The following is a 57,287-nucleotide window of genomic DNA, read 5'->3' as shown; positions in this document are numbered from 1 at the left end:
TGCGGCCGAGCAGATGGCCGATAAGCGGGTCATCCTTCCGGGTAACCACGAGCTGATGATGCTCGAGGCGATCGAGAACCGGCCTGACAGCGGGCATCTGCGGTGCTGGTATGAAAATGGCGGCTATGCGGTGCTCGACGAGATCCCCGCCGCCAATCTCGCCCCGCAGGCGGAGATCCCCGGGATCGTGCGCGCGGCACTTCCCGAAGGCTTTGTCGACCTCATCGACCGGGCACCCACGCACCATGTCTGCGGCGACCTCATCCTCGTCCATGCCGGCCTCGCGCCGATCGGCGACCGGGCGGCCCATCTCGGCCAGCCGCACCGCGATAGCGGCCGTCACCACTGGGCCTGGATCCGGGAGCCGTTCCTGGGCTGGCGGCAGGGCTGGGATCCGGAAGGCGCGCCGCGCAAGACCGTCGTTGTCCATGGCCACACGGTCGAGACCCGCCTGAGGATCGGCGACGAGCAGAATCTCTTCGCCGAGGTCGACAAGGTCGCGGACATGGCGCGCATCAACCTCGACATCGGTGCGGTCTTCTTCGGGCAGATGGTCGCCCTCGAGGCGAAGGGCAACCGGTACCGGTTCCACCTGGTGACGGAAAATCGATTCCTGCCGTAAGCGACGATACCCCCGCGTGAAAATCTGAACGGAAGGTGTGTCTTGAACTATCCGGAATACCTGCGACAGGAGGCGAAGGGTCGCCGCCACATCGACCCCCTGGCCGCAAAGGTCATGGACGGCGCCGCCGCCGAGATCGAGCGGATGCTCGGCCTGCTGCCAGGCACCGGGCTGAATAGGGAGCAGCAAGCGCAGCTCACCGATCTCGTCTCACTGGCGATGGTCGGCGTCGCGCTCCTGAAGAACCGGCACGATCCGGCGCCGGTCGAGGCGCATCCCGCGATCGCGGCCTTCTGGCCGCTCGCCGGGTCCGAGATCGAGCGCCGGCGCGAGGCCGGCCGGCAGGAGGCCATGCGTCGCTGGAACCCCGACCTTTGGAACGACGAGATGATGGCGCGCGCCGCCGCGTCGCCGGATCCTGCAGCATGATCGTGGATCCCGCCTCCCCGGTCTCGTCACCCGTAACACGCCCCGACCCGGAACTGATCGCGTCGCTCGACGCGATCCGCGCCGAGGGTCTCCCGCCCTCGGAACTGCTGCGGGCACGAAACCTCGCCGGACGGCGCGGCCTCGATGTCATCAGCGATCTCGACGCGGTCCGCGCGCTGCGCGCCGCCGGGGAGGCATTTCCCGAAACGCAGCCCGAGCCATTTCTTCCCACCGCCCCGGCGAACGACCCCGAAGCGCCGCCGCAGATGCCGGCACTCGGCGTGATCGAGCGCCTGCGGGACGCGTCGCTTCTCCGCCGCCGCCGTCAGGCCGTTGCCGCGGCCGCCAAGTTCGCCGCTTTCGTCATCGCCCCGACCGTTGCCGCCTTGGTCTATTTCACCGAGGTCGCAACCCCGCTTTACGCAACTTACTCGGAATTCGTGATCCAGAGGCCGGATCAGCCCGCCTCTCCCGGAGCCGGCATGGCGATGGCCGGCGCCGGGCTTGCCAACCACCAGGACGCGATCGCGGTCCAGGGATTCCTGAAGTCGCGCGCCGTGCTCGCGATACTCGACCAGGCCGAGAAATTCACCGAGCATTTCTCGAATCCAGAGATCGACCTTCTGCGCCGGATCCCGGCCGGGGCAGACAGCGAGGAGATCTTCCGCGCCTTCGAGCGCCATGTCGAGGTGAGCTTCGATCCGGCCGAGGGCATCGTGCGCATGCGGGTGATGGCCACCGACCCCGAGACGAGCGAGCGTTTCTCGCGCGCCCTTCTCGGCTATGCCGAGAGCCATCTCGACCGGATGACCGCGAAGCTGCGCTCCGACCAGGTCGCCAGCGCCGAGGCGGCCCGTGCCCGCGCCGACGCGGCGGTTGCCGAGACCCAGGTGAAGCTCATCGAGATCCAGGAGCAGCTCTCGGTGCTGTCCGGCGATCTCGAGATGGGCATGATCAGGGAGCAGATCTCCCACCATGAGGCCGAGCTGCAGCAGGAACTGCTCGACCTCGAGCAACTCATGGCGAACGCCCGGCCCAACCCGACCCGGGTGACGGTCGCCAGGGACCGCATCGCCGCCCTCGATGGTCGCATCGGCGAACTCAGGTCGCGGATTTCCGAACGGCCCGACGGGGCACCGTCGATGACCCGCGCCCAGGGCGAGGTCGCGCTCCTGCAGGCCGAACTCGCCTCGCGCCAGGAGGTCCAGACCGAAGCGGTGATCGCGCTGGAGCGCGCGCGTACGGAGGCCAACCACCAGGCGCGCTATCTCGCGCTCGGCGTCGAGCCGATACGGCCCGGCGCGCCGGAATTTCCCGCGCCGCTCGAGGACACCCTGATCGCGTTCCTGGCCTTTCTTGGTATCTACCTCTTCGGCTCCCTGACGGTGACCCTGGTGCGGGAGCAGATTTCAGGCTGAGTGGCGGCCGGCCCAAATGTTGCGGGCCGGTCGGTCGCAATCAGGTTTTGCGAATATCTGTATTCTACTTGGATTTATTGCCCATTCGGGTGATGATGCCCTTATTTCCCGAATGGATTATCCGCGGATGGCCAGAGAACGATGGGAAGCTGGCCACCATCATCGGATACGGATGAAACCTGAGCGAGATATGGCAATGCCAGCGGGTGACCGAATGACCGATACGTTGCATCAGGCACGAACCGAAACCGTCCTGATGTCCGAAGGCCCCGGGTCCTGGGACCCGCCAGAGGCGCCGCTCGACATGCCGCGCCAGGATCTCGAGCGCGGCTCCGGCCGCTTCTGGTTCGCCAGGCTGTTTCGAGCGCTCCAGCCGGGCCAGCACGATCGCGGAAGTGCGAATTTCGGTTTCTGATTTTCATTCGACAACTTTATCCTGGCAGAACCGTAGCCATTTGGTTGCGCTGGCGATGAGTTATCCGGAATATGAAACTGACCGACCTCCACAAGACGCTCGACAGTTGGGACCGCCGGAACCGCCGGGTCTTCACGATCGGCGATCTTCGAACGATGTTCCCGGAAGGGTCGGACGACGCCTTTCACGTGCGCCTGCGCAAGCTTGCGGCCGAGAAGGATTCGGTGATCGGGCGCGCGGCGCGCGGGGTCTATTTCTACAGCCTGACCCGCAACCCGGTCGCCAATCTCATCGAGGAGGTGGCGCGGGCCTTGCGGCGCGGTCACCACACCTACGTGAGTCTCGAGAGCGCGCTCTCCGAGCACGGTCTCATCTCGCAGATCCCGGTTGGCCGGCTCACGCTGATGACGACCGGAAGGTCCGGCGAGTTCGAGACGCCCTGGGGCGTCATCGAGTTCACGCATACCGACCGCAATCCCAAGGACTTCGTCGACGACCTGCAGGATGTCGGGCGCCCCTTGCGGATTGCCGGTCCGGGCCGCGCCATCACCGATCTGCGCCGGGTCGGACGCAACACGCATTTGATCTGCCTGGAGGCGGACGAGGAGGCCCTTGATGCGCCGTTTTGCTGAGATCGTCGATCATGCCATGCGCAACCCCGAGCTTTCGGGTCTGCGTCCCGTCGTCGAGAAGGAGCTGCTTCACTACGACATCCTCTTCGCGCTCGAGCGCGAAGGGCTGTTGCGCGACCTGACCTTCCAGGGCGGCACCTCGCTCCGGCTCTGCCATGGCGCACCGCGCTTCTCGGAGGATCTCGACTTCGTCGGCGGCACCGGCTTCGCGCCGGCGCAGCTGCGCGAGATCCGGGCCTGCGTCGAGGCCCATATCGGCGCGCGCTACAGTCTCGACATCCATGTCAAGGAGCCCGCCCAGATGCGGGTGGACCCGACCTATTTCGGCGTCGCCATCGATCGCTGGCAGGTCGCGGTGGTGACCAATCCCGGAAGGTCCGACCTGCCCAGGCAGAAGATCAAGCTCGAGGTGGCCAACGTCCCGGCCTATACATCTGAGCTGCGCTCGCCGATGCGGAACTACCAGATGCTGCCGGCCGGCTACGAGGACATCCTGATCCCGACCGAGACGCTCGAGGAGGTCATGGCCGACAAGATCGTCGCGCTTGTCGCCTGCACCAGTTACCCGCGGCATCGCGACATCTGGGACCTGCGCTGGCTCCGCCAGAATGGCGCCAGGGTCAATGCCGATCTGGTCGCGAAAAAGGTCGAGGATTACCGGGTCGCCGGTTACCAGGCCGGCCTTGAGGACAGGATTGCGAATATCGAAGAAATTGTGAATGGCAAGGCTTTCATCGACGAGATGTCACGCTTCGTCACACCCTCCGCCCGCCAGCGGACCTTCGACCGGCCCGGCTTCACCGCCTATCTCGGCCGCGAGGTGCGCCAGGTCCTCAGCGAGGCGAGGGAGGCCCTGTACGGGACCCGGCCGGAACCGGAATTCGTGATGTGAGCCGCCGGAACCGCCGCCGGTCAGGCGACGGTTCCGGCGGCGACAACCGTCCCGCGAGCCCCGGCAAGCCGCCGCAGGCATGAGACGCAGAGCCAGGTCTTGCCGATCCGGACCGCGCCGCTGAGCCGTGCCCGGCTCTCCAGCCAGTCAAAAGGGATGCCATCCGCCACCGATTGCCCGACGATCTGGTCCAGGCATGTCGAACAGCGAAGCTCCACCCAGACCGGAAACCCCGCCGTCCTGGCGGCCGCCGGCGGGGTCGTAATCCGCGCTGGCCCGGATTGCGCCATCTCCATGCCCGGGCCCACCTAGAGCGGCCGGAACAGGATCTCGATCCGCCGGTTCGCGGCCTGCGCCGCGGCATCGGTTCCGGGCACCAGCGGGAATTTCGCGCCGAGCCCGGTTTCCTTGAGCCGCGAGCCGTCGGCACCGCGGCTCATGAGCGCCGCGCGGACCGCCTGAGCGCGCCGGCGGGTGAACATCCAGGCCTGGTAGTCGCTCTTCGTCTGGCCGTGATGGGCCACGATCTCGGCCCGCAGGCGCTTCTGGCGGATGATCGCCGGGGCGATCAGGGTGAGGAGCGCCACGCCGTCCTCGCTCAGGCGGTCCTTGCCGTTCACGAAGAGCATCGCGGCCGGGATCCGGAGCCGCAGGTGATCCTGCATCATCTCGGGTTCGAGCGGCAGGCCGATAAGCGCCCGGTCCATCTCCCTGGCGAGAGCGCCGAGACGGATGCGGTCGCCATTGTCCGGCGCGCGATTCTCCCAGGGATCATGCGCCGGCATCGCGGCCGCGGCGTGTCCGCGGGCCGCCACCAGGAGCCCGCCGAACGCGGCCGCGCCGGCGAGGAAGGACCGGCGGCCGGTCGCGGAAGTCAGGTCTTTGGGCATCTTGCGCTCCATGGTAAATCGGGGATCCGGTTTCGGGTCATCATAACGGCTGAAGCCTGTTCTTTCATGACTTGCTTGCCGATATTCACATATTTCGATCGCGGAGCGGGTCGGATCGTCCGGCAGGAGGCATGTCGCGCATTCCTCGGGTGGTTTCATCGCCGACAGCGACCGCCGATCATCCCGTCGGCAGGGCCGGTTCAGGGTTCGAGCGGAACCGGATCGGCGACTTTGCCGTCATCCGGCCAGATCACCGGCTCAGGGCGGTAGGCGGCGAGGACCGTCACGTTGTCGATTTCGTCGAAGCGCCTGTGGAGCGTCGCCAGGACCTCCTCGCGGCTGGTCAGGGCCTTGTTGCCCGCCTTGCCGGCATAGTAGGAGCGGCCCGCCTTCGGTCCCGAGAGCACCGGCAGCGCGGCCCAGGCTTTCGCCAGGCAATTGCCGACCTTGTGCGCCTGCGCGTCGGATTCATAAAAGTCGCATCGGGTCATCATCAGCCGCGCGAGGCTGTCCTGGGTGCGCTTGTTGAACTTCTTGCTGCGATCGATGCCGTTCTTCTCGACCAGATGGACCAGCGACTTGCGGATGAACTGGTAGCGGCCGACCGCGCTCGACTTCGCGCCGGAATTCTGCAGCTCCTTCTGGAAGGCGATCACCTCGTCGATGGTCATTTCGGTAAGTGCCTTCGGAGGCTGAATATCGGAGGTCAATGTTACCGTGTCATAGCCGTCAGGTCCCTCGATCTCGCCAAGGAGATCCAGGAACGGGCGGTCATTGACAGGCTGGATACCCAGGTCCTGCGCCATCGCGGCATTTGCGCCTGTGCAGATCGCCAGCGATAGGAGCGCGGTCCTCAGCATTGTTAGTCTCCGGTGTAATTTCAGATTTTCGCAAATTAGCACGCTGCTGCGAAAGCGGGAAAGATGCAAACTTGCGCAACTCTTGCGCATTTTTCGCAGCTCGCGCCGGGTCGGCGGAAATCCGCCAATATCAGGCGATTTCGATCGCGAGGGTCAGGCCGAGCGCCGACAGGATCGATGTGACCATCCCGAAGCCCATATCCATGCACCTGCCATTCTCGATGGCCTCGATGCGCCCCTTGCTGACGCTGGACTTGTCGGCCAGCTGCTGCTGCGTCAGTCCGCGGCGCTGCCGCTCAAGGCGCACCTTGTTTCCGATTTTCGCGATTTCCATGATCAATCTCCAATTTCGGCCTCTGTCGTCCGGGCCGTCATGGGTATATTCTGTTGATGTGGAGATATTTCAATGAAATTCTCTGTTTTGTTTTCGCATATCCACAACTTCGCCCCCGATCGGCGCTTCCCGGCATCGCGTTGAAAAGGGCGCCCGAAGGCGCCCTTTCTGTCCGGCTGGCGATGGTGCGGATCAGTAGCCCGCCGGCCGCGGTCCGCGGCCGACATCCATCCCGTCGTCCTCGAGAACCTCCTCGTCCTCGTCGTCCCAGTCGAAGTCCACCTCGGCGCCGTTGTCGTGGCGCAGGTCCGCCTTGATCGCGCGGAGCGCCTCGAGGTCCGCCTCGCTCGGCACATCTTCCGCCGTGAAGTTGCGCAGGAGCGCGGCGTCGACATTGATCTCAGCGATGCGGGAGGCCGAGTCCCAGGCATAGGCATAGGCTGCGACCCGGTCACGCATGAGCAGGATGTCGGCGCCGTCCTTGGTGTAGATCTTGCCGCGCCACTGGTCTTCGTAACCCGGCATGCCATCGGCGGTCACCGCACGGATACGCGGCAGGATCGCCTCGCCGGCAGCCTTGTTCTCGTGCCGCGCAAGCTCCTGGGCGAAGGTCTTGAAGCCGGTATGCGACAGGGCGCGGCGCTCGATCTGCATGAGCGGCGTGGTCGTCGCCACCGAGAACAGCCGGCGGGCGAGATCCATGTTGCCGCTACGCGCCATGATGGAGGACTGCGCCGCGGTGAGACCATTCGGGTCACTCGGGAGCGACTCCATCAGGTCGCGGGCCGCCTCACCATCGCCCTCATAGGCCGCAGGCATGCGGGCGCCGCGGGCCTCGGCGTGACCCGGCGCGAGCATCGCGATCTCGGCGCGGAGCCGGGCCGCCTCATCGGCACGGGCGCGTTCGGCGGAGGTCAGCTCGTCCCGGGTCAGCTCGCGCAGACTCGCCATGAACGTGTTCAGTTCGCTGATCTCCTTTTCGGTGGCGAGATCGTCGGAGCGGGCTGCTTCCACGGCAGAGAGCACACAAGCGACGAAGCCCGGGACACGATCGAAGGCGTTCTCGGCGAAGACCGGCTGGCGGTCTTCGGGCTCGGCCGGGGTTTCGCCGCGGCCGCGGGCGGCCTCGTAGTCGGCGCGCGCCTTGGCGTTCGCCTCGGCCACTTTCGCGGCGTTGTCGCGGGCGGTGTTCCGCGCGCCGAGCACGGAGAGCGTCGCATCCATCATGTCGCCGGCGGCGATGCGAAGGTCCGAGCCGTCGGTGCGGCGGACGAAAATATAGATGTCGTTCTTAGCGCCGGCATCGATGACCGCGCCGTTGCGCCGCTCGCCGTCGTTCCAGCTGACGAGCATCTGGCCGCCGGCAACGCCCTGGCGGATGCTCGCTGCGTCGAGATCGCCGGCGAGTTCATCCGTCACCGGCAAGAGCAGCGCCGGCTGGCCTTTGTATTCGGCGCGCAGGCCGAGGTTCGCGAAGGCGTCACGAAGAGAAGTGGGCATGATGGTCTCCTTGCATATATCTGTTATTCGCAAATCTAGATCTGGCGGGCGAAAGTCGCAATCGGCTATCTGCCAGATTCCGGTGGGTCGGTAGTTTCTATATCGACGGCGCCTCGGCAGCAGATCCTTTCAGGAAAACGGGATCTCGTCATCGCCGTGATCCCTATCGGCATCAGGTGGCACGCGGCCCGTCCCGCTGGTGAGGCGCCGCTGCAACTCGAGCCTGGCATTGGCATTGGCGGTCACGAGGGATGCGATCGGGTCCTCGTCCGGCGGGAGGCCCGGCCGCCCCTCGGGTTCGGCACCCGAAGCCTCGGGGGCGATCCGCGCCGCGGTCCACTCATCGATCTTGCGGCCGGTATGGCGGATCAGGTTGATGAGATGATCGCCGCCCATATCCCGAAGCGCGATCCTGTCGCCCTCCGCGGTGGTCCAGACATGGTCGCCGGCCGCCTCGAGCGCCTCCGCACCCGCATCCGCCCCGAGATTGCGCATCCTGCGCTCGATCTCGGCCCCGGCATCACGCATCTTGTCCGCCCCGTCCTTGCTCTTCAAGTGCTCATCCTGGATTCGATCGGAAGTGGAGATCGTTTAATATCATTGATTTTCGCACATCGCCTGATAGAGTGCCAGAACCAATTTCAGGAGCCCCACATGACCGCCGAGACCCCCGCCGAAAGCATCTGGCCCGACTTCGATGCCGCGATGCGCCATCTGGTGCCGGACCTCCATCCGCAGGCGATCGTCTATGCGGTCGATGCCGGCGAGCCGGACGCCGTGAACACGAAACTCGACGCGGCCCTCGTGATCGACGGCAAGATCGTGCCGGGAACCGAAAGAGGCCGGCTCGTCGAAAGGGCGTGGCTCGCCGAGTTCTGCGGGCGCTTCAGGGCGGAAGCGGATCGGGTGCCGGGTGAGGACGGCCTCGCGCCATAGATTCCCGGCGGGACATCGATGCCCGGATCAGGCCGCGGCGATCATCGCGGCCACGTCCGGATGCTCTCTGAGCGCCGCGGCGAGGTGCCCTCTCCATTTTGGGCCGCGCCCGACCGCATTGTCGTAGCTTGCCTTCAGTTCCGCGGGTCGGTCCTCGGCCAGCGATGGCCGAAGTGGCGGTCGACAAGATCCCGGTAGGTATTCTGGACAGCGAGCGGCAGGTGGTTCATCGGTTACCTTCACCGAAAACTTTATATTGAAGGCATGGCTCTGCCGGTGGATTTGCAAGACCGGCGCGCCGGTCACCGCAACTCGAGACGCGCGTCATCCGGCTCCACTTGGCGCCCGGCCTGCCGAAAGCTGTTCTCCACCATCTCGAGATCCGCCAGGCCGACCCCGCGGTCCCGCATGACCTGGCGCCAGCTGGCCCCGACCACCGCCGACATCTCGTTGGCGATCGCCGCCGCCTCCTCGAGCCGCAGCCCGAGGCTCGGCCCGCCGGAGATGGCGTTCTCCAGCGTCGCTTCGCGGCCCGAGCCCGGCTTCCCGAGATGCAGGAAGAGGTGCCGTGTCGTCCCGGCCTGCAGCGTCGGCGTGACGTCGTAGGCCGGGCTCAGGCTGTAGCGCCCGCCCGGCTCCAGCAGGAAGGCGTGGTTGCGGTAGTGATCGTCGGTATTGCCGCAGAGCACGTTCATCACCATGCGGCGGAAGATCGCCTCGCCGTGATCGCCCGCCACGCCATGCCGGCGCATGCCGTCGTAGAGATCGGCATATCCCGAGGCGCCGCGGTCCGCCTCGTGCGCGCCAAGGAGGGTCAGCGAGGAGATCATGTGCCGGCGCCGGATGTCCCCCTCCGCCTCGACGCGGTCGAACCTGCTAAGAAGCAGCGCGGATCGCCCGGCGATCTCGATCACGTCGCGCCGGCAGGTCTCGATCCCGGCCATCTCGCACAGGTCGAGGCAGGCCGCCTCGATCCGCGCCATGTCGATGCGGTCCCGCTCGAGGCCGAACTTCACCAGCCAGGGGAACCCGTCGACCATCACCGTCGCCTTGGGGCGCGCGCCGCCGAGATCGGAGCCCGGCGCGATGAAATCGGCGAGATCTACCGGAAGCCGCTCGAACCGCTCGATCGCATCGACCGCCTTCCGGAAATCGCCGAGGTCGCCGAGATGGATGAAGCCATCGACCGGCGGAACGCCCTCGATCGGCCCCGGCCCCGAGGCATCCGGGCCGAACCGGAGCCCGCCGATCCGGTTGCCGCTCTGCGAGGTCAGCAGGTATTCCGCCTCGCCGGCCGGCCGGCCGAGCGCCCGGATCATGTGGCGGTCGATCAGCTTGCGGCCCCAGGCGTCGGGCGCCGCGTCCCGGATCCCGTTGAAGATCGGGAAATCATCCGGCGTCCGCATGACCTCGAAGCCAAGCGGCAGCTGGACCGGATCGAGGGCGACCGCGTCGGGCCGCTCGAGGTATTTCCGGCCGTAGGCGAACTCGCTCATCGAGTAGCGCCCATCCTCCAGGATGCGGATCTTGCCGGCGGGGACGGAAACCCCGTCGAGATCGATGAAGACGACAGCCCGATGCTGCATGATTGCCTCCGTCAGAAGTCGAGATCGCCGAAGTCATTTCCGGTATCGGCCCGGACCCGCTTCGGCTGCGCCAGCCGCGCCTCGCGTTGAAAGACAGGATCGTTCCCGGGGTCGAAAGCCGAAAGCAGATTCTGCTCGAGCCCCATGATCCAGCCGGCGACCGCATAGGCGCCGAAGCTGACCCGCGGGTCCCCCTTCTCCATGTTGATGACGGTCTTCCTCGCGACATTCATGCGGCTCGCGAGATCGTCCTGTGTCAAGCGCCTGGCTTTCCGCGCCACGGCAAGGTCCTCGCCCATACGGCGCAGGAGCGGAACGAGCGCGTCGGGAAAGGCACCGGAGATGCGGCGATCTTCCATGTAATTGTTCCTCTTGGACCACATTGAGTAGCTATATGTAACCTGTGAGGTACTTTTCAAGGATAAAGCATATCTGGATCTCCGGCTGGATGCCTGCGAGGATCGGCAATCCCGACCCTCGCCGCTGCCCCCGAATAATCCACGCACTTCGACATGCGATCCGGGCGCGCCGCGCCTGAATACAAAGGGCCGGCCCCGCGAGGGCCGGCCCGTTTCGTTTCTTCCGCCTGGCGTTGCCGGTCACTCGCCCGCGATCGCCGCTTCGACCGGATCCGGAATTCCCGGGTTGGCCCGGTTCCAGCGGATCGAGGACCAGAGCGCGATCCCGATCAGCGTCGCCCCGAAGAGGCCGGTCACGACTTCCGGGATATGGACCATGGTCTGGGCGAACATCACGATCGAGAGCGCGAGGATCGACCAGAAGGCGCCGTGCTCGAGGTAGCGGAAGGCCGCGAGCGTCTGGCGCTCGACGAGCATGATCGTCATCGAGCGGACATACATGGCGCCGATGCCGAGGCCGATCGCGATCAGGAAGAGGTTCTGGGTCAGGGCGAAGGCGCCGATCACGCCGTCGAAGCTGAACGAGGCGTCGATCATCTCGAGGTAGAGGAAGGCTCCGAGCCCGCCCTTCGCCGTCGCGCCGACAACCTCGTCCTCGGCATCGAGCACATGGCCGAGGACCTCGACCAGGAGGAAGGTCAGGAGGCCGGCAACCGCGGCGAAGAGGAAGGTCCGCACATCCGCCTCGGGCAGGATCGTGCAGAAGCCCATGATGATCGAGAGCACGATGGCGATCTCGACCCCCTTGATGCCGCCCATGCCGGCGAGCATCCGCTCGGCCGCGGCGAACCAGTGGACGTCCTTCTCCTCGTCGATGAAGAAGCCGAGCGCCACCATGAGGAGGAAGGTGCCACCGAAGGCCGCGATCGAGAGATGCGCCTCGCCGATGATGCGGGCATATTCCTCGGGCTCCGAGGCGGCGAGGACCAGCGCCTCGATGGGCCCGATCTTGGCGGCGATCGCCACGACCGCCAGCGGGAACACGATGCGCATGCCGAAGACCGCGATCACGATGCCCCAGGTGAGGAACCGGTGCTGCCACTCAGGCGTCATGTCCTTCAGCTTGTTGGCGTTGACGATCGCGTTGTCGAAGGAGAGCGAGATCTCCAGGACCGCGAGCACGGCGCCGATCATCAGGAACGACAGGGCGCCCGGCATGCCGCCGTAGTGCCAGCCGAGCCAGGTTGCTCCGGCCAGGCCGACAAGGGTCACGGCGAGAGCGCCGTAGTAGTAGCTCAGCGTGGATTTCACTTCTTGTGTTCTTTCCTGACAGGGCCGGGTTCGCACCAGGCAATTGTTTTACGCAAATTAGCAGTCGATATGCGAAAGTGGAAGGTGGATTTACGGAGCCAAGAGTTATTTTCGCGTTCCTCATTCAGACATACTGACCGACGCGACTTCAACGGCGCGCCGGCCCTATGACGGGATCCATGTCCGGGGCTTTCTGGTTCAGGGACGTGCTACGAGGCCGGGTGAGGCAGGTCGTCGAGAATGCCGTCGATCAGCCCGTCATCGACGATCACGTCGACGACGCGGCGCAGAAGCTCGTTCACCGAGATCTCCCGGCGCTCGGCATGCGGCTTCAACCGGTCGAGAGCATCGGTCGGAAAGACGACGGTGCGGCCGTTTCTCTCGGAGGGCCTGGTGGCGCGAGGCATGGCTTCCCTCCGCTACCGCGCGACCCGGGGAGCGGCCGATTTCAGTTCGTCCACCCAGGCGCGGAACGCGGAGAGGATCGGCTGCACGTTCTTCTCATCCGCCCACCCGGCGAAGCCGATGAAGCCATCACGGTTGAAGGTGACTGCCTCACGCCGGTCGAAGTAATAGGCCCGGCAGTAGATTTCCGCCGCGATCCCCGTCCCGATCCGCGTGATGCGGGGCGCCCCGGCGGCCCGGTAGCCCTCGATCAGGCCGGACGAGCGCAGGGCGGCGTCGATGATCTTGCGCAGCCCCTTCAGGCTATGCCCCGTCAGATCGGCATAGGTCAGGCCGGATGCGGCCCAGTATGCGCGGGCGTCATCCCTGGTCATGCCGCGCCCCCGGTGTCGGGTTGCGGCGCGACGGATGCCGGCCCGAGATCCCATCCGAACCCCATCTTCCACTCTACCATTTGTGATTTTCGCATCTTCTGGATCAAGCGGTCCGCAGTGCGGTAGGCATGGCGGGCCGCGACGCCGCGATCGGCGAGCAGGCGCTCGAGGATCCCGATACCCTGCGCGCCCTCGCTGCGGATCATTGCCACGAAGGCATCAGCCGCATCGCGCTGCGCCGCCGACGCCAGCATGACGCCGCCGACCGCCATCGGCCTGAACTCCGACTCCGCCACGCGCGTAAGCCGGGACGCTTCGCGCTCGATCTCGAAGAGGTCGACCGGCCACGCCGGCTCCTCACGTCCGGCATGCGGGCGCTCCCCGGCCAGCCGGTAGACGGCCTCGTGGAAAGCGAGAAGGTAGGCGCGGTTCGGGTTTTCGGCTTTCATTCTGTCACTCCATGCGCCGGCGGTCCTGCCGGCTCTTTCGGGCAATCGAACCTAGAGCCCGGGCGATCCCGGCTCGGCCGGGATACAGGCCTCGAGAAACTCCTGAACAAAGTCGATATGGATATCCTCGACGAAGACCTCGAGCGGCGCCTGGACGAAGCTGAACTCGAACCCGTCCCGGTATGGCTCCCCGCGGTTGGCGCTGGCGAACTTCAGCCCGTGCGCATCGAGCCGCAGGCTGGTCCGGTCCCGAACCGCCTCAAGGAGGCGGCGCACCTCGTCCGGCAGCAGTTCTGCCGCGAGCCCAGGCGCATAGTCAGGCTCGATGCCGACCACGACCCGACCGGAACCGATCCGGAACAGGTAAAGCGTATCGCCGTCACGCTCGGCGAACCGTACGGTCCGGAACGCGACCGGTGACGTGTTGCTGCTCATTGCCCGCCCTCCACGCCGGCGCGCCGCTGGCGCGCGTTCTCGATCTGGATGACCACGGATTTCGGCACCGGCTTCCCGGTGTCGCGATAAAGGAGCCCGACACCTTTCCAGTTGCTGCCGTCATCCGGATCGCGGCAGACGTCGCATCGCCCCATGGAGGTGTAGTAGCCCATCCCGCAGCCGGCGGTGTAGCGCTGCGGATACTCGCCCGCGCCATCGCAGGCGCCGCAGCGGCGGACGTAGTCAGGCAGGTCGTCATCCTCGATCTTCGTCTTCGGCGCGCTGTCACACATGGTGGTTACTCGCTGGCAGTTATTGTTTTTCGCAAACTAGCAGCAGATCGCCCATATGAAAAGAGGTGTCTGATTTTTTCGCATTTCTCTATCTCTCCCCTGCCGGTCTTGTTACGATGCGAAAATCAGACACCCGGAGCCAGCATGTCGACCCTTCTTTCCGCACTGATCATCTTCGCGCCGACCGGCATCGCCGGCCTCCTCATCCTGCGGTCCAACTGCAAGCGCCGGGCCGCAACCAGCCCCGGCGACCGCGCCCGGCGCTTCGACGAGGATCTGCACCTGGACATCGCGACCGACCCCTCGGCGATCCGCCGCGGCGTCCCTTCCGCCGATCGCGCATTCCCGAACGCGGATGCGGCTTCCGGAAACGCCAGGACCCGGCCCGCCAGTTCCGGAAGCCGCCGCGCCGAGCCGGCCTTGACCCGGCCCCACCACTCCGGCCGCACCGCGGCCATGGATGATGCGGATTTGACCACCGTGATCGCGGGCAGCAGCGGCATTTCCCACTCCGCGAGCGGTGGCGGCTGCTCCTCGTCCGCGGACGGCGGTTTCGACGGAGGAAGTTCCTGCGACTGATGCGCGCGGCGCGGCCTCAGGCCGGACAGGTCCGGCGCCACCCGGTCTTCAGAGGAGCGCCGGAAAGGCGATCCCGAACCCGACGATCATCGCCGGCGGCAGGAGGATGAGCGCGGGTCCCTTCAGGTTGGCGCCCCTGGCGACCGCGACGCTGCCGATAGCCGTGCCCACAGTAAAGGACATCGAGAGCTGGAACGTCGCGATCCAGTGGCCTGGTGCGTAGATCGCCGCACCCGCGAGCAGCATCGCGAAGAAGGCCGCGAGTGTGGCGGCCATCGCCCAGCCGATCCGGGCGTCGTGACCTCGAATCTCGTCGAGGAACTCGCGCACGTGGCTGTCGGCCGCGAGCGCGGCGAGCGCGGCGCGGCGGTGCAGGCCGAATGAAAGAAGCAACGCCGCAAGGGCGACGGAGATGGCGGGGGAGAGGAGGATCAGGGGAACCTGCGGCATCATCGTCGTCCTCTATCCGGTCTGCGGTTGCCCGGCAAGAGCGGGCAGGTCCGCCGGAGTTAATGCGAATATCGAATTTCCTGTTTCTCTTGTCTAGTACCCGGCCTATCCTTTGGCAAGATCCATGCCCCCCCGGAGACCCTCATGTCCGCCGCCCCCAGCCTGATCACCGCCTTCCAGTTCGTCCTCGATCTCGCCCGCCAGGGCATTCTGGAGGTCGACGATGCCGGAACGGAGGCCGAGGCCGTCGACCAGGTAGAGGATCTGCTCACGAACAACCACGAAGCGATCGAGGGCTTCCTCGAGGTGAAGGGCGGCGCGGACGTGCTGCGCGTCGATGGCGGCGGCTTTCCGGAGATCGATCTCGACGGGATCCGCGGGACCACCGACGATCCCGCCAACGACGCGATGGCGATCACCTTCGAACTTGCCTGCCGGCAGTTCCGCGACGGCGGCTACGAACAGGACACGCAGGTGACGATCGAGGGCGAGACCGCCCAGGCCGGCGAGCTGCTCGACATGGCCGGCGCCTTCTGGGAGCGTTTCGGCCGCGAGATCGGCGAGAACATCATCGACATCACGCTTCCGGAGGGCTTCTTCGATGAGCGCGCCGAACCCGGCCTCTGAGCCGCGGCGGGATCCGGCCCGCTTGCCCCCGACCGATGATGCCGAAGCCCTGACCGTGCTCGCGGTGCTGCGCTACTGCGCGGCCTCGTGGGTTCCGGAGGCCCGCATCGTCGGCAATATCCGCGCCGGCGACATCGTCAGGTCTCTCGAACCGATCATCAGCAAGGCGCTCGCCGCCGGCGTCGATATCCCGGACCTGTCGATCGAGGACATCGTCCAGTCCTACGATCCGGATATCGAGGGCCCGGAGGCCCCGGAGGCGTAAGGCGCGCGAAGCCTGGCGAACCGAGGCTCATCTATGCCGAAGGACCGGAATCCGCGCCGGAGGAGGCGGCGGGCGCGCCCTCCCCCTGATCCTGTCCGGGCTCCGAATAGCCGTGGCTGAGCCTGAGCTTCAGGATCTTCGCGCCGATCCGGCCGACCTCTTCAATCGACCCCGAGCCCCGGATCCGGACCTGGCCGGCCCGGCCAATCCGGCCCCATTGCACGACGAGCGCGCGTTCCGCGAAAAGATCCGGCTCGCTCCGGATGTTGTAGAACCGGAAGCAGTTCGCCTCCGGGTCGACCTTCTCGAGATAGATGTCCATGGGAAGACCCCCGGCAATCATGACCCTACATTTCGAGGTAGACTGCGGTTTTCTTCGCAAATCAAGTGTTTTGAACAGAAGGAGAACGTCTGGAGGCGTCAGATGCGCGAAGCTGCTCATGTTGTCCTCTCAAGCCGGGTCTGATCAGGGTGCCGGGCTCTCGATCCTGGAGTCTTCGTGGATCTGCTCGAGCCGGCAGATGATCCCTCCCACCCGCCCGGAGATATCGAGGCAGGCGTTGATCTCCTCGAGGATGCGGGGTCCGGCCACCGGATCTGCGATCGCCGTCCAGGGAATGACGATGACCTGGACCGTCGGATCGATCGGGCGGATCCGTGCCGCCTGAGCCTCCACCAGGTCGGGCAGGCCGTGCTTTTGCAGGCAAGCGCCATGCTCGTCCGTCGTCCAGGCGAGCGCGATATCCGTCTCTCCGAGAATCCGCTCGTCACGACCCTCGCCGAAGGCGAGAAGTCCCGAGACGGGTTTGCGATGGTAGGCTGCATTCATGGCGGTATTCCCCGTGGCCGATTGCGTCGACCGCGATCCTAGCCCGCAGGTGCGAAAACGGCGCTCCGGAAAAAGCGGGCTATCCGGGTTCAGAGGACCCGCGAGACGGCGCGCTCGATCGCTGGTTCGCACCAGTAGGTTCGGGCTGCAGTCCGGAGAGAAGCACCGCTATTTGCGGTGACTCCATATGTCGCCCGGGGGCACGCCGATTATGTTAGCGATGAAGTCCTCGATCCTTCGACTTTTACTCGTACCCCTGCAGACTTTGGAGACGGAAGGCCGCGTGACGCCGAGCTCCCGCGCCACGCGCGCGTGGGTGTATCCCCTCCTGGCAAGTTCGTGATTGATCGGATTCGAATGCTCTCGGGACGGCATCGGGGCGTCGCCAGGGGGCATTCTGAAGATATTCGAGATGAAATCCTCGATCCTCCGACTCTTGCTCGTGCCCTTGCAGACATTGGCGACGGAAGGTGGCGTGACACCGAGCTCCCGCGCCACGCGCGCCTGGGTGTACCCCCTCTTGGCAAGTTCGGTATTGATCGAGTTCAGACGCTCGCGGGACTGCACCGGCATGTCGCCAATGGACATACCGATTATGTTCGAGATGAAATCCTCGATCCTCCGACTCTTGCTCGTGCCCTTGCAGACATTGGTGACGGAAGATGGCGTGACACCGAGCTCCCGCGCCACGCGCGCCTGGGTGTATCCCTTCTTTGCAAGTTCGTTATTGATCGAGTTCAGACGCTCTCGGGACTGCATCAGTCACCTTATGATTAGGCTATCAACAGGTCGTAGTTGGATCATCGGGACCTTGCAAGGGAAACTGTTCGCGCGCGTCCTCGAGAAGTGGCTTAACCCGGGTATCGCGGCGCGCCGGACCAAGAACATGGCGCTGTCGGAGTTCGCGGAAGAGATCGAACGAACCGCGGGCAAGGTCGCCGCGGGTCGATCTCTGGCAGAGCTATTTCGGGGCGGCTCGATCTGCGCCGGGGCTCATGCTCCGAGGCGCGCACAGGCCGCGGAGGCCCGGCGGTCGAACAGGGGATCCCGCTCACCGTCCGCCCTCATGAGGACGCTTTCGAAAGACCCGTCGAAATTGGCGATGCAGGCCAAGCGTACTCCTCCGGGCTTTCCGTACAGATTTCCCGCCAAGGCGTCCCGCCATTGCGGGTGGATCTCGTGGATCTCTTCTTCCCGGAGCACCCGGTGCGGAGTCTCGCTGTCGATATAGGTCAGCCAAGCCTTCGTTTCCCAATACTCCGCGAGGAAGGCCAGGGCGCAACCGATGGTAACAAGTCCGGCCGCCATGGTGAGGTAGACAAGTGGGTCGTGCTTCTTGTTATCGATGGCCAGAAAGGCGAACACCATCGAGGTGAGAACAATGGCAAGAACGACGAGTGGGATTACGATATATTCCAATTCCGTCTCTCCAATCATGAACGCTTCGCCGCCGATCCGGTGCTTTCGCGTTTCCGCGCTCTCGCGGCCATCGATCGGAGGGTGAGCCGGTGGCCCGCCTCGGTGTAGAATCGGGCAAAACCCTGCCAAAGCGCCACCGTAAGTGGTTGTTTTCTTTGACGTCAGATTCGATCCCGCCAACAAGTCTGCCAGAACAGGCGCCAAAACCTTGCCAAACTGAGCACGCCCTCTATCGCTGGGTTTTTTTGAGAAAACCAGGGATGTCGGGAAAAAAAGAGCCCGCTCGGAGGCGGGCTCAGTTCACGTTTTCAGAACGAAGTCAAAAGCCGAGCAAGTCGGACCTCCGGTACAGGCGCATGCCAAGATCTGAAGGATCGGCAATCGGAGCTATTCCTGCACGGTCCAACTGTGGACGTAGCTCCCGATGATGAACGCGCCGCTCACGAGAGAGCGCCGCCAGGCCGACGTGATCGCGGGCGAAAACTTCCAGGGCCGCCTTCGGCACTTCCTTCCAGCTGCCGCTGCTCTTCTTAGCGAATACGGTTACCGATGGCAGAAGCGGTCCGCCGGGCCGGTCTGCGATGAGCGATTTGACCACATTGGGTGCCACGCCAAGCGTCTTCTGAACGGTGCTCAGCTTCACGGTCGATCGCGGCGAAAGCCGTCCGCGAACGGCTCGCAACTCCTCGGGATCGACCAACAGCGCGGCCAGTCCGCGAGCCCCCTCCTTGCGACGCGGGCGCTTGAGAAGGCCGGCCGTCAGCCATGGCACGAGGACCTCTACTCCGCACCTGGATCGGGTCGCGGCGTCGGCCAGGTCGAGAAGGTCTCTGCCATCGTCGTCATCGCCCAGCATTGGCACGACCCGCTCGAGGCTGTCGAGAAACTGATCGAGCGCCCGGCGCGAAAAGCTGATCTCCCCGATGCCATCCCCGTCCGCGGCCCGAATGATCGGGTGGATCAAACCGTGCCTGGCCAGTAAGTTGGCGTGGACCCTCGAGCAATTGAGGTAGTCCGGCAGCCGGACCTTCGGGATGGCATCCTTGAGGTCTGACGCGAGGCGGCTCCCGGCCTCGGCAGGAAACACGATGTGGGCCGACGAGCTGTTGACGTCTTCGGGTCCGGCAAGGCCGGCCGCGAAGACAAACTTGCGCAATCTTGCCGGGTGAAGTTTGAACTCGCGGTGCAAGCTCGCCACCGAATGCATGTGCCGCGTCTTCACCTCCTTGCCAAGGACGTTGGCTCCGGGAGCGATCGCGACCGTATCCAGTATGTGTTCCCGCATGAGATCGAGGATCGGACCGACATCGCTGCCGCGTCGGCCGAAATTCAGCCACTTGTAAAGGCTGCCATAGATTGCCTGAGGCCCGCTATGGCTCATCTCACCCTGATGCCGACACCGGATATCATGCAACGCCGTGCGGATTGCCGTCTCTCCCTCCGACGCCACGGCGAAGCCCTCGCGGCCCGCCTCGTCCCACATGTCCGGGGTGAAGGTGTCGAGATTCGCCCTGGGTCCATGCACCAGGACCACGCCGAGCATTTCGCAGGCGCGCACGGCCTGCTCGAGGGAGTTGGTTTCCAACCAGCCTCCGGGTGTCGAGACCGGCTGTTCCAGCCGCGCCACGGAGTAGGCATCCAGCGAAGACGGTGTGCGAGACCGCGCCGCGCGAACGAGAATCGGGATTTCACGGTGGAGTTCCGAGAAGAGACGGGCGTAGTCGTAGATCTTGTGCGCCGTCTCCTGCGGCCCCGAGGAGATGAGGACGACTTGATGGCGAAGGCAGGTCCGAACCGGGCGGAACTGCCAGATGTAGCGATAGTGGCAGTCGAGCTCGGCCCTTCCCTGCCCCCGGGCCAGGTCATCCTCGACGCAGAGCGGGCAAACCGTGAAGGACGAGCGCCGCAACAGCTCGCGGCTGAAGTCCTCTCCACGGGCGGAGTACATCCGGCCGCCGGTTGCTTCGACAGCACCCCGCGCGAGCGCGCATTCGGACACACCGGAAACCTCCGCCAGTCGGTGAATGGCCGCCTTCACGCCGTCGGCGAGGCTTTGCAGCGTCAACCCGATGTCACGCAGGATACTGTGTACGCTCCCGCCGAGATGAAACGCCGCCAATCGACCGGCAAACCCGTGGGCGGTCTCATCCGGATGAAGCGGCAGATAGGGTGTGAGAATCTCGTTCCCGCTCATCAAATCCCCCGTTTCGCGGTGTCTGCGCCCGCCGCGACGGTCAATTCCTCGGTTTGACGGACGAAGCCCGCCTTCGTCTCTGCGAAATATTCCACGTCAAAGGGATTGAAGGTGGACTTCCGCCCCGTGAACATCGCGAACGCCTTCGAATAGTCATTGAAGGACAGCGCCTTCGCCCCTCTTTCAAGCGCCGGGCGCGCGGCCATGATCGTGAGTTCGAAGCAGCTTCCGAAGCCATAGTTGACGGCGTGAAACAGGCGCGGAATGAACTCATCGTCCCGCGGTGTGGCAAGTCCGACATGACGGCACAGCGTGGCGAGGTAGTGCGACATCGCCTCGGCGTCAGCGGACTCCATGACCGGGTCGAGATGGAGCTTCAGAAACCGCCGCGACGCCTGCGGATCGAGGTCGGTGAAATTCGCGAGCTCGGGAATGCCGGAAAGGATGAGGGCGACCGCGTGATCGCCTTTCAGAAGTGTCTTGAACGTGTTGCAGACCTCGAGGACATCCGCGATCCGCCCGGCCCGGAAGACATGCTGGCCCTCGTCCACCCAGACGAGCCGGATTCCGTTCTGGACCAGGCGGTGGCGGGCGGCCTGCCAGATCTCCCAGCTCGGGCGGCTTTCCTTGATCACGCTGTAGCCGGTCTTCTCGATGATCGCGACGCCGAAACTCTTGAGCGTACAGGCCGGCGGCAAATCGATCCTGAGAACTTCCGGGGGCAGTTTTCCCCCGATCGGATCGACACCGAACTCCCTGCACAGGTTGCGCCGGATCAGGGTCGTCTTGCTGCTCCCGCTTTCGCCGGTCACCATCAGCCCGCGCGCCTCGCGGTCGATCCCGAAACGCGCCGGTTCGGGGAGGAGGCGTCCATCGCCCCCTCGGACGAGGATCTGGCCGAGGCGCTCGAGAAACTCGCCGTCGCGGAAGGAGCTGACATAGCGGTCGTTCAGCCAGGCCAGCTTCTGCCCGACGTCGGCGTCTTCCGGCAGCTGAGGGATGGACTTTGCCGTGGTGGTCATGGGTTACTCCAGGAAGCTGTCGTCGGCCGGAGGAAAGCCGGGATTGGAAGGATGGGGTGCGGCCGCGGCGCGCGCCTTTTCGCCGTTCCGCCCCGGCTTGCGCCGGGACTTGCGGGAGGTTTTTCTCGGAGGCGTTTTCGTCGCCGAACCGGGCGTCGGCTCGGGGCGCGGTGCCGGCACTACCGGGCTTGCGTGGAGCCCGAGGCCCGCGCCGTCCGCCATGATCGTTTTCGACGTTCGCAGGAACGCCAGGGACGTGTCCTCCATGCGGCGGATGACGGAATCCGACCATTCCCGCGAGACCACCGCATGCAATGCCGCCTCCCTCTCCGTGATCTCCTCGATATAGTCATAGACGCGGGCCCGGATTTCCTCGGCCCTAGCCTTGCGGCCGGCATAGTCCGCCTCCGCGCGCGCCGCGGCGAGCTGGACATGGGCGGCGCTCTTTCCGACAAAGGCGGGATCCGACACCGGCACCTGCAGCCAGGTCCCTGGCTCGACTTGAACCTCGATACTGCCCAGGTCGTCGGGACGCCAGCGGACATCGAAAGTGGTCGTCCGGTTCCGGTTCGCCCACCTTTGCAGGTCCGCGTCTTGATAGTCGATGTTGAACACCCGAAGCCCGGTCGCGTGGAGTTTCCGCTTCAGCGGAACACCGAAAACCCACCACGACTTGCGGCGATCGAGCGGCCGGACGCCGGTGTGGCGAACCGACGTCTCCCAGAGCTCGGCCGGCGACTTCTTGCCGAGGGAATGGCGCGGACGGTCGTGATAGTCATCGACGATCCAGCGGATCAGCACCTGGATGAAGCTCTCGAGGCGCAGGGTCGCGCGGGCCTCGGACGGGTAGTCTCCTCTTTGGAAGATGTTGGAAAACGTCTTGCCGGGAAACCGGCTGACGAGACGGGTGACGATCGTGCCGAACAGCCGCTCGACGCGCCCCTTGAGGCGTGGCGTTTTTCCCGGCCCGCGGAGAACCGTGCAACCGAGATCGAGCGCAGCGCAGCGAAACTCGAGCGATCTATAGGCGGGTCCGGCATCCGTATAGATGACTTCGGGAACGCAATGCATGTCCCACGGGCAGAGCGCCTGCACGGCGCCTGCCAGATGGTTTTTCGGCATCGTCACCATTTCGAGCGTTCGCAGGGCGTTTCTCGTCGTGGCGGTGAACGACACCTGCAACCCGAGAAAGGCGCGGCTGTAACGGCACATCGCCGCGCCGATCCAGACGCGAACCGGTTTGCCGGTGAGCCCGAAATCCTCGCGCTCCTTCTCGGAGAGCAGCTCGAGAATACCAGAATCCTTGAGAACGACGAACAGGTCCGCCTCCCACTCATCGATCTCGATTTCTTCTCCGGCGCGGCTGGTTTGCGGCCCCATTCCGATCGGCGCCCGCTTGTTCTTCACATAGTCGGCGCCGTAGCGGCGCAGATCCTTGATGAATGGCTCGACCTCCGCGATCGTGCGCCGGATCATGTCCCGTTTCGGGACGTCGAGCGCCGGACGCGGCGGATCCTCCGCCGCACGCGACCGGTTGAGCTTGGCGAACTCCTGCGTGACGGCCTCGATGATCAGCGTCTCGTGGTACATCTCCATGTTGATCTGTTTTTCGACGAAGATCTCGAGATGTGCCCGGACTTCACTCGAATAGTGGTTGGTGCGGTTTCCGCTCTGACAGCGGCGGTCGAGAAGCCCGTGCAGGCCATCGAGGTCGTAGAGTTTCGTCCACTGCCGCAGCGAGCGGGCACCGGGCGGGTTGTCGATGCCGACATCGCCGATACCGAATCGCGCCGATCCGACTTTGCCGGTCAACTCGGTGAATTTCGCGCGCGCAAGGAGAAAGAGCTCGTTCGAGTTCGCGGATCCTTTGCGGATATGCTCGTCGCCGTACGGAACCGGGTTTTCCGGTCGCGTCCGCATCTCCCGGTAGGCGAGGACGCAGGCCTCCTTGGCGACCGCGGCCCGCAGCGTCTTGATCGGAGTCGTCGACATCAGCATGTCGCGCGACTGCAGGCGCTTCGAGACGTGCTTCGGTGCATAGTATTCGTCGTGAATCCTGACCTTGCCGGTCGCGACGGCGCGGCTCATCACGCCGTGATCGATCACTTCCGTGATCTGGGGCGCCATGACCTGAGAGAGCGTCGTCACCTGCAGGTTCTGCGCGATGACCCTCCAGTCGACGCCCTGGTATTCCAGTCGATCGTCGGGATTGAAGCGATACCGGACCGGCGGGGCGAAATGGGTGCTCATTCACTCACTCCGCGGTCGACGACACTTGCGTAGCCGATCCGCTCCCGGTGGCGGAGGACAAGGACGCCGGCGGTGATCAGGCGCACGAGCGCGCGGTAACCCTGCCCGTCGAGGCCGATCTCTGCCACCAGTTCCCCCAGTGTCTTCGCTTCGGCCATGGCGCTGACGACGGCAAGTGCCGCAGCGTCGGCCTCCAGCTCCGGGTCACGCATGCCGTGCTGCAGTTTCGCGTTGAAGACATCGATCGGATCGTAGTGCTCTTCGGTGACCAGGAACGCCTGATCCGCGAAACCATCGGGCCACTGCCCGGCGACGAGTGCGAGTTCCGCTTCGAAATCAGTCTCGGCCGCGCGGCGCTTCGGTTTTACCGCGTAGACACGGCGGCGGCCATCATGGAGCGTCGCGCCGAGATCGAAGTAGTGCTTCTTCACGACGCCATCGGCATCGTGGTACCCGACGGGTGGAAGCTGCTCTGCGATCTCCGCGACGCTTGCCTCGTATTCGATGCAGAGGCCGCTGAGATACTCGCCATAGCTGTCGATCTTGAGGATCCGGGAGGGTCCCTTGGCAACCACGCGCTCGCCCTTGTAGCTGCCGCGGTTCGCGACCGCGACCTTTCTCGCGGCCCGCGACGCCAAGGGCGGCGTCCAGCGGGCGTATTTCGATTGATTGGTGTCGATCTCGTCCATTCAGGCAACAAATCCCTGTCCGGCGCGTGCCGCGCCGGCGCCGTGCAGCGCGCTGCACGGCCGATTACGCATGAGTTGCCGCGAAAGCCCTTGCGTCCCTGAACGGGACGTCTATGTTCGGGCTTGATAAAGCAGGCGAGGCAACTCGGCTAAGACTTCATGCGCGACCCCGGTCGCGCATTTTTCTTTTCATCCGTCCTTCATTTCGGCTCCTTCTGGCGGTGTCTCCGGCGGCCCGCTGCCGGTCGCGCGATTCGACTTAGCCAACGCGGCCGAAAAACCGAAAGCGGAAACTTCCGCGTGACGGCCGCCGAAGGGGATTACCACATAGAGGTTTCGGCGCAAGTATTTGAATAATATGCGAAAAATGAACGACCCCCGCAGACCTCAAACATGTGGATAACTACGCGCCGCGGCGCCGCCCGCGGCAGAGAAGCGAGCTTAAGTGATTGTTTAAGAAATACTTTTTCGCAAACCGATTCGCCGATCGCCGCGAAGCCGAGGCCATCCGCTTCCGAGGGGCGGCATCCGCGACGTGCCGGACTGTCCATGAGCCCGACCGACCATCCCGTGCGCCTGCCCTTGGACCCCTCGGTCAGCTCCCCCGGCGATCATGGAGTCCAGATGATCCGCAAATGCGCCCGACACCGGCTACGGAAAGAAAACCACACGCCACGGAGGACGCCAGCGGTTCGATGGCCAGCTCAAAGAACCCCGAATCTGCCCCTTGACGCCGCCCGCGCCTGCTGACAGGTATCGCGCATGACAAGCCGCACCCGCATCGTCTCGATACGCTGACCGGCTCCCCTCGCGGGAGGCAGCGGAGGCATGCCGGCGAAGGACGTTCCCCCTGAGTACGGCACCGGCCCTTCGAACCGGACGCGTCTTCCTCGCCTTCCACATCCCAATCCCGTCTATAACCCGGAGGTCGCCCGTGGAGCGCCGTCACCCTATCGTTCAGTTCATCCGGCATTCGTGCCGGTCTCAGGCCGATCTCCGGCACAGGGTCCGCGACCGCATCATCGAGCGGCAGCGCGCGGCGATGCGCCCGGAGGCGGAAGCCTGGCTGGAGGAGGCGCGGCGCGCGCATGAGCGGGATCACCCGGGCCGCCCGTTCCCGAGCGGCATCGCCGACTGCCCGTTCCTGCCTTACGACCTGACCGACGCGCAGGCGGCCCGGCTCGGATCCGCCGCGCGGCGTGTCTGGTCCTGGCTGCCGCCGGAAACGCGGCTGCATGGCAAGATCGATGCCGACGAGAAGGCGGCGCTGGCCGCGCTCTCGAAATCGGCCCGTGCGGTCCACCTGACAGAGGCCGAGATCGACGTCGCGTTCGCCGGGATCCACGCGCAGGCGCCGTGGCTCGCGCGGCTCACGGAGACCGCCTGGACGGAAGCCCGACGCCGGGCTTGCCGGGGCCTGCCGGCGGGCTTCGGCCCGCTCCTCGTGCTCGGTCCGCCGGGGATCGGCAAGACCCGCTGGGCGCGCGCCGCGGCCGCCGCCCTCGGCGTCCCTTTCGGGGAGGTCGATGCCGGGGCGACGGGCGGCGTCTTCGGCGTGCAAGGCACCGAGACAGGCTGGGGCACGGCGAACCCGGGCGCGCTGGTCCGGCTCATGCTCGACCGCCGCATCGCCAATCCGGTCTTCCTCGTCGACGAGCTCGATGCCGGCGACGGCCGGACCGACACCACGAAGGGCTCGCTGCCCGGCCTGCACCGCGTCCTCCTCGGCCTCGTCGAACCCATGACGGCACGGGCCTGGAGATGCCCGTATTTCCAGCTGCCCTTCGACATGGCCTCGGTCTCCTGGGTGATGACCAGCAATACCGCGGGGCAGATCCACCAGCCGCTCCTCGACCGGCTGACGGTGGTCGAGCTGCCCGACCTGAGCGCCGCGCAGCTCGCCGGTTTCGCGCGCGGCGAGGCGACCGCGCGGCTCGGCGCGGAGATCGCCGAGATCATCGCCGCGGAGATCCTCCGCCGCGCCCGGTCGGGCCAGCGCCAGTCGCTGCGCCACGTCACGCGGATGATCGAGCGGGCGGAGGCGGTGCTCGACCAGCCGATCCTGCAGTGAGGCGGGGCGGGCAGCGACGCCCCGTCCCCGCGGCGCCTCAGTCCTCGCGGAAGGCGCGGGCCATCTGGTCGCGCAAGGGCTTCACGAGGTAGCTCGCCGCGGACCGCTCGCCGGTCGAGATGAAGGCCTCGACCGGCATGCCGGGGACGAGCTCCTTGCCCTTAAGCCGCGCCAGCTCCGCAGGCGCGACATGCGCGGTCACGAGGTAGTAGGGAATGCCGGTCACCTTGTCGACGAGCGTCGTGGCCGAGACGAGGCCGACCGTTCCGGCAAGCTCCGGCGTCGACATCTGGTCGAAGGCGGAGAAGCGCAGGCGGACCTCCTGGCCGGCATGGACCTGGTCGACGGATGCCGGCGCGACTTGGAGCTCGAAATCCATGCTGCCGTCATGCGAGACGATCTGGGCGATGACGCCGCCGGGCGGCACGACGCCGCCGAGCGTGACGACCTGCATGTCATGCACATAGCCCGCCGCCGGTGCGCGGATCTCGACCCGCTCGAGCTGCTTTTGCGTGCTGATGATCTGCTCGGTCAGCTCGCCCGTGGTCGTCGTGACCTCGCCGAGCTCGGTCACCGCCCGTTCTCGGGCCTCGCGCACGAGCTGGATCATCTCGAGCTCGGTGTCGCGGACCGAGTTTGCGCCGGAATTGACACACGGCCTGGCAACCCAGGGCAACCGCGTTGGTTCTGCTCGAACGGCGGACGGCTATTATCGAGAAATTGTGCGGCGATGTGGTCGGCCGGACGGGCTACTCCCCGTAGTAGCACTTCAGATCAAGCCGCCCCTTCAATTGCGCCGGCCGGTAAGGTTTGACCTCTCCGCATTGTGCTAGCTGCCCACCGGCAAACTCAATCGGATCGGTCTGCACGAACACCCCCGCCGCCGGGTCGTAGGCCCGGGCACGGTAGTGGTAGAGCCCACTTTCGGTGTCGTATTCGCGGCCCGTGTAGCCGTAGGGCTGCGAGAGCGTCCCTGATGTCTGGGTAAGGCGTCCGTAGCCGTCGTATTCATACCCGGCCACCACCTGTCCGGTCGCCGGTTCCGTCACCCAGATGACGGACCCCTGCCGGTCGGCGTAGAGCGCGTGTTCGGTGCCCGCGCCCACGCCCGAGGACGCGGTGTATTCCTCGAAGCCCACCGGCTCGTCCACCGCGTCGGAATGCATCCAGCGGCGGGTGAGGATGCCGTCACTGTACTCCATGACGATGTCGTCATTGGCCAGCGGATCCTCGGGCGAGATATCGTAGACATAGGCGGTCTCCGCCCCGTCCACGGTCTTGGCGACGCGCCGGTCGAGGGCGTCGTAGGCGTAGCTCGCCGTGGTCGCGGGCGACGTGTAGCCCACCAGCCGGTTCTGGCTGTCGTAGGCGTAGCTCTCCACCGCCCCGTCGGCCTTCGTCGTCCGGCTGACCCGGTTGCCTTTCAGGTCATAGGCGTAGCGGTAGCTGTCGTCCTCCAGGAGCTGGTTGTGCCCGTTCGACTCGTGGATGCCGGAGAGATGCGAGGCGGTGCGGTTGCCCTCGCCGTCATAGGCATAGTCCTCGACCGGCACCGGCACCCCGCCCTGCGCCACGGGCACGCCCTCCGCGACCTGCACCAGCCGGTTCAAGGCATCATTGGAGATCGCCTTCGACTTCGCCGGATCGAGAGTGTCGACGATCGCCGTCAACTGCCCGTCGGGATCGTAGGCATAGGTGAGATCGGTCAGCGTGACGCCCGACTGCGCATGGGAAAGCGCGGTCAGAAGGCCGTTCGTGTAGCCCCAGGACGAGGCCCGGCCCGAGGTCGAGGTCAGCGAGACCCGCCGCCCCTCCCCGTCATAGCCGAAGGAATAGACCGTCCCCCAGGGCGCCGTCAGCGTCGAGAGCCGGTCCTCGACGTCCCAGTCGTAAGAGGTTGTGCCGCCGAGCGAATCCGACATCGTCAGCCGCCGGTCGAGTTCGTCGTAGCTGTAGCTCAGCGTCACCTGCGGCTGCGGGCCCACGGTGCCGTCGGTCGTGGTCGTGGCGAGCCGGTTGCGGTTGTCGTAAGTGAAGGTCACGCGGCTGTCGCCGTCCGCAGCCTCGGTCAGGTTGCCGCCCGGATCGTAGGCATAGGCCAGCGTGTTGTCGGGGGTCACGACCCGCGTGCGCCGCGAGAGCCCGTCGTAGCTCGCCGTCTCCACGGTCCCGTCCTCGCGGGTGAGCGTGGCGAGGTTGTCGCGCGTGTCATAGGCCCCGGCCATCACCTCGCCGACCGGGTTGGTGCGGGTGACCATCCGGTCGAGCGTATCGTAGGTGAAGGCGGTCAGCCCCCCGCGCCCGTCGGTGACGGAGGTGACATTGTCCTTCGCGTCATAGGCGAAGCGTTTGACATAGCTCTCGGGGTCGGTCGTCTCCGTCAAGCGGCTGACCGCGTCATAGGCGTAGCGGTGGGTCTCGCCGTCACCGTTGACATGCTCGGTGACTTCGCCGGCGGCATTGTAGGTCCGCCGGATCGTAATAGCGCGCGGTGGTGCTGCAAGCCCTTCTCCACATCATATTGCTGGCAGCTGAAGCCACAGCCCGGATCCACCGCGCTGGCCAAAATGGTCCGCCTACGAATGGCCAATACCGATCAGTTTTGCTCCCAGAATCTGTCGTTGCTGCTCCGACGCGCGCCAGCGCTCGAGGTCCTCGACATAAGGGTCGAGCAACTCGCCGTCAGGGTCGATCGTGAACAGGACCGGATCGTCAAGCTCCCTGCGATCGAACGTGGCCTCGGGATCGACACCGAGCGCTTCGAGATAGTCGCACAGGATGTTGCGGTTGAAGCGCTCGGTCTTGATCCGTTTCTTGTAATGGTCCGGGTTCTCGAACGGCAACGGATCACCATATTGCCGGAAGAAGCTCTTGCCGTTCTGTTTGCCCGCGGTGATGCTGCGGACCAGACCGTCCGGGCGCACCAGCGACATGCTGTTAAAAGCGACCGGCTGTGATGGAATTCGTGGGGGATCATAGCTCGGGGAAGAATCGTAGATCGTGTAGCGGGTTGTTGAACTGAATTTGTATACCACAGCCCCGCTGACTATCGAGATGTTGAGATCAAAAAGCGGCCAGGTACCTCCGAGCCCCTCAAACTCGACAAGAACCAACTCCAAATTCGATCGTACTCTGGAAAGGCGAAAGATACCCCGCAACGGGAACAGATTCTGATACCACTGAGGTTTTCGCAGAAACCGCTCCCTGTCTACATCGTATTGGAACGCATAGTCGAAAGGCTCGCCTATCCGAGCACGGTCCTCGCGCAGCATCGAATAGGGCTTGTCGGGCTCGCCCTGAACTTCAATCATATTGCGTTTGATTTCTAGTACGATCCCACGGAACAGGGACTCGACCGTTTTCAGCGGAGCCTCGACCAGAAAAAATCCAAGCTTTGCCTGATCCGGCAGGCGTTCTCCACCACTCGTCACCGCCTTCTTCCTCGCCAAAGAAGCCAGGCTGCGTTCGGATCGGCGCGCAGCATCACGATTGCCTTCGCCACCTCTCTGTAGATCGCCGAACTGACCGACATTTCCTCCAGCATATGAAGCTCACCTCCCGCAAAGTTGTACTGCAGGTCGGGGCGGCAGGTGCTCACACGCTCGAATCCAGCATTCACCTGAGGGCGATCTTTCATGAAAGACCCCACGTCGATTGCGCCCTTTATCATCTTGGCGCCTTTTTGCGCGGCCAGGTCGTTCATTCGCCATGTGATCATCGCGTCATGCGCTGGTCCTCCATGCGTACGACCAGTGTTGAGATCGTCAAAGTTGAATTTATCGCTCGAATTCAGCGAATGGCACTGTGCAAGCTTCTCGTTCATGGCCTCGAACGGGTTGAAGGGCGATCGGCCCATGTTGCCGCCAAAGGTCATCCCGCTGCCACTGCCGCCGGCGCCATAGAGGGTGCCGAGGAAATCCGCCGCCTCCCCGAGCGACTTCAACAGATAACCCATGGCACCACCGGTGACCAACTCGGCATAGATGCCGTTCGAGGTCGCATCATTCGCGAAGGCGAGAAACGGCGAGGTCGCATTGAGGCCGAGCGGATCGATCTTCTGATAGGGTGTATTGGCGACATAGACATAGGCGTTGCGCGGTCCGTCCGGGAAGCCCAAGGGATCGGTCGACAGGAACCGCCCCTCCGCCGGATCGTAGTAACGCGCGCGGTGGTACTGCAAACCTGTCTCAGCATCATATTGCTGGCCGGTGAAGCCATAGCCTGGATCCACCGCCTCGGCCACAACGCTCCGCCGCCCGAAACTGTCGTAGCGATAGCGCGACACGACCGCACCTATCGCGGAATCGACCACCGCGGCGATGCTGCCGAGATAGTCGGTGTGAACCTCGTAGCGCGCGCCCGTCCCCGGCGTCGGCGTGGCCGAGGCGTAGTCCTCGAACCCGTAGCGCTTATCGAGGCCATAGGCGTTCATCCACCGGCGCGACGTAGTGACTCCGTCCCGCGTCGTGAAGACGAAGAGGACGTTCGGCCCGTCGTAGACGAAGGCTTGCTCCGTCACCGCGCCTTCCGTACCGGTCACGGTCTTGCCGATGCGCCGCTGCTGGGCGTCGTAAAGATAGCTCACCGACCATCCGTCCGTGGATGAGACACCGATCAACTGATCCTGGGCGTCCCAGCTGTAGGTCAACGTCTCGCCCGTCGCCCTGCCGGTCCGAGACGTTCGGTTGCCGTTCGCGTCGTAGGTGTATCTATAGCTCGCCGTCTCCAAAAGCCGGTGGTTCGCATCATACTCGTAGCCGGAGGTCAGGTGCGAAGCGGTGCGGTTGTCTTCAAGGTCATAGGAGTAATCTTCGGCCGGAATGGGCATACCACCTTCGGAAACCGGAAGACCTACGTTTACGCCGACCAAACGCCTCCCGGCATCGTGGAGCAACGCTCGCGACTTCGTCAGGTCCAGTTCGTCCCGCAACTCGATCAACCGACCGGCCCGGTCGTAACGAAACGATTCGTGGAGGAAGTCCAAGCCAGCGAAGCTGTGCTTGAGCCCCGCCAGCCGGCCGCCGGCATCGTAGTTTGCAAAGGTCACCGTTCCGTTCTGATAAGTTTTTGAACGAACCCGCCCATCCGGATCATAGGTGAAATCGATCGATCCACCCCAAGGCTGGGTTACGCTTGTTTGTCGGTTTTCGGCGTCATAGTTAATTTCAACCGTTCCGCCGAAGCTGTCGGTCGTTCGCGTTTTCCGGCCAAGCGTGTCGTACTCATAGCTTAGCACAACCGGGGCGGGCAGATTGGGATAGTTGAACGTTTCTGAGGCAAGCCGGTTCATCGCGTCATACGTTGCCGAGATCGATGTGTCATTGTCGGTGGTTTGGAGAACATTGCCCGCAGCGTCGTAGCTGTACATGTAGGCGTTGTCGGCCGTGGCCATCGTGAGCAGTCGACCGTTCCCGTCATATCCGAAACTCACAGCATCACCGTTTGCGGACACAACACCGACAACATTGTTACGAACGTCGTACTGCGTCGTCACGATTTCGCCCGAAGGCTCCTGAACGACTACAGTGCGGCCCAGATCATCGTACTGGAACGAGGCCGTCCCTCCCTTGGCATCAATCATTGTCGCCACTTGGTTGGCACTGTTGTAGGTGCCCTCGCGAGCGGCCCCATGGGCCTCAACTATCTTCGAGGGTCGCCCCAGGATATCGAACTCTGTCCGATCGGTTCGTCCCTCGGCATCGGTAGAAACGATCTCAGTCTCACCTACGCTATAGGATACGGTGGTGTCGCCCGTTATCGGATCGTTGCCCCCAACCTCACGATTTAACTCATCAAAATATATGACGGACACTCGACCCGCAGCGTCTTCGAATCGAGTGAGATTGCCGACCGGATCATACCCGTACAGGATAGCGTTCGACAGCGCATCAATTTGCGAAATCGGACGGTTTAGAAGATCGTAAGTCGCTTTGCGCACCCGTTCTTCTGCGCTCCCGGAGGCTTCAGCAAGAGTCGTCACATTACCGCTCGCGTCGTAGGTCGTCTGGGTGACCGACCCGTCGGCATAGGTGACGGAGGCGAGGTTGCCGCGCGCGTCGTAGGCAAACTGCGTCGCATTGCCGTTCTCGTCGGTCCGGCTCGCGAGCTGGCCTTGCGCCGTGTAAGTCATCAGCCGCGTGCCGCCTTCGGGATCGGTGACCCTGGTCGGCAGGCCCGTGGCGTCGTTTTCGTATGCCGTCACGAAGCCGCCGGCATCGGTCGTGGTCGTGACCTTGCTGAAGACCGGCTCGTACCCGTAGCGCGTCGTGCGCTGCGCGGGCGTGCCGACGGCCTCGGTCATCGCGGTGACGTTCGCCACGTCATCGTATTCCAGCGTGTCGACGCGGGTGCTTCCGTTCGCCCCGGGCCGCTCGACCCGAGTGACGAGGTTGCTCTCGTCGCGGATGAAGCGGCTCGTGCGTCCGAGGGGGTCGGTGACGCGGATCACCGAGCCGAACTGGTTCACCTCGACCGTCGTGACCTCGCCCTTGCGGTCGGTAACGGTCGTCACCCGGTCTTCCGGTTTCACATAGATCAGCGGCTGGGTCGCCGGCCCTCCAAGTCCGTCGACCAGACCGAGCGACGCCGCCACCTGGTTCTTGACCGACGAGCTGTCGGGCAGCGTCGCGCCGTTCAGGTTGCCGACCGCATCGTAGGAGTAGCTCGTGGTGTTGCCGTTCTGGTTCGTCGTGGAGATCAGGCGGCCGTTCGCATCATAGGCGAAGCCGACCTTGCTGCCCGCGGGCTCGGCGATATCCGTGAGATTGCCGATATCATCGTATGTGAACGTCGTCGTCCGCCCGTCGGGATAGCTGATCGAGGCAAGCCGGCCCTCGCCGTCATACGCAAAGCTGGTGACGCCACCGACCTGGTCCACGATCGTCGCGAGCCGCCCGTCGGGACCGTAGCCGTATTCCTTGCGGTTGCCCTGCGGATCCACCACCGCCGTCTGCAACCCGGCCGCATCATACTCGATGACGGTGCCGTCCTTGTAGCGTCGCTGCCAGGTGCCGTCAGCGAGACGTTCCAGTGTCGAGAATTCACCCTTGCCGGACACGAACGTGCCGCTGGCCGAAGGTTTCGAGAAATGCACGGTGACGCTGAACCGCTGCGTCGAGATCAGATCCAGGCTCCCGTCGCCGTTCAAATCGGCCAGTTCGGTGTCGCTGAACCCGTAGTCGACCAAACCGATCTCAAACGGGGCGAAGGTACCGTCGCCGTTGCTTCTGTACACGGCGATCTCACGGCCGCTGGTTACGATCAGATCCACAATACCGTCGCCGTCGGCGTCACCGAGGTTGACCGGTGTCGCGTCGGAAGCGCTTGGCGGACGCGGCAGCAATCTGGGCGCGCCGAACGCCTGGCCGGTGGTGTTGAGCAGGATCTGGAGGTCGTTCGGCGTGGCGTAGGCGATATCGAGCTTGCCGTCGCCGTTGAAGTCGGCGAGCCTGCCGAAGTTCCCGAGCACGTTCAAACCGCCGTTTCCCGCCCTGAGGTTTTTCCGGCTGTAGGACCGGTTACCATTGTTGAACAGGAAATCCATGCCTTGCCGGGTGCGCAGGGCAACGTCGTCGAAACCGTTGCCGTCGACATCGTCGACGATGACCTGAAGCGCGCCCGCTCCGCCGAAGGTGGAGCCGGCGTATTTGACCAGGGTGCGACCATTGGGACCGCCGTAGCTGATCCAGATCTCATCCGTGAGATAGGTGAAGAAGCCGGAATTGGCGACATAGATGATGTCGTCATAGCCGTCCCGGTCGATGTCGCCCACCGCCACGTCGAGCGCGCGGCGTCCGAGGCCAAGAGATTCGAACGCTTTGAAGAAGCTGCCGAACCCGTCGTTCTCGGCGTAGCCATAGCCCTCCTGCGTCTGCATCACGTAGGCCATGTCGGGCGCACCGTCGTTGGTCAGTTCGCCCACGGCGATGGCGGCAAGGTTGGGCGGGTACAGGCCGGTTTGCGGCACGGCGCTGGGATTGGCGACCCGCAGGGTGTCTTCCTGCTGAAACGCGCCATCGCCGAGATTTGTCAGAACTCCGAGACTGCCGGTCCCGCTCTCGCCATAGAATACGTCGATGTCGCCATCGCCATCCGCGTCGCCGGACCCGATCCCGGCCGTACCCACGGTCGGGAAGATCAGCGGTTCATCCTCGAACTCGGTCAGCGTCGGCTGGGGATCGAAGGTCGTGACGCTGTCGTCGTCAGTGATCGTGACCTTCCCGTCCGGGCCAAGCACCAGCCGCTGCAACCGATCGATCGACCAGCCGTTGCCGTAAGGACTGTCCGTCCCGTCCTGGACGTAGAACTCGGCGTCGTGCGACCCGCCGACGGTGGAACAATCGTACTGCGCCCGGCTCGTGAACCGGTAGGAATACCGGCCGCTGCCCAGACCCGAGCCATCCACCGGAACCGACTGCCGCAGGGTCACCTTCTCGCCCACGAGTGCTGGGGCCGCACCGTCGAGCGCCTGGCGTGGCGTCCAGTGGCGGCTGTCGGAGAGCGACAGGCCACCCGCCTCGATCCGGGTTCCAAGGGTCACCGGAAGCGACGCGTCCTCGGCGATCGTCACGTCGGCGGCGACGATGATCGTCGGATTGGCCGCCTGGGAATGATAGCTCAGCGTGACCTGCTGCGCTTCGCCGAACGCGGTGTATCCCGGCAGCGTGTAACTCGCCGCATTGTCGCCCTCGAAGGGCGTCAACGCCCGCATGCCCGTCGGTTGGTCCGCTGAAACAATCGTCTGCGGCGCCTGCGGCAGGAATGTGAAGAGGTCGCTTTCGTCGAAACGCGAGAGCGTGCTGCTGACGGTCGCCCCGCCGGCATCGACACCCGCATCCGCCGTTCGGCGGAAGCGCCCGTTCAGGCTGCTGACACGCCAGAGCTCGAGCCGCGTCTGCTCGGGCAGGTTGTCGAGGTTCGGCCCGGTGATCGTCATGCCTTGCGTGAACACCGCCCCCGGCGCGTCGAGCGCGTAGATGCGGCAGGCCCGGGTGCCGTCCACAAACCCGGGATGTTCGAAAAGATCCGGCAGCGAGCCCAGGCACACGTCTCCCGTGTAGGCCGCGCCGGAGGCGTCCTTGACCGAATTCGCGGGAATGGACACGGTCAGGCCGGAGTCCGCACCGGACAGCACGGTTTGCTGCCCCGCGACGACCGTAGCGCAGCCGTCGTCCAGCGGAACCAGCAGGAACTCCGGCGACAGATCGCGGTTCTGGTTCTCGGTGACCGTGATCGCCCGCACCTCGCCCAGATAGCCGCCGGGACCGCCATCGGCGGAGGGGTCGATGGTGACCTGGTCACGGCCCGGCGCGAGGCTGCCGAAGCTGAACGTGCCGTCGGCGGCGGTCGTCGTCATCAACGCGGCGTCCCGAAGCCGCACCGGCATGCCGGCAAGCGGCGTCTCGACGCCGTCGGCGAAATCGTTCGCGTTGAGCACGCGGCCGTGGACCGAGGTGTCGTCGGCCGTGCCGGCCACGACGTCGACGGTCAGGATCGCGTGGTCCGTCAGCGTTCCGTCCGACACGCCGACTGTGAAGGAATAGGTGCCGATCTGTCCCGCCTCGGGACGGAACCGGATCGCGCCGCTGTTCGCGTTCAGCGCAACTCCCTGCGCAAGCGGCAGCGGCGTGGCGTAGAAGGTGATCGGATCACCGTCCGGATCGGTCCCCTGGAGGTCGAGCGCGAACTCGAGGCCCAGCTCGACGGTGTAACGGTCGCGCAGGTCGCCCAATACGGGCGGGGCGTTGCGGGGCCGCGCGGTGATGTCGAGGCTGCGGGTCGTCGTCAGAAGCCCGTCCGAGACGCTGACCTCCAGCCGGTAGTTGCCCGGCAGATCGGCCACGAACCCCACCCCGCCATTTCCAAGATCGGCAAGGAGAGGGTCGGCGCCGGTGGGCTGTGCCGTGATCTGGTAGGAATAGGTCAGCGGATCGTTGTCAGGGTCGCTCGAGGCGGCGGCGGAGTAGCTGGTCTCGGCGCCCAGATTGATTTCAGACGGGCCTTCCAGCACGGCCACTGGCGCACGATTGGGCGCGGTCATCGTGATCTCGACCGGAGCGGAGGTGAACTCGTAATCGGAGACCTCGAGCGAGAGTGTGTAGCTTCCGCGGCGGTCCGGCGACAGCGTTGCGATCGGGCCGAACGGGTCGGAAACGGCCGCGCTGCTGCCCTGCGGACGACTCGTCAGGGTCCATCTGTAGTTCAGCACATCGCCGTCGGGATCGTGGGATGCCGTACCGTTGAAGGTCGCCGTCTCTCCGACATGGGCCTCCGTGTCGCCGCTGGCCACCGCGACCGGCGGCGAGTTCACGACTTCGACCTCGAGGACCACGGGGGCGCCGAGAAGCGCGCCGTCATCGGCGGTGAGCTGGATCAGGTAGAGCCCGACACGGTCTGGCGCGAAGGCGAGACTGTCGCCGGCGACCGTCTTCACGGCGGGATCGGCCGCGATCGTCGCACCGCTGCCGCCGGGGCGGGAGAGCAGCGACCAGCCATGGGTGAGCGCGTCGCCGTTGGCGTCGAAGCTCAAGGGCGGCGCCGAGAGCGAGACGCCTTCGCCACTCAGTACGCTGAGGCGCGCGCCACGGGTGAGCACCGGGCGCAGGTTGATGTTGCCGATCACCACGGTGTCGGGCCGGGATATCCCGTTCTGACCGCTCACCACGAGCTGGACGACACCGGCGCCCGGGCCGGTGCAGACCGGGTTGTTGCGGTTGAACGGGTTCTTCTTCACACGGTCGCTTGCGACCTGCTGGCCGCCGACCCAAGCCACCATGTCCTGATTGCCGATCTCCGGAGTTGTGACATGCACGGAGACGCGTCCCGGCACCGCATGGTCGCCGAGATCCCGACCGTCCGCGGTTTGCAGCCGGACGACCCGGGTATGGTCATTCTTGTTCTCGATCTCCCAGACGAGCAGCGTGCCCGTACCGGTCGCCTGCTGGCCACGCGAATGGAGCGTGATGCCTACCGGCTCGGCCGCACTGGCACCGGCGATATCCGCGGGCAGCCGAACGTCGAAATCGCACAGCCCGCCCAGGTCGCTGCGCTTGATGTGATAGACCGAGGAGGAGCGGATCACGTCGCGGAACCGACCCTGGCGGATGTCGAGCGAGAGCGTCGGTGCGACGAGAGAACCGTCATCGAGCGTGCCGGAGGAACCGCTGCCCGTCAGGCCGATCGAAGCCCAGGAATGGGTGAGCGGAGCGCCCGTCGAGAGGGAGCCGTCGAGCGTGACCTGGCCAAGGTTCCCGGCGAGACGGTCGGCGCCGGCATCGGCATCGGGCAACGGCGCGCCAACGACGAAGGCCCGCGTCGCGGGCACACCCGCGGCCGTACCGTCTTCCACCTGCAACTGCACGACGTAGAGTCCCGGAAGATCGGGAGTGAAGGCCGCCTCGGGGCCGCTCGCACCGGAGATCGCCACCGAACTGCCTGCGGGCCGGTGAAGCAGGTGCCAGTCGTAGCTCAGAAGATCGCCGTTCAGATCGTAACTCTGGGTTCCGTCGAGGATTGCTTCGCTGCCGACGGCAAGACCGGATATGTCGGCGATCCGGGCGACGGGCCGCAGACGGGCGTCGGCTCCGGAGGCCACCAGAATCTGGTCCTGAGCGGACCAGATGCCGTCCATGACGCTGAGCGAGATGAGGTATTCGCCGTTCAGATCCGGTGCGAAGCCGATTCTGCTCTCGGCATCGGACTGAAGCGTCGCGGCAGATCCCGCCGGCTGCACCGACAGGCTGGCGTCGGATACGAGCACGCTGCCATCGATATCGCTGCTCTCGTAGGGGTCTATGACGACCGTCCGGCCTGGCTGGACCGCGACCTGGTCGAAGCCGCCCGACGCAACCGGCGCCACCTGGCGTCCTCCCACGCCCTCGTAATGATCGACCCCGAGGTTCTGCAGATCCGCGCGCGACAGGTCCGCGCCGATGATGCCGTTCAGCGTGACCGACCCGCGTCCGGAACCGAAGATGAACGTGAGGTCGTCGCCCGCGGGATCGGGCGACATCCGGGCATTGGTTCCGTCGTCGGCATCGAGCTCGAGGACATTCGCGAAATCGAGAAAATCCTGCGGAGTCGTCAGCGCGTAATCGACCCCATCGAGGGTCACGGTGAGCGTGTCGGCAATCCCGGTCACCGCGTCATCGAGGGTGAAGGACGGGACGTAGTCATGCGTTCCGCCCGCCATCGAGCGGTCGCCGAGCGCGATGATGTCCGCTACGGCCGTCCCGGCCGAATGGGTGACGTCGTAGGACAGCCGGTAGACATCCGTCGTGCCGGAGTTCGGCAGGTACCGGACCTCGTACATCGCCATTGCGGAGGCCGCGCCGCTGTCGTCCGCGACGGTCAGGCCGATGAGATAGGAGCCCTCCAGATCCAGCGACAGGCCGGTGATCGGCGCGCTCGAAACGCCTATCGCGGCGGCGCTGCCGGCCGGCGCCGCTTCGATCGACCAGGCATAGGTCAGAGCGTCGCCGTTCACGTCGTAGCTGTCGGTCGCGTCGAGCGTGAGCGGCGTCGAACCGCCCGGATAGCCGCGCGCGACGATGGCGGCGACCGGCGCGAGATTGCCGGTGCCGAACTCGACCCGAGTCGTATGCAGTGGCGCCGCCGCGGCCGGATCGGTGGCATCGTAGAGCGCGAGTTCGGCGACATAGGTGCCGGGGACATCCGGCGTCACCGAGGGTCTGAGCACATCGGTCGCGCTGAAATCCGCGACGCTCGTCGCAGGCCGGCTGACCCAGCGCCATTCGGGGCGAAGCCGCTCCCCCGGCGCCGCCGCAAACCCGTCCGTCGGATCGAGCAGGACGCTCCTTCCAACCGACGCAACGATCGGAAGCGAGACACCTTCGGTTGCAAATGCGGGAGTGGAAAAGGTCAGGAAGGAGAGAGCGGCAGCCAGGATGCCGTGACCGGAAAGCGTCTTCACATACGTCCCCTTCGAACAAATCAATCTACTTTTGGGTGAACGCTACGCAGCACGCGGCATAAATCAAGAGAAAGTTTTACAACACGAACGCGCGGTCAGCGTCGAATTTTATTACGTTATTTTCTTATGTTACTTGCCTCACGCCGAAACCATGCGGACGATGTCGGGGTGAGATGGCCTTTCCACGTTGGTCTTGCATGGCCTCTTGCGAGCCATGGCCGACGGCATGATTCAACCATAAGGCACATGCTGACACGACCGGATGTTTCCGCTTCAGGGACGAAGAGTTGTCCATCAGGGGACAATGACCCTCGATGCGTAACGACGATCCGAAGTCAGAATCCGAGCGACCGGGCCACGTTCTCCTCGGACAGCACGCCGCGCGCCATCAGGTCGCTGGCGTGCCGCTCCATGGTCACGAAGCCCGACGCCGCCGCTGCCTCGCGCAACGCCTGCGACGAGTGCCCCCGCGCAATGCCGCCCGCCAGTTCCGGAGTGATCTCCAGAAGCTCGGAGACGACCGTGCGTCCGCGGATGCCACTGCCGTCGCAGCTCGCACAGCCCCGTCCGCCGCAGGCCGTGCAGTTCTTCTGAACGAGCCGCTGCGAGAGAACGCCCCTGAGCGTCGCCGAAAGAAGATACGGCGGCACGCCGAGGTCCAGGAGCCGATCCACGGCCGCAAGCGAGTCATTGGTATGCACCGTCGATAGCACCATCCGCCCCACCAGCGCCGCGCGCACCGCGATCTCGGCGGTCTCCTGATCGCGGATCTCGCCCACCATGATCACGTCCGGATCCTGTCTCAGGATGGCCCTGAGCGCACGCGCGAAGCCCATCTCGATCTCGGGCGCCACCGCCACCTGGTTCACGCCGGCAAGCGCGTATTCGATCGGATCTTCGACGGTGATGATCTTGCGATCCTCGGAGTTGATCCGGCTGATCGCGGTATAGAGTGTCGTCGTCTTGCCGCTGCCGGTCGGGCCGGCCACGAGGAATATCCCGTTCGGCGCATTGACGATCCTCTCGATCCGGCGAACGCGCGCCTCCTCGAAGCCGAGTGCGGTCCAGTCGAGCGCCACCTGGCGCCGGTCGAGGATCCGCAGCACGACGCTTTCGCCGAACTGTGTCGGCAGGGTCGAGACCCTGAGATCGACCGCGTTGCCGCGCACGACGACCTGGGCGCGCCCGTCCTGCGGCCGGCGCTTCTCCGAAATGTTGAGATGGGCCATGACCTTCAGCCGCGAGGTCACGGCGGCATGTTCGTGGTCCGACAGCCTGCGGCGCGTTCGGAGGCCGCCGTCGACCCGGTAGCGGACCCGGCCCTGCGCCTCCATGGCCTCGATATGGATGTCGGAAGCCGAAACCTGGACCGCCGCCGCCACCAGATCGTTCACGAGCCCGATGATCGGCCCGTCATTGGCGAGCGCGCGCAATTTCTCGACGTCGGTTTCCGCGGCCCCGTGCAACGCCTCGGCCGCAGGGCCATCCAGCCGATCGAGCGCCGCCCGGATCGTCGAGGGGGTGGCGAGGACGACCCGAACCTCTCGCCCGAGATGAAAGGCGATCCCCTCGAGCGCCGCTCCATTGTCGAGCGCGCTGACCGCAACGGTGATTGCATCGGTCTCCTGCCACGCAGGCACAACCATTGCGCGACGAAGAAACTCCGCGCTGAGACCAAGCTCGACAGGGAGCCTGTCCTCGATCTCACCGATGGAAATCAAGCGCAGGCCGCCGAGCATGGCCAGTGTCTCGTAGAGCGCCTCTTCCTCTACAAGCCCCAGTTGCAACAGCGATGCCGCGAGGCCGGTTCTCGTCTCGGCGCCTGCCGCAGCCGCCCGTCTGGCGGCCACCTCGTCGATGGCGCCGGCTTCGACAAGTGCCGAACCAAGGTCGGAATCGTATACGCTCGGCATCAAGACCATTGACGGACGCCCCGCAGGTAGGCAGTTTCACGCCCATGAATACTGAATATTTTAATCCAGGCTAGCGAAAATGCCGCGAATGCGGCGACGTGAGAATTGGGAAGGTTGACGCTTCTGCTGTCCGGTTTCGTTCAAGGGCTTGCCGCCAACCTGTCCGGACTTTTGCCGGATTGGTTCTGCGCCATGTTTCTCGGCCAGCCCCTGGCCGCAACCGCCGTTTTTTCCGATCAAGACGGCGACGCACAACAATCCAAACGCGAAATCGTTCTGCCGCCATCCTTGCTCTGCGAATCCGGCATTCCCGGCAGGATTGCTTCGGCCACGACCATCGACATTCGCCTTCCGCGCGAAGTGCTTCTGCGCCGCGAGATTCCGATCCCGGCCGGATCGAGCCGCGCGGCCGACAGGATCGCCGCACTCGATCTGGCCCGGCGTACGCCGCTGCGGCCAACCGATGTCCATACGGTGCTGTCTGCTCCGAAACGGATCGACGGCGCGCGCATGTCCGTCCAATGGGTGGCCAAGAGCAGCGAGGTCGCCGCGCTCAGGGCGCGGCTCGCGTCGTCCGGCTATACCGTCCGCAAGGTTTTCGTTGCGGACGGGCCGACGCTGGCGCCGCTCGCCGACTTCAGCGCCGAGATCGCGCCGCGGCGCGCGCTCTGGCGGCGGGCGAACGCGCTCCTGCTTCTTGCGGCGACCGGACTTCTCATCCTCGGCTGGACGCGTCCGGCGCTCGAGAGCCGCGAAGACCTGCGGAACCTCGAGGCGATGCTCGCGACGCTGCGGACCGATGCCGTGACACTGCGCCGCGAGGTGGATGCGCTCGAGGGGAGCGCGGCGGAGAGAACGGCTTTTCTCAGTTCCGTAGTCGATCGCCCGAAACTCGTGAACACCCTGCGCGACATGACGGTGGCCCTCCCGGACACGGTCTGGCTCAGCGATCTCTCCTTCAGGCCCGAGCGGCTCGTGCTCACGGGCAGTGCGGCCGACTCGGCGGCTGATCTCGTCCTGACCCTCACGGGGCGTGCCGGCCTGTCGAACCCACGCTTGACGGGACCGGTCTCCCGCACGCCCGACGGATCGGAACGCTTCGAGATCGCCGTGGACCTGGTGGCGGCGCAATGATCATTGCGCAGTCGACCCGACGGCGAGCCCTTGTGATCGCCGGGTTGCTGGCGTTGATCTCTGGCGCCGCGGGTGCGGTTGCTCTCCCGATCTTCGACTGGCGCCGGTCGATCGAGACGGAGTTGGCCACGGCCGGAGCCGAATACAAACGCCTGTCGGAAAGTCTCGACGCGCTGACGGTGCGCAAACGCCGGCTGACCGAAACCGGCGGCCAGCTGGCGCTGTGGCAAGCCCGGCAGACGGGCGAAGCCACGGCGCGGGTACAGTCGGTGGTGACCGAGCTCGCACGGGCCAGCGGCGCAAATCTCCGCGCCCTCGGACCCGGTCCGTCGCACGAATTCGGCCTCGTGCAGGCCGTGAGCCTTCGCCTTGAGAGCGAAGCGACGCTCGACCAGCTGTCCGCCCTCCTTCAGAAGCTCGAGTTCCACGCCCCGCCGCTTCTGGTTGAGACGGCTACCCTTCGCCGCCTCAACCGGCCCGGACACGCGACCGAACAGCCACTGCTCTTCGTGCAGATCGACATTCTCGCCCCCGTCAACCTGTCCGAGGAGAGCGAATGACCCGGCTGCTCCCCGTGCTCGGAACCGCGTTGCTCGTTATCCTCACGGCATCGTCCTGGATTCGGATGCCCGGGAATGCGGCGGATACGCGGCTCAAGGCAATCACGGCACCGTCACTCGAAGCAAACGAGCCCGAAACGGACGCCGCTCCCGCGACCGGACCGGTCGCGCGACCCGCCGTCTATTACAGCGCCATCCTGCAGCGTCCGCTCTTCGAGCCGGGGCGGCGTCCGCTCTCGCCCGACCGCGGCGCCGAGCCGGAAGAGAACGCCATCGCCGAGCCCGCGCCGGCGGTCACGGACAATTCCGCGCCCGGCGTGATCCTGCTGGGTATCTTGCGCACGGGCGCGGAAGACACGGCGCTCATCGCCATCGACGGACAGGCGCCGGAATGGATTGCGCAGGGAGCCGCGATCAACGACTGGGTGATTGCAACAATCAGCAACGACTGGATTGAAATGACAAACTCCGATCGGACCGTTCGAGTGGACATGTATCAATGACGAAATTGAAGCTCTTGACCCGCGGCACCGGAGCCCTCCTGGTCATGCTGCTGTCGTTGACGGCCTGTGCCGACGGCGAACGGCAAAACCCCTCGCGCCTGCTCGCCAATCGCGACAATCCGTCCGGCAGTTCCGCCTACCAGCAATTCGCCGAAGCGTTGAGCGGGCGAACCGCCGACAGGCGGCGGCTCGGAACGGACGCGTTCATGGGCGCCGCGGGGGCCGACCGGCCGCTCGTCGACGTCACCGACGGCGACGAGGTCACCGTCAACCTCGTCGGTGTGCCGATCGAGCAGGCGGCCAAGGCCGTCCTCGGGGATGCGCTCGGCCGGAACTACACGATCTCGCCGGACGTCAGTGGCGAGGTCACGCTGCAGACGACGCGGCCGGTCTCCAAGGCGGCACTTCTCGAGACCTTTCAGACCATCCTGGAACTCAACGGCGCGACGATCGAGGCCTCCGGCGATCTCGTCACGATCGTCCCCTCCGCCGGGGCGGCACGGCGGGTGTCACGGCTCGGCGATGCCGCCGCCGGATCGCGCGTAGTCGCGGTACCGCTGCAATATGTCGGCACCGCCGAGATGACCCGGCTCCTGGAGCCCATTGCGGGCTCGTCGGTCACGCTCCAGCCGATCCCCGCGCGCAATATCCTTCTGGTTTCCGGCAACCGCAGCGAGATCAATGCCGCGATCGATGCGGTCAATCTCTTCGACGTGGACGTGCTCGAGGGCAAGTCGGTCGGCCTTTTCAAGCTGAACGCCGCCGAGCCAGAAGCGCTGGTCGCCGAGCTGAACGTCGTATTCGAGACCGCCGAGGGCGGCAGCCTGCAGAATGTCGTCTCGTTCGTCCCCTCCAAGCGCCTCGGCGCGGTGCTCGTCGTCACGTCGCGCGCGCGTTATCTCGCGGAGGCCGAACGCTGGATCCGCGAACTCGACGGTGCCGCGGGCGGCATCAAGCGCCGGCCCGTGGTCTATGCATTGCAAAACCGTGCCGCAAAAGATCTCGCGCCGATCCTGACCGAGATGATCGCCGATGTCGAAAGCGATGAGAACAACCCGGTCACCGGCCGCCCGCGCATCGTCGCGGACGAGACCCAGAACGCGGTCGTCGTCTGGGGCAACGACACGGAGCAGAGCGACTTCGCCCGGCTGATCCAGACCCTCGACACGACGCCCGTGCAGGTGCTTCTCGAAGCGACGATCGCGGAGGTGTCGCTGAATGACGAGCTGAACTTCGGACTGCGCTGGTTCTTCGAGAACGGCCAACTCCGGGGGACCTTCTCCGACGCGTCGAACGGAGCCGTGAGCTCCAGCTTCCCGGGCCTCTCGTTCACCTTCCAGGGCGCCTCGGCCGGGGTCGCGCTAAACGCGCTCGCCTCGATCACCGACGTCGACGTCGTCTCCTCGCCGAGCCTCGTCGTGCTCGACAACCAGGAGGCGCGGCTGCAGATCGGCGACGAAGTGCCGATCGCCACGCAGCAGGTGCAGGACACCGGCAATCCGAACGCGCCGATCGTCAACACGATCTCGTTCCGCGACACCGGGATCATCCTGACGGTCCGGCCGCGCGTCTCGGAATCCGGCCGCGTCATCATGGACATCGAACAGGAGGTCAGCAGCGTTTCCAGCACCACGACCTCGGGGATCGACAGCCCGACCATCTCGACGCGGAAGATCAAGACCAGCGTCGCGATGTCGGACGGTCAGACCATCGCGCTCGGCGGCCTGATCGAGGACGGGAGGAACCGGACCAATTCGCAAGTGCCCGGCGCGGGCAAGGTGCCGGTCGTGGGCGCGCTCTTCCGAAACCGGAGCGACAAGATCAACCGGCGCGAGCTCCTCGTGCTGATCACGCCGCGGGTCATCCGCAACGGCGCCGAAGCCGAATCGATCACTGCCGAGCTGCGCCAGCGGCTCAAAGGTGCGAACGGCCTCGTCGGATCGGGCGTGACCGATCCGGGCACCGGCCACCGGATCATCGACTGACGGCTCATGCCCGAGTTTCACTACGAAGCCATGGACGGTGACGGTGCCTCGGTCAGGGGCGAAGTCCGCGCCGCCAGCGAGATTGCGGCGCTCGACCAGATCGCGAACCGGGGCCTGATCCCCGTCGCGATCTCGGAGGGCGGACGGCCGCTGCCGTGGTGGGCGCGGGAGGTAAGCCTCTCCGGCAAGGCGCGGGTCGCCGGCCCGCGCGATCTGGAGCCGTTCTTCGCGATGCTGGCAGCGATGCTGAAGGCGAAACTCTCGCTGCCCCGAGCCCTCCAGTTCTGTGAATCACAGGGCCGGGACAAGTCGTTCCGGCGCGCTATCGCCGCCATCCGCGCCGAGATCGAGGACGGCCGCAGCCTGACCGAGGCGCTACGCGGCTCGGGCGGGCTCATCCCCGACCGCTACGCCGCGTTTCTGGAGCTTGGCGAGCGCGCCAACCGGCTTGAAGAGACCGCAGCGGCCGCCGCCGCGATGCTGAAAGGCGAGGCGGCGCTGCGCCGCCAGGTCCGCTCGGCGTTCCTCTATCCGATGATCCTCATGGCCATGTCCGCGCTGGTCCTCGCCCTTCTGATCTTCCACCTGGTGCCGTCGCTGATGCCGGTCTTCCGATCGGCGGGCGCCGCGCCCCCCGTCGCCCTGCGGGTGCTCGACGCACTCCGCACGACAATCGTGTCCGACTGGCCCTGGTTGATGACGGCTCTGGCGGTGATCACCGCCGGCCTCCTTCTTCTTCGCGAACCGGTTGCGCGCATCTGGCGGACGCTGTTGTTCCGCGCCCCGGCCATCGGTCCCTTCCTGCGCCAGCGCGAATCCCAAAGGCTCTGCCAGACGCTGGCGATGGTCCTCGAAAGCGGCGCGCCCCTGCCGCGGGCGCTGGAGATCACCCGGGCTGCGACCGGCCTCCCCACCTATCAGGCGCTTCTCGACGAGGCGCTCTCGACCGTGACGGCGGGCGGGACGCTGTCGCAGACGCTGGCCGCAAGCCCGCTCATCGCGCCCCTCGCCCAACCGCTGATCCGCACCGGCGAGGAAAGCGACCGGCTCGCCGAGATGCTCAGGGTCGCCGCAGACACGCTCGCGGCCGAGACCACCGTGTCCGTCAACCGTGCGGTGGGCCTGCTGACCCCGATCCTGACGCTCGCCATCGGCCTCGGCATCGGATCGATCATACTCGCCACGATTTCCGGGATCATGGACCTCAATGATCTCGCGTTCTGAATCCCTTGCCCGGAGCGATGCGGGGTTCACGCTGATGGAGACGCTGGTCGTTCTCGCCATCCTGTCGCTCATCCTCGGCGCTTCGGTCGCGACGCTCCGGCCCGGGGCGCCGCAGCTTGCGCTCGAGAAGCGTGCCGCGGGGGTGATCCGCGAGGCCGCATCGCTGCGCCGGCAGGCGATCGCCGAGGCGGCTCCCCGGAGGATCGAAGTGGAGACCTGCCACGGCGCGCGCCAATCTGTCGCGTTTTTCCCGGACGGCACGGCCGCGGGGCCGGATCTCTGCCTGGCGGAGGGCGACCGGGAACTCCTGCTCATGCTCGATCCTATGACCGGAACACTTGCGCCGGGAGAAGGACCATGAACCGTGGATCGGCCGGCTATTCGCTCCTCGAAGTGCTCGTCGCCTTTGCGATCATGTCGATGGTCCTTGCCGCGCTACTGCCGGCGCAGTCGCGACTTCTGCAGCGCAGCCGATCGGCCGACGAGGGGCTTCTGGCGCAGGAGCTCGCCCTGTCACGGCTCGCGGAGGTCGGTGTCGCCATTCCCGATCCCGCAGGCGTGCGGGAAGTGCCGTATCGCCGCTGGATCCTTCGCGAAGTGACGGTTCGTGAAGGATTGGGCGACGGTGAACCCGACATGATCCGGCTGCGGGTGGACGTGCTCGGCCCGGACGGCCGGCTGCTCGCGTCCGAAGAGGCCGTGAGGCTCGCCGAATGATCCGTCGGCCGCTCTCCAGGTTCGGACCGTCGGCTGGACTGTCGCTCCTCGAACTCCTGGTGGCGCTCGCACTCCTCGCACTTGTCGCTGGCGGGCTCGCGAGCAGCCTCCGGCTCGGAATCCTCGCCTACGAACGCAGCCGGGCGACGGGTCCGACCGCGGCGGGGCTCGCGCTCAGGGTGCGGCTGCGCGACTGGTTGGCGCAGGTTGTGCCGCCGCACCAGCTTCTGCCCTATCCGGCCGGGTTCGAGGGCCGCGCCGACCGCCTGTCCTTCATCACCCTGGCCCCAACTCCGTTCATGCCGGACGCGGCGGCGCTCCGGGTGGAGGTCCGGCTGAACGGATCCGACCTGACGCTGTCGGCCAGCGGTCTTGATGACGACGGCATCGCTCTTGACACCCATTCGGGCATTCTGACCGCGAATGCAGGTCAGGCGGCCTTCGGCTACTACGACCGCACACAGGGGCTTTGGCTCTCGGACTGGACGGACGGGTCGCGTCTTCCCGACCTGGTCCGCCTCGAGGTGCCGCCCGGCTCGGATCCCGACTGGCCGGTCCTTGTCGTGCGTCCGCTGCTTGGCGCCGCCCCCCCCGGTTAGAAACTCAGATCGGCATCCTCGCCGGCACCGCCGTCGCGGCCGTCCCGGCCCAGGGACCGGATCGAGAACCCCTTGGCATCGTCCAGTGCCGCGTAGAGATAGTCCCGCCCCCAGGGATCGCTCAACCCGGCCGCGGTCGTGATATAGGGACCGTTCCAGCCTTCGGCGCCGGCCGGCGCCGCAGCGAGCGCGCCCAGCCCCTCGGCATCGGTCGGGTAGCGTCCGAGATCAATGTAGTAGAGTTGCACCGCATTGCCGAGGCTCTTGATCTGCAACGCCGCCGTTTCGGACTTCGCGCGCCCGAGGTAGGAGATCACGCGGGGGCCGGCAACTGCCGCCACCATGGCGATGATCGCGAGGACGACGAGAATCTCGAGAATCGTCAGCCCTGCGTTCCGTCCCCACGTGCCGCGCTTCGTCGTTCGGATCATCCCATGCTCCCGTTCATTCTGACCGCCCACGCAGAAAGACAAAGGAATGGCCCGAAAGCAACCGCCGATTGCACAGTCAACGCCGATTGTCCGCGGCGGGCGGCGAGGCCCGCGCCGAGCGTCGCGGCGCCCGCGACCGCCGCGGCCATGACGACGGTGTTCATGCCCAAAAATCCGATCCAGGCGGCGAGGCCGGCGACGAGCTTCACGTCGCCGAGCCCCAGCCCGTCGTATCCCCGCAATCGCCGAAAGCCGGCGGCAACCGTCCAGAATGCCGCGGGCCAGAAGGCGATCCCGATGACGCGATCCGGCCAGGCCGACGGCGCGGCGGCACAGGCGTCGAGCACCCCCGTGACGACGAGCAGCGCCACCGCGAGGTCCGGGATCTCGAACCGGACAATATCAATGGTACTCATCCAGATCAGAAGACCTGCGAAGACCAGTTCCGGAGCGCTCGGATGATGGCCGGAGATCAGTGTGACCGCACCATAGGCCAAAACGTGAATCGCGACCAATGTCAGTGACTTCAATGTTTCAAACCCGCACGATGCGCTCTAGCTTGCGCCCATGATATGCACAGGCTCCTCGTCCAAGCGCAAGTCGGGCTTCGCCCTGATCGTCGTTCTCGGATCTCTCGCGATCCTGACCGTGTTGGCGTCGGTGGTCGGCGACCGGGTCATGGCACGGCTGCAGGCGAACCGCGCCGAACGAACACTCAACACCCGGAACGCGGTTCAGGCGTCCTTGCTCGGCCTTGCGCTCGACTGGAAACGAGCGACGCCCGACGCTTCCGGACCTCTGCGCGTGACCGTGGCCGGCGAAGACTGGACCCTGATCCTGCAGGATGCCGGCGGGCTCGTCGACCTCAACACGTCCTCTCCGGAACTGCGCGCCCTGCTCTTCGCGGCCCTTGCCGATGACGCCGCCGAAGCGGCGGAGATGGAACGTCGCTACCGGGACTGGCGGCGCTCGGGCCGCAGGCTCGCGCGCGTCGACGACCTCTACCGGATCACCGGACTCGAACGCTCGGCGGAGCCCGATCTCACTACGGTTGCAACCGTGCATTCGGGTCGGCCCGGCATTTCGGCCGAACACGCCCCGGTGGATCTCCTGCGGATCGTCACGGGGCAGGAGGCTCAGGGCCGCGACACGCTGGTCCCGCGGGTACCGCAAGCGCTGGCATCGGCACCGTCGGGCGTGAACTATCTGGTGACCGCCATTGCGGCTGACGGCGCGCCGGTCTTGTCGGGCACGATTCATGTGCCGGGCTCCGAACGCGGCGCGCGCATCCTGGACATGCGCTAGATGTGAAGTCTCGGGAAGAGGTTCACCCGGGCCGGGTTGAGGCTGCAATCGCCAACTTTCACCTCGACCAGGTCACTCCCCTAATGCAAGCGGATCGAGGTCTTCTTCGATCAAGACGGGTGCCGACCTCTATTCGGCGTCGCCGGCCGATGATGGCGATTATCGCGCCGCGCTGCCGAGCGGTCCGTAACGAGACCCGATTACCGGCATGTGCATCTGCCGGGCAACGCCCCCATTCGTAAAGGGCGCAATCGCGCGATACGGCTGACCCGATGCCGCACCGGAGCGGATTTCGCCTTGCTCCCCCAAAAGGACGGAGTGCATGGCGGGAGCTTGCGCCTGATCTTTCATCCACAGGCAGGCGCGCAGAGCGACCCGCATCCGGTCCATCGTGGTTACGCCCTGCGCCGCGATGTGGACGCCCCCGTGCCGATCGCCCGCGCAAACCGACTGCGTTCGGTCTTGGCAAGGTTTTCCCGGTTTTTTGGCAGAGATGACCACCCGTTTGGCAGATTTATGCCCGAATCCACAGGCCAGCCACCGGCCATTCATCAGCTGCAGGCCGACCAGCCGCACTGCTTGCAGGTCTTGCAGCCGTTCTCCACCACGACGTCGCAATTGCCGTAATCCGGGCAACCGTCGCGCTGCGCCCTGGCGCGGCCGAGATCCGGGACCGCTGCCGCACCCTGCCCCGCCGCCTTCGCCTCGGCGAGCTCGGCCTTGGTGAGCTTGCGGCCGCCGGCGATGAAGCCGATCTCGCGCATGTGGCCGTCGATCACGTCCCCGATCGCGGCGACGAGCGACTTGACGTAGCCCTTGCCGGGCAGGAACTGGCCGCCGCGGGCATCGAACACGCCCTGGAGTTCCTCGGCGACGAATGAGACATCGCCGCCGCGGCGGAAGACGGCCGAGATCATCAGGGTCAAGGCCGCGATCCAGGACTGCGCCGCGACATCCTTCGTGTTGATGAACACCTCGAAGGGGCGCCGCACGCCGGCCTCATCCAGGATGTCGTTGACGGTGATGTAATAGGCGTTCTCTTCCCATTTCAGCTTGTAGGTGCGCCCTTCGAGCGCCTCATGCCGCGGCATCGGATGGGAGAGGTCGCGCGGCAGCAGGGCGGCCGGCTTCTGTTCTTCCTTTTTCGCAGTCTCGACCGACAGCACAGACCCGGTCACCTCGTTCGGGCGGTAGGTCGTGCAGCCCTTGCAGCCGGCATCGAAGGCGGCCATGTAGATTTCCACGAAATCCTCGAAAGAGATGTCCTCGGGGCAGTTGATCGTCTTCGAGATCGACGAGTCGATCCACTTCTGGGCCGCGGCCTGCATGCGCACATGATCGAGGGGCGCGAGCGTCTGGGCGCTCACGAAGTGGGCCGGCAAGGGCGCGTCGCCGTGCAGCTCGCGCCAGAGCTGGACGGCGTAGTCTACGACCTCCTCCTCGGTGCGGCTGCCGTCAGGGAGCAGCACCTTTCGCTTGTAGGCATAGGCGAAGACCGGCTCGATCCCGGACGAGACATTGCCGGCATAAAGGCTGATCGTGCCGGTGGGCGCGATCGAGGTCAGGAGCGCGTTGCGGATGCCGTGCTCGCGGACCGCTGCCCGGACATCGTCGTCCATCTGCATCATGTTGCCGGAGGCGAGATATTTCTCGGCGTCGAAGAACTGGAAGGCTCCCTTCTCCTTCGCGAGATCGACCGAGGCGAGATACGAGGATCGCGCAATCGCCTTCATCCAGGTCTCGGTCCGGACGGCCGCCTCTTCCGAGCCGTAGCGGAGACCGACGAGGAGAAGCGCGTCGGCAAGGCCGGTGACGCCAAGGCCGATGCGGCGCTTGGCTTTCGCCTCCGCCTCCTGCTGCGGGAGCGGGAAACGCGAGGCATCGACGACGTTGTCCATCATCCTGACGGCCGTTCGCACGAGCTCGTCGAGCGCCCCGAGGTCGATCTCGGCCTCGGGCGTGAACGGGTTCTTCACGAGGCGCGCGAGGTTGATCGAGCCGAGCAGGCAGGCGCCGTAGGGAGGCAGGGGCTGCTCGCCGCAAGGATTGGTCGCGGAGATGGTCTCGAGGTAGCCGAGGTTGTTCATCTTGTTGATACGGTCGATGAAGATCACGCCGGGCTCGGCATAGCCGAAGGTCGCGCGCATGATCTTGTCCCACAGGCCGCGCGCCTCGACGGTCTTGTAGACCCTGCCCTTGAAGACGAGATCCCAGGAGCCGTCGGCCTTCACGGCCTCCATGAACGTGTCGGTGACGAGGACCGAGAGGTTGAACATGCGCAGGCGCAGCGGATCGCGCTTGGCCTCGATGAAGGCCTCGATATCAGGATGGTCGCAGCGCATCGTCGCCATCATCGCACCGCGCCGCGAACCCGCCGACATGATGGTGCGGCACATCGCGTCCCAGACGTCCATGAACGAGAGCGGGCCCGAGGCATCCGCGGCCACACCCTTCACCTCCGCGCCCTTCGGCCGGATCGTCGAGAAGTCGTAGCCGATGCCGCCGCCCTGCTGCATCGTCAGCGCGGCCTCCTTGAGGTTGTCGAAGATCCCGGTCATCGAATCCGGGATCGTTCCCATGACGAAGCAGTTGAAGAGCGTGACCGCGCGGCCGGTGCCGGCGCCGGCGGTGATGCGGCCGGCGGGGAGGTACTTGAAATCCTCAAGCGCGGCGTAGAAGCGGTCCTCCCACTGGCCGGGATCCTTCTCGACCGAGGCAAGGGCACGGGCGATGCGGCGCCATGTGTCCTCAACGGTCAGGTCGACCGGCGTGCCGTCGGCCTCCTTCATCCGGTATTTCATGTCCCAGATCTGATGGGAAATCTTGTTGGCGAAACGGGTATCGGTCCCCGAGGCGAGGCTGTCAAACATGAGGGTCAATCCTTCGGTCCGTCCTTGACGAAAGGACCCTCCCGGGCGGGAGGGCTGCTGGATATTCTGGCGGGCGGCGCCGCGCTGGCGCACGTCTTTTTTTCGCAAAATCCACATTACTCACGGCCGCGAAAATCCGCAATGCGAAAATAGGTCTCTCGAAAAAAACGCAACAGGGAGTCGCGCGCATCAGTTCGCCCACCAGATATGGTGATTATCAGAACCGGACCGCGATGCCGGCCATCGCCGAGACGTTTTCGACGCCGGCCCGATGGCCGTGGTTCCGGCTCGCGGTCAGCCCGAGGCTCAGCTCGGTGCCACGGCCGACCGCGGCCGCGTATTCAAGCCCGATATCGAGCTGTCGCGCCTCCGGCGCGAGCCCGACGCCGGTCCTCTGGAAGACGGCGCCATCGGCCGAACTGGCAACCGGAAGATCCATCATCGCGTGACCGCCGCTGACGCCCGCGGGCCGTCCGGCGAAGAGGGTGAGGACATCGCCGCCTGACAGCACGTCCGCCCGGTCGAGCGAGAACCGGATCCGGTCGTAGCGCAGGTTGTCGATGGCCGTGATCATGCCGGCGCCGCGGCCATCAGCCATGCCGATCTCACCCTCGAGACGGATCCCGGTCGCCTGGCCGATCCGCCCGGCATAGCCGAACGCAACCGATCCCGAGCGGCCCTGGATGCCGTCCTCGTAGCCGGGCGCGGTGATGCCGAGCACGCCGCCCCGCTCATGGAGCGCGGAGATCCCGAGCTCGAACCTGCCGGCGCCGGCCTCGACGCCGCGCGCGAAACCGAAGCCGGCGCTTTCCCCATCGAGGCCGATGAGCGAGAGCCGCGCGTCACCGTCCGCCAGCACCGTCATCTCGCGGCGGCCGGAAAGCTCCATCGCGGTGAGGTCAGGGGTAAGGCCGTTGCCGGGCGCGTAGCCACCCCTACCCTCGACGCCGGCAACGAGTGAGGCCCGGGAAAACTCGAGGCTTGCCGGCGAGATCGCCGCAAGGCGTGCCTCCGCCAGGTCGGCCGGGGCGCTCGTCGCCGCGAGCATTCCGGCATCCGAGCGGAACACCCCGTCCATCCTGTCGATGGCGATGACGGTCGCCTTCGACAACGCGGCCTCGGCCGAGTTGCCGGTCAGGGCGCCGCCGGAGATCGCCGCCGTCCCGGCCGCGATCATGTCCGTGGAGCCGGCGACGGGGACCGCGGCGCCGCCGATCGGCAGGAGCGCGTCGCGCAGGTTGATGAACCCGTGACCGAATTCCTCGTTGTAGCCGTGGCTGATCCCGCCGGCGAACGTGACGGACCCGGTCGGTGTGAAGAATCCGTTGTCGGCGGTCACGATCAGGCGGGCGCGGAGCTGTTGCGCCGTAAGGTCGGGAAAGGCTTCGGCCAGAAGCGCGATCGCGCCCGCGACCTGGGGTGCCGCGAAGGAGGATCCGCTGCCGAGATGGTAATCGGCGTCTCCCGTATTCTGCGCCACGATGTATTGGCCATTGGCGGTCAGGCAGTAACGAGCGGTCTCGAGACAGGCCGCGGAGACCCGGGTCGCCGAGAGGATCCTCTCCTCATCGAAGACCGGGATCGCGTTAACGACCGAGAGGTAGCTCGTCTCCAGGTCCGGAAAGGCGACGGCCAGGGCTGCGGAGGCGGGCGCGCTCGTGGCGTGGTAGTCGTTGCCGACCGTGAAGATGATGACACCGCCCTGCGCGAACCTTCGCATCGCGGCGAGATAGGTGGCCCGCGCGCCCGAGGAGAAGGTGCTCTTGATTTCGGTGTTCGCATAGGTCGAGTCGGTGGTCGACCAGGAATTGTTGGAAACGATGGCACCGAGGCTGCGGGCATCGTCGAAATGGCCCGCGAGATCCCGCCAGTCGATGCTGCGGGTATAATCGATATGGCCGATATGGAGATCGGCGCCAGGCGCCACGCCGATCGTACCCCCCTTCGCGCCGTTGCCGGCCGCGACGGAGGCGACCATGGTTCCGTGCCGCGCGCCGGCCGGGGTTCCGCTGAGGTGGATCACCTTGCCGTCGAACTGCTCGTGGCTCGCGAGAATGCCGTCGTCGATGATCGAGATGACCTGCCCCTTGCCAGTGAGCCCGGTTGAATGAGCATGATCCACCCGCGCGGCGCGGAGCGGGTTCGACGTGATCGTGACGCTTCCGTCGAGCGTGGGGTGACTGGCGATATTGAGGGTGTAGCTCATCTCGTTGGCGAGATGTCCGGCCGTGCGCCGCACCGCGCGCACCACCTCCATGTCGAAACTGGTGACGAAGGCGCGGAGCCAGTCGCTGACCGGCGCCGGGGCAGGATCGGCCGGCACGTTCACGGACCCGCCGCCGTCCTCCCCGCCGCAGGCGGCGAGGAAGAGGGTGATGGCAAGAAGGCTGACCTGGTGTCTCATGGGCGCTCCGGCGGATCGTTCGGTCAACGATACCAGTCTGAAACTGGCTTTCTCATTCGCTTTTTCGCATTATCCCCAATCATCGCGGGTTCGGCGCCGGATCAGAAGCGGAAGTCGACCGAGAGAAGGCCGGTGCGCTGCGGCTCCGCCTGGGTCACGAACTCCTCCGACAGCCAGGCCTGGCCGAAGAAGACGCTGACCCGGCCGAGATCCGCCTGGATACCGGCCCGCGCCCTGAGCCGCGTCCTTGTCGCCGTCACATCGCCGTCGGACGGCAGGTAGATGCTGTCGAAGACCCGCGTGGCGTCAAGACCGGCAACGAGGCTCCAGCCGTTGCCGGTGGCGTCGCGATCGCCGGCCAGGGGCGTTCCGGTCACCGGGTCGCGGGACAGGTGGCTGGCCCCCGCCAGGGGGCCGAGGAAATAGTCGACCCCGGCCGTGACCGTGCTCTCGTAACCGACCCCGGCGCCGAGATACGGCCGCAGGCGGTGGTTCCCCGCATCGTAAGCCATGGCGACCTCGCCCGCCGCCAGGCCGTGGACCCCGTTCTCGAGATGACGGTCCTTGCGCGTCTTCGGGTCATAGGCTTTCTCGAGGCCGAGGGCGTCGTGGACCGCGCCCTGCAGATGCCACAGGCCGGTCTGGTCGCCGGTGACGAGGATCTCGGCGCCGAGCACGTAATCGAGCCTGCCCGCGGATCCGTGCGTGAAGGCGCCAAGCCCGATCGCGTTGGCGTATATCCGGTCATTGGCCGGACCCTGCTTCGTCTTCGTCCAGGGCGAGATGATCTCGTCGCGAAAGCGCAGCTCGAGGGTCCTGCCCAGAAGGCTCTCATCCCAGAACCAGCTCCGCGAAGACGAGGCTGTCCGCCAGCGGTCATGGCGGTCACCGAACGTGTCGTTGACGAAGATCGAGGCCTCGCCGGCATAGACGCCGAGCGGACCGCCTTCGGCGCGGGCCATGTTGACAAGGGAGGTGAAGGCGGTTGCCGCCATCGCGGTGCCGAGAATGATGCGGGAAACGAGTTTCATGGAGAAGTCATGGGTGACTGATGGAGACATCGTAGGGCGTGCCACTCCAGATTTTCCATTTCCATTATTCGCATATCCACAGGCGTAGCTTTCGGGATGGTGCTTCCGGTTTTCGGGGGAAGGTTCCATGTTTCTCGCCGAGATATCGGCAGGAGAGATGCATGCCCGCGCCCGCACAGACCGACAGCCCCCTGATCAGGATCCTGCGGGAGTTCTGGCACCGCAAGTCCGACGGGGTCGGTCTGGCCGGACGTTTCCCGCAGGCCGGCCGGGTCTTGCGCGAGATCCACGATCTCCTGCCGGAACGGCTTCGCGACTTGCCGGACCGGGATGCCGCCCATCTCTGGGGTGCCGCACCAATGGTGATCAGGAAGCTTTTCGACCGGCTCGGCACCCCCCTGCAGGACCAGATGAAGGAGATGGCCCGCGAAGCGCTGCTCGATGCGGCCATGATGGGGAACGCGGATGCCGCCCAGGTCTACGGGGCAATGGCGGCCGCGGAGGGCAAGGGGCCGCTCGACCTCGCCGGGGGCAAAGCCGGGGACGCGGTCACCGACCGCATCGTCGAAATCGCCGGCGCCGCCATGGCGATCGTGGCCTACGAGGCGCTGAAGAGCGGCGAGGACAAGCTTCACCAGGCCGAGCTGAACTGGCACCGGGAAAACGGCGTGCCAATCGAACCCGGCTCGCCGCTCGGCAGGTGGGTGGGCCTGGAAGGCCCGGCGCATGACCTCGGCGCCACCGCGGCGCTGCTGGACGAGTTCCGGAACAGGAACCCGTTCCGGGAAGCGATCGATGCGCTCGCCGCAGACAAGGCCGCGCCCCGTCCGCCTTCCCGGGATCCCTTCGAGGAACTGCTGCAGAATGGCGGAAAACGCCGTCGGACAACCGCCTCATTCGAGGAACTGCTCGACGCCGATCGCGAGTTCCGGGACGGCCCGGCTCCGATGTAGCCGGCGTTCCGGAGCGACGGCCAGGACATCGGGAGTGCCGCATTTCCGAACCTGATCATTTCTGATCCGGTTCGGATTCATCAAAACGCCCGGGAGACCCCGTCCTTCAGGTCGGGGAGGGATAGGGCCAGGAAACATACCGATCGCCGCCCCGCGGCGATGCCGTATCCGTCGCGTTGACACTATGCGAAT

General features: G+C 65.6%; 54 protein-coding genes (1 of these 54 running past the window's edge). 20 read left to right on the top strand and 34 right to left on the bottom strand.

The window, feature by feature from the left end:
• The 3 genes in view from OM960_RS18800 to OM960_RS18790 are tightly spaced (at most 42 nt apart) and all read left to right on the top strand, a layout consistent with a single transcriptional unit that may run on beyond the window.
• Positions 1-622, top strand: partial view of a metallophosphoesterase gene (locus OM960_RS18800; RefSeq protein WP_264773027.1) — the 3' portion only. 230 nt of this gene lie to the left of the window's left edge; the window shows 622 of its 852 coding nt (coding positions 231-852); its start codon lies beyond the left edge, outside the window; the stop codon is at positions 620-622.
• A 42-nt stretch (positions 623-664) separates the two neighbouring features.
• Entirely contained in the window at positions 665-1,051 is a 387-nt protein-coding gene (locus tag OM960_RS18795; RefSeq protein ID WP_264773026.1) for a hypothetical protein, read from the top strand.
• Positions 1,048-2,469 carry a KpsE/RkpR family capsule polysaccharide export protein gene (locus tag OM960_RS18790; protein WP_264773025.1) on the top strand — a complete coding sequence of 474 codons (1,422 nt, stop codon included), beginning with the start codon at positions 1,048-1,050 and terminating at the stop codon, positions 2,467-2,469. The genes OM960_RS18795 and OM960_RS18790 overlap by 4 nt, the downstream gene beginning before the upstream one ends.
• Before the next feature lie 64 nt (positions 2,470-2,533).
• Here OM960_RS18790 and OM960_RS18785 read toward each other — a convergent pair whose 3' ends face one another.
• The gene (locus OM960_RS18785) at positions 2,534-2,854 is read right to left on the bottom strand and encodes a hypothetical protein (RefSeq protein WP_264773024.1); all 321 of its coding nucleotides are present in this window, start codon (positions 2,852-2,854) and stop codon (positions 2,534-2,536) included.
• Between the two features lie 101 nt (positions 2,855-2,955).
• On the opposite strand from OM960_RS18785, the gene abiEi reads away from it, so the two are divergent.
• Together abiEi and OM960_RS18775 are read left to right on the top strand one after the other, a co-directional pair.
• Positions 2,956-3,516, top strand: coding sequence for a type IV toxin-antitoxin system AbiEi family antitoxin (abiEi, locus tag OM960_RS18780; protein WP_264773023.1), 561 nt, complete (start codon positions 2,956-2,958; stop codon positions 3,514-3,516).
• The gene (locus OM960_RS18775) at positions 3,500-4,408 is read left to right on the top strand and encodes a nucleotidyl transferase AbiEii/AbiGii toxin family protein (protein WP_264773022.1); all 909 of its coding nucleotides are present in this window, start codon (positions 3,500-3,502) and stop codon (positions 4,406-4,408) included. Before abiEi ends, OM960_RS18775 begins: the two co-directional genes overlap by 17 nt.
• Positions 4,409-4,428: 20 nt before the next feature.
• Here the strand turns inward: OM960_RS18775 and OM960_RS18770 are convergent, their stop codons facing one another.
• The 6 genes from OM960_RS18770 to OM960_RS18745 all read right to left on the bottom strand — a co-directional run bounded on the left by OM960_RS18770 (position 4,429) and on the right by OM960_RS18745 (position 8,547).
• Complete coding sequence (locus OM960_RS18770; protein ID WP_264773021.1) at positions 4,429-4,716, bottom strand: hypothetical protein; 288 nt, start codon at positions 4,714-4,716, stop codon at positions 4,429-4,431.
• Complete coding sequence (locus OM960_RS18765) at positions 4,717-5,298, bottom strand: OmpA family protein (RefSeq protein WP_264773020.1); 582 nt, start codon at positions 5,296-5,298, stop codon at positions 4,717-4,719.
• 200 nt (positions 5,299-5,498) lie between these two features.
• Positions 5,499-6,158, bottom strand: a complete 660-nt coding sequence (locus OM960_RS18760; RefSeq protein WP_264773019.1) for a lysozyme family protein — start codon at positions 6,156-6,158, stop codon at positions 5,499-5,501.
• Between the two features lie 130 nt (positions 6,159-6,288).
• Complete coding sequence (locus OM960_RS18755) at positions 6,289-6,492, bottom strand: helix-turn-helix domain-containing protein (RefSeq protein WP_264773047.1); 204 nt, start codon at positions 6,490-6,492, stop codon at positions 6,289-6,291.
• Between the two features lie 192 nt (positions 6,493-6,684).
• Positions 6,685-7,992, bottom strand: coding sequence for a hypothetical protein (locus OM960_RS18750; protein ID WP_264773018.1), 1,308 nt, complete (start codon positions 7,990-7,992; stop codon positions 6,685-6,687).
• 129 nt (positions 7,993-8,121) lie between these two features.
• Entirely contained in the window at positions 8,122-8,547 is a 426-nt protein-coding gene (locus tag OM960_RS18745) for a hypothetical protein (RefSeq protein WP_264773017.1), read from the bottom strand.
• Between the two features lie 99 nt (positions 8,548-8,646).
• Here OM960_RS18745 and OM960_RS18740 point away from each other — a divergent pair, with 99 nt between their 5' ends.
• The gene (locus OM960_RS18740; protein WP_264773016.1) at positions 8,647-8,928 is read left to right on the top strand and encodes a hypothetical protein; all 282 of its coding nucleotides are present in this window, start codon (positions 8,647-8,649) and stop codon (positions 8,926-8,928) included.
• Positions 8,929-9,230: 302 nt separating this feature from the next.
• On the opposite strand, the gene OM960_RS18735 is transcribed toward OM960_RS18740, so the two are convergent.
• The 8 genes from OM960_RS18735 to OM960_RS18700 form a co-directional block, all read right to left on the bottom strand.
• Positions 9,231-10,514 (bottom strand): type II toxin-antitoxin system HipA family toxin, encoded by a 1,284-nt coding sequence (locus OM960_RS18735; RefSeq protein WP_264773015.1) that lies wholly within the window; start codon positions 10,512-10,514, stop codon positions 9,231-9,233.
• 11 nt (positions 10,515-10,525) lie between these two features.
• On the bottom strand, positions 10,526-10,873 hold the full coding sequence (locus OM960_RS18730; RefSeq protein WP_264773014.1) for a helix-turn-helix transcriptional regulator: 348 nt from the start codon (positions 10,871-10,873) through the stop codon (positions 10,526-10,528).
• Between the two features lie 240 nt (positions 10,874-11,113).
• The gene (locus tag OM960_RS18725; RefSeq protein ID WP_264773013.1) at positions 11,114-12,184 is read right to left on the bottom strand and encodes a DUF475 domain-containing protein; all 1,071 of its coding nucleotides are present in this window, start codon (positions 12,182-12,184) and stop codon (positions 11,114-11,116) included.
• A gap of 209 nt (positions 12,185-12,393) precedes the next feature.
• Positions 12,394-12,591, bottom strand: coding sequence for a hypothetical protein (locus OM960_RS18720; RefSeq protein WP_264773012.1), 198 nt, complete (start codon positions 12,589-12,591; stop codon positions 12,394-12,396).
• A gap of 12 nt (positions 12,592-12,603) precedes the next feature.
• Positions 12,604-12,963, bottom strand: a complete 360-nt coding sequence (locus OM960_RS18715; RefSeq protein WP_264773011.1) for a hypothetical protein — start codon at positions 12,961-12,963, stop codon at positions 12,604-12,606.
• Entirely contained in the window at positions 12,960-13,412 is a 453-nt protein-coding gene (locus tag OM960_RS18710) for a hypothetical protein (protein WP_264773010.1), read from the bottom strand. Before OM960_RS18710 ends, OM960_RS18715 begins: the two co-directional genes overlap by 4 nt.
• 51 nt (positions 13,413-13,463) lie before the next feature.
• Entirely contained in the window at positions 13,464-13,847 is a 384-nt protein-coding gene (locus tag OM960_RS18705) for a hypothetical protein (protein ID WP_264773009.1), read from the bottom strand.
• A complete protein-coding gene (locus OM960_RS18700; protein ID WP_264773008.1) occupies positions 13,844-14,140 on the bottom strand; it encodes a hypothetical protein in 297 nt (98 codons plus the stop codon). The genes OM960_RS18705 and OM960_RS18700 overlap by 4 nt, the downstream gene beginning before the upstream one ends.
• A gap of 144 nt (positions 14,141-14,284) precedes the next feature.
• On the opposite strand from OM960_RS18700, the gene OM960_RS18695 reads away from it, so the two are divergent.
• Positions 14,285-14,719, top strand: a complete 435-nt coding sequence (locus OM960_RS18695; RefSeq protein WP_264773007.1) for a hypothetical protein — start codon at positions 14,285-14,287, stop codon at positions 14,717-14,719.
• A gap of 48 nt (positions 14,720-14,767) precedes the next feature.
• Here the strand turns inward: OM960_RS18695 and OM960_RS18690 are convergent, their stop codons facing one another.
• Positions 14,768-15,169, bottom strand: coding sequence for a hypothetical protein (locus tag OM960_RS18690; protein WP_264773006.1), 402 nt, complete (start codon positions 15,167-15,169; stop codon positions 14,768-14,770).
• Positions 15,170-15,313: 144 nt separating this feature from the next.
• On the opposite strand from OM960_RS18690, the gene OM960_RS18685 reads away from it, so the two are divergent.
• Both OM960_RS18685 and OM960_RS18680 read left to right on the top strand, forming a co-directional pair.
• Positions 15,314-15,796, top strand: coding sequence for a hypothetical protein (locus OM960_RS18685; protein ID WP_264773005.1), 483 nt, complete (start codon positions 15,314-15,316; stop codon positions 15,794-15,796).
• A 22-nt stretch (positions 15,797-15,818) separates the two neighbouring features.
• A complete protein-coding gene (locus OM960_RS18680) occupies positions 15,819-16,061 on the top strand; it encodes a hypothetical protein (protein ID WP_264773004.1) in 243 nt (80 codons plus the stop codon).
• 31 nt (positions 16,062-16,092) lie between these two features.
• On the opposite strand, the gene OM960_RS18675 is transcribed toward OM960_RS18680, so the two are convergent.
• The 8 genes from OM960_RS18675 to OM960_RS18640 all read right to left on the bottom strand — a co-directional run bounded on the left by OM960_RS18675 (position 16,093) and on the right by OM960_RS18640 (position 24,464).
• A complete protein-coding gene (locus tag OM960_RS18675) occupies positions 16,093-16,383 on the bottom strand; it encodes a WGR domain-containing protein (RefSeq protein WP_264773003.1) in 291 nt (96 codons plus the stop codon).
• Between the two features lie 144 nt (positions 16,384-16,527).
• Complete coding sequence (locus tag OM960_RS18670) at positions 16,528-16,890, bottom strand: hypothetical protein (protein ID WP_264773002.1); 363 nt, start codon at positions 16,888-16,890, stop codon at positions 16,528-16,530.
• 168 nt (positions 16,891-17,058) lie between these two features.
• Positions 17,059-17,649 (bottom strand): helix-turn-helix domain-containing protein, encoded by a 591-nt coding sequence (locus OM960_RS18665; RefSeq protein ID WP_264773001.1) that lies wholly within the window; start codon positions 17,647-17,649, stop codon positions 17,059-17,061.
• A gap of 234 nt (positions 17,650-17,883) precedes the next feature.
• Positions 17,884-18,327, bottom strand: a complete 444-nt coding sequence (locus OM960_RS18660) for a hypothetical protein (protein ID WP_264773000.1) — start codon at positions 18,325-18,327, stop codon at positions 17,884-17,886.
• Between the two features lie 301 nt (positions 18,328-18,628).
• Entirely contained in the window at positions 18,629-20,503 is a 1,875-nt protein-coding gene (locus OM960_RS18655; protein ID WP_264772999.1) for a TniQ family protein, read from the bottom strand.
• Positions 20,503-21,525: a TniB family NTP-binding protein gene (locus tag OM960_RS18650; protein ID WP_264772998.1), complete on the bottom strand. Its 1,023-nt coding sequence runs from the start codon at positions 21,523-21,525 to the stop codon at positions 20,503-20,505. Before OM960_RS18650 ends, OM960_RS18655 begins: the two co-directional genes overlap by 1 nt.
• 3 nt (positions 21,526-21,528) lie before the next feature.
• Positions 21,529-23,775: a TnsB C-terminal domain-containing protein gene (locus OM960_RS18645; protein ID WP_264772997.1), complete on the bottom strand. Its 2,247-nt coding sequence runs from the start codon at positions 23,773-23,775 to the stop codon at positions 21,529-21,531.
• Positions 23,772-24,464, bottom strand: a complete 693-nt coding sequence (locus tag OM960_RS18640) for a hypothetical protein (protein WP_264772996.1) — start codon at positions 24,462-24,464, stop codon at positions 23,772-23,774. Before OM960_RS18640 ends, OM960_RS18645 begins: the two co-directional genes overlap by 4 nt.
• A 934-nt stretch (positions 24,465-25,398) precedes the next feature.
• Between OM960_RS18640 and OM960_RS18635 the strand changes: the two genes are divergently transcribed.
• Entirely contained in the window at positions 25,399-26,535 is a 1,137-nt protein-coding gene (locus OM960_RS18635) for an AAA family ATPase (protein WP_264772995.1), read from the top strand.
• 37 nt (positions 26,536-26,572) lie between these two features.
• Here the strand turns inward: OM960_RS18635 and OM960_RS18630 are convergent, their stop codons facing one another.
• From OM960_RS18630 to OM960_RS18610, 5 genes are all read right to left on the bottom strand, one after another.
• Complete coding sequence (locus OM960_RS18630) at positions 26,573-27,145, bottom strand: beta-barrel domain-containing protein (RefSeq protein WP_264772994.1); 573 nt, start codon at positions 27,143-27,145, stop codon at positions 26,573-26,575.
• 139 nt (positions 27,146-27,284) lie between these two features.
• The gene (locus tag OM960_RS18625) at positions 27,285-29,012 is read right to left on the bottom strand and encodes an RHS repeat-associated core domain-containing protein (RefSeq protein WP_264773046.1); all 1,728 of its coding nucleotides are present in this window, start codon (positions 29,010-29,012) and stop codon (positions 27,285-27,287) included.
• A 99-nt stretch (positions 29,013-29,111) separates the two neighbouring features.
• The gene (locus tag OM960_RS18620; protein WP_264772993.1) at positions 29,112-29,984 is read right to left on the bottom strand and encodes a hypothetical protein; all 873 of its coding nucleotides are present in this window, start codon (positions 29,982-29,984) and stop codon (positions 29,112-29,114) included.
• Entirely contained in the window at positions 29,963-39,466 is a 9,504-nt protein-coding gene (locus OM960_RS18615; RefSeq protein WP_264772992.1) for an FG-GAP-like repeat-containing protein, read from the bottom strand. The genes OM960_RS18620 and OM960_RS18615 overlap by 22 nt, the downstream gene beginning before the upstream one ends.
• Positions 39,467-39,801: 335 nt before the next feature.
• Positions 39,802-41,379 carry a GspE/PulE family protein gene (locus tag OM960_RS18610; RefSeq protein WP_264772991.1) on the bottom strand — a complete coding sequence of 526 codons (1,578 nt, stop codon included), beginning with the start codon at positions 41,377-41,379 and terminating at the stop codon, positions 39,802-39,804.
• Between the two features lie 192 nt (positions 41,380-41,571).
• Here OM960_RS18610 and OM960_RS18605 point away from each other — a divergent pair, with 192 nt between their 5' ends.
• From OM960_RS18605 to OM960_RS18570, 8 genes are read left to right on the top strand one after another with little or no spacing between them, the layout of a single operon-like run.
• Positions 41,572-42,513, top strand: a complete 942-nt coding sequence (locus OM960_RS18605; protein WP_264772990.1) for a PilN domain-containing protein — start codon at positions 41,572-41,574, stop codon at positions 42,511-42,513.
• Entirely contained in the window at positions 42,510-43,073 is a 564-nt protein-coding gene (gene gspM, locus OM960_RS18600; RefSeq protein WP_264772989.1) for a type II secretion system protein GspM, read from the top strand. Before OM960_RS18605 ends, gspM begins: the two co-directional genes overlap by 4 nt.
• On the top strand, positions 43,070-43,576 hold the full coding sequence (locus OM960_RS18595) for a hypothetical protein (protein ID WP_264772988.1): 507 nt from the start codon (positions 43,070-43,072) through the stop codon (positions 43,574-43,576). The genes gspM and OM960_RS18595 overlap by 4 nt, the downstream gene beginning before the upstream one ends.
• Positions 43,573-45,561 (top strand): type II secretion system secretin GspD, encoded by a 1,989-nt coding sequence (gene gspD / locus OM960_RS18590; protein ID WP_264772987.1) that lies wholly within the window; start codon positions 43,573-43,575, stop codon positions 45,559-45,561. Before OM960_RS18595 ends, gspD begins: the two co-directional genes overlap by 4 nt.
• 6 nt (positions 45,562-45,567) lie before the next feature.
• On the top strand, positions 45,568-46,785 hold the full coding sequence (locus OM960_RS18585; RefSeq protein ID WP_264772986.1) for a type II secretion system F family protein: 1,218 nt from the start codon (positions 45,568-45,570) through the stop codon (positions 46,783-46,785).
• The gene (locus OM960_RS18580; protein WP_264772985.1) at positions 46,769-47,146 is read left to right on the top strand and encodes a prepilin-type N-terminal cleavage/methylation domain-containing protein; all 378 of its coding nucleotides are present in this window, start codon (positions 46,769-46,771) and stop codon (positions 47,144-47,146) included. Before OM960_RS18585 ends, OM960_RS18580 begins: the two co-directional genes overlap by 17 nt.
• Positions 47,143-47,502 carry a type IV pilus modification PilV family protein gene (locus tag OM960_RS18575; protein WP_264772984.1) on the top strand — a complete coding sequence of 120 codons (360 nt, stop codon included), beginning with the start codon at positions 47,143-47,145 and terminating at the stop codon, positions 47,500-47,502. The genes OM960_RS18580 and OM960_RS18575 overlap by 4 nt, the downstream gene beginning before the upstream one ends.
• Complete coding sequence (locus tag OM960_RS18570) at positions 47,499-48,101, top strand: prepilin-type N-terminal cleavage/methylation domain-containing protein (RefSeq protein WP_264772983.1); 603 nt, start codon at positions 47,499-47,501, stop codon at positions 48,099-48,101. The genes OM960_RS18575 and OM960_RS18570 overlap by 4 nt, the downstream gene beginning before the upstream one ends.
• Here the strand turns inward: OM960_RS18570 and gspG are convergent.
• Together gspG and OM960_RS18560 are read right to left on the bottom strand one after the other, a co-directional pair.
• Positions 48,098-48,532 (bottom strand): type II secretion system major pseudopilin GspG, encoded by a 435-nt coding sequence (gene gspG, locus OM960_RS18565; protein ID WP_264772982.1) that lies wholly within the window; start codon positions 48,530-48,532, stop codon positions 48,098-48,100. The two genes, OM960_RS18570 and gspG, sit on opposite strands and share 4 nt — an antisense overlap.
• Complete coding sequence (locus OM960_RS18560; RefSeq protein WP_264772981.1) at positions 48,529-49,062, bottom strand: prepilin peptidase; 534 nt, start codon at positions 49,060-49,062, stop codon at positions 48,529-48,531. Before OM960_RS18560 ends, gspG begins: the two co-directional genes overlap by 4 nt.
• A 37-nt stretch (positions 49,063-49,099) precedes the next feature.
• Here OM960_RS18560 and OM960_RS18555 point away from each other — a divergent pair, with 37 nt between their 5' ends.
• Positions 49,100-49,837, top strand: coding sequence for a hypothetical protein (locus tag OM960_RS18555; RefSeq protein WP_264772980.1), 738 nt, complete (start codon positions 49,100-49,102; stop codon positions 49,835-49,837).
• A 551-nt stretch (positions 49,838-50,388) separates the two neighbouring features.
• On the opposite strand, the gene OM960_RS18550 is transcribed toward OM960_RS18555, so the two are convergent.
• From OM960_RS18550 to OM960_RS18540, 3 genes are all read right to left on the bottom strand, one after another.
• Complete coding sequence (locus OM960_RS18550) at positions 50,389-52,707, bottom strand: adenosylcobalamin-dependent ribonucleoside-diphosphate reductase (RefSeq protein WP_264772979.1); 2,319 nt, start codon at positions 52,705-52,707, stop codon at positions 50,389-50,391.
• Between the two features lie 217 nt (positions 52,708-52,924).
• Entirely contained in the window at positions 52,925-55,111 is a 2,187-nt protein-coding gene (locus OM960_RS18545) for a S8 family peptidase (RefSeq protein ID WP_264772978.1), read from the bottom strand.
• A 101-nt stretch (positions 55,112-55,212) separates the two neighbouring features.
• The gene (locus OM960_RS18540; protein ID WP_264772977.1) at positions 55,213-56,142 is read right to left on the bottom strand and encodes a lipid A deacylase LpxR family protein; all 930 of its coding nucleotides are present in this window, start codon (positions 56,140-56,142) and stop codon (positions 55,213-55,215) included.
• 161 nt (positions 56,143-56,303) lie between these two features.
• Here OM960_RS18540 and OM960_RS18535 point away from each other — a divergent pair, with 161 nt between their 5' ends.
• A complete protein-coding gene (locus OM960_RS18535; RefSeq protein ID WP_264772976.1) occupies positions 56,304-57,095 on the top strand; it encodes a hypothetical protein in 792 nt (263 codons plus the stop codon).
• The last annotated feature ends 192 nt before the right edge of the window (positions 57,096-57,287 follow it).

Source organism: Defluviimonas salinarum, from assembly GCF_026013545.1.
Classification (GTDB): Bacteria; Pseudomonadota; Alphaproteobacteria; order Rhodobacterales; family Rhodobacteraceae; genus Albidovulum; species Albidovulum salinarum.
Note: the sequence above shows the minus strand (reverse complement) of the source record. Positions and strands in the feature narration are given on the sequence as shown.

Coding starts and splice junctions, on each gene's coding strand:
- OM960_RS18655 (WP_264772999.1), bottom strand. CDS start 20,503: ATGAGCGGGAACGAGATTCTCACACCCTATCTGCCGCTTCATCCGGAT.
- OM960_RS18585 (WP_264772986.1), top strand. CDS start 45,568: ATGCCCGAGTTTCACTACGAAGCCATGGACGGTGACGGTGCCTCGGTC.
- OM960_RS18580 (WP_264772985.1), top strand. CDS start 46,769: ATGATCTCGCGTTCTGAATCCCTTGCCCGGAGCGATGCGGGGTTCACG.
- OM960_RS18535 (WP_264772976.1), top strand. CDS start 56,304: ATGCCCGCGCCCGCACAGACCGACAGCCCCCTGATCAGGATCCTGCGG.
- OM960_RS18790 (WP_264773025.1), top strand. CDS start 1,048: ATGATCGTGGATCCCGCCTCCCCGGTCTCGTCACCCGTAACACGCCCC.
- OM960_RS18735 (WP_264773015.1), bottom strand. CDS start 10,514: ATGCAGCATCGGGCTGTCGTCTTCATCGATCTCGACGGGGTTTCCGTC.
- OM960_RS18605 (WP_264772990.1), top strand. CDS start 41,572: ATGTTTCTCGGCCAGCCCCTGGCCGCAACCGCCGTTTTTTCCGATCAA.
- OM960_RS18690 (WP_264773006.1), bottom strand. CDS start 15,169: ATGCCGCAGGTTCCCCTGATCCTCCTCTCCCCCGCCATCTCCGTCGCC.
- OM960_RS18695 (WP_264773007.1), top strand. CDS start 14,285: ATGTCGACCCTTCTTTCCGCACTGATCATCTTCGCGCCGACCGGCATC.
- OM960_RS18730 (WP_264773014.1), bottom strand. CDS start 10,873: ATGGAAGATCGCCGCATCTCCGGTGCCTTTCCCGACGCGCTCGTTCCG.
- OM960_RS18710 (WP_264773010.1), bottom strand. CDS start 13,412: ATGAAAGCCGAAAACCCGAACCGCGCCTACCTTCTCGCTTTCCACGAG.
- OM960_RS18670 (WP_264773002.1), bottom strand. CDS start 16,890: ATGAATGCAGCCTACCATCGCAAACCCGTCTCGGGACTTCTCGCCTTC.
- OM960_RS18575 (WP_264772984.1), top strand. CDS start 47,143: ATGAACCGTGGATCGGCCGGCTATTCGCTCCTCGAAGTGCTCGTCGCC.
- OM960_RS18570 (WP_264772983.1), top strand. CDS start 47,499: ATGATCCGTCGGCCGCTCTCCAGGTTCGGACCGTCGGCTGGACTGTCG.
- OM960_RS18700 (WP_264773008.1), bottom strand. CDS start 14,140: ATGTGTGACAGCGCGCCGAAGACGAAGATCGAGGATGACGACCTGCCT.
- gspG (WP_264772982.1), bottom strand. CDS start 48,532: ATGATCCGAACGACGAAGCGCGGCACGTGGGGACGGAACGCAGGGCTG.
- OM960_RS18765 (WP_264773020.1), bottom strand. CDS start 5,298: ATGCCCAAAGACCTGACTTCCGCGACCGGCCGCCGGTCCTTCCTCGCC.
- gspM (WP_264772989.1), top strand. CDS start 42,510: ATGATCATTGCGCAGTCGACCCGACGGCGAGCCCTTGTGATCGCCGGG.
- OM960_RS18665 (WP_264773001.1), bottom strand. CDS start 17,649: ATGCAGTCCCGAGAGCGTCTGAACTCGATCAATAACGAACTTGCAAAG.
- OM960_RS18755 (WP_264773047.1), bottom strand. CDS start 6,492: ATGGAAATCGCGAAAATCGGAAACAAGGTGCGCCTTGAGCGGCAGCGC.
- OM960_RS18750 (WP_264773018.1), bottom strand. CDS start 7,992: ATGCCCACTTCTCTTCGTGACGCCTTCGCGAACCTCGGCCTGCGCGCC.
- abiEi (WP_264773023.1), top strand. CDS start 2,956: ATGAAACTGACCGACCTCCACAAGACGCTCGACAGTTGGGACCGCCGG.
- OM960_RS18760 (WP_264773019.1), bottom strand. CDS start 6,158: ATGCTGAGGACCGCGCTCCTATCGCTGGCGATCTGCACAGGCGCAAAT.
- OM960_RS18545 (WP_264772978.1), bottom strand. CDS start 55,111: ATGAGACACCAGGTCAGCCTTCTTGCCATCACCCTCTTCCTCGCCGCC.
- OM960_RS18740 (WP_264773016.1), top strand. CDS start 8,647: ATGACCGCCGAGACCCCCGCCGAAAGCATCTGGCCCGACTTCGATGCC.
- OM960_RS18720 (WP_264773012.1), bottom strand. CDS start 12,591: ATGCCTCGCGCCACCAGGCCCTCCGAGAGAAACGGCCGCACCGTCGTC.
- OM960_RS18610 (WP_264772991.1), bottom strand. CDS start 41,379: ATGCCGAGCGTATACGATTCCGACCTTGGTTCGGCACTTGTCGAAGCC.
- OM960_RS18555 (WP_264772980.1), top strand. CDS start 49,100: ATGATATGCACAGGCTCCTCGTCCAAGCGCAAGTCGGGCTTCGCCCTG.
- OM960_RS18640 (WP_264772996.1), bottom strand. CDS start 24,464: ATGGACGAGATCGACACCAATCAATCGAAATACGCCCGCTGGACGCCG.
- OM960_RS18775 (WP_264773022.1), top strand. CDS start 3,500: ATGCGCCGTTTTGCTGAGATCGTCGATCATGCCATGCGCAACCCCGAG.
- gspD (WP_264772987.1), top strand. CDS start 43,573: ATGACGAAATTGAAGCTCTTGACCCGCGGCACCGGAGCCCTCCTGGTC.
- OM960_RS18650 (WP_264772998.1), bottom strand. CDS start 21,525: ATGACCACCACGGCAAAGTCCATCCCTCAGCTGCCGGAAGACGCCGAC.
- OM960_RS18595 (WP_264772988.1), top strand. CDS start 43,070: ATGACCCGGCTGCTCCCCGTGCTCGGAACCGCGTTGCTCGTTATCCTC.
- OM960_RS18550 (WP_264772979.1), bottom strand. CDS start 52,707: ATGTTTGACAGCCTCGCCTCGGGGACCGATACCCGTTTCGCCAACAAG.
- OM960_RS18675 (WP_264773003.1), bottom strand. CDS start 16,383: ATGGACATCTATCTCGAGAAGGTCGACCCGGAGGCGAACTGCTTCCGG.
- OM960_RS18645 (WP_264772997.1), bottom strand. CDS start 23,775: ATGAGCACCCATTTCGCCCCGCCGGTCCGGTATCGCTTCAATCCCGAC.
- OM960_RS18715 (WP_264773011.1), bottom strand. CDS start 12,963: ATGACCAGGGATGACGCCCGCGCATACTGGGCCGCATCCGGCCTGACC.
- OM960_RS18685 (WP_264773005.1), top strand. CDS start 15,314: ATGTCCGCCGCCCCCAGCCTGATCACCGCCTTCCAGTTCGTCCTCGAT.
- OM960_RS18630 (WP_264772994.1), bottom strand. CDS start 27,145: ATGATCCAGCTCGTGCGCGAGGCCCGAGAACGGGCGGTGACCGAGCTC.
- OM960_RS18705 (WP_264773009.1), bottom strand. CDS start 13,847: ATGAGCAGCAACACGTCACCGGTCGCGTTCCGGACCGTACGGTTCGCC.
- OM960_RS18540 (WP_264772977.1), bottom strand. CDS start 56,142: ATGAAACTCGTTTCCCGCATCATTCTCGGCACCGCGATGGCGGCAACC.
- OM960_RS18660 (WP_264773000.1), bottom strand. CDS start 18,327: ATGATTGGAGAGACGGAATTGGAATATATCGTAATCCCACTCGTCGTT.